Origin of the sequence: Methylobacterium sp. WL12 (assembly GCF_008039475.1) — a bacterium.
In the GTDB taxonomy this organism is placed as follows: domain Bacteria; phylum Pseudomonadota; class Alphaproteobacteria; order Rhizobiales; family Beijerinckiaceae; genus Methylobacterium; species Methylobacterium cerastii.
The window spans coordinates 55,608-106,948 of the sequence record NZ_VRUW01000009.1 but is presented as its reverse complement, the minus strand read 5'-3'; the positions used below and the strand labels follow the sequence as shown (position 1 = coordinate 106,948).

Sequence of the window (51,341 nt, the reverse complement as noted above, 5' to 3'; positions counted from 1 at the left end):
GCGGCGGAGGGTGGCGAGGTCCGGCCCGTAGGCGGTGGCGGGCTTGGCCGCGATCACGACCTGCAGCACCTGGCTGATTTCGGGCGTCAGCGGCCGCAGCGGGTTGGCGACGCTGGCGCGGCCGATCCGCGTCACCGCTACGTCAAAACCCTTCGCGCCCTCGTAGCGCGCGGCCCGCGCGCCGCAGGGCTGGAGCGCGTCGAGGTTCGCGGCGGGCGTCGCCGGCTCGGGCGCTGGCGCGGGAGGGGGAAGCGGAGGCGGCGCATCCTGGGCGCGGGCCGGCGCGTCGGCGAGGCCGGCGGCGAGCAGCACGAGCAGCAGCGTTCTCATCGCAAGTCGTCCTCCCGGTGGTCGGGCCGTGGCAGGCGCGGCGCCGCGTGGTCCTCGACGCGGATCGGATCGAGGTCGAGCACCGCGCCGGAGCGGTCGATCGGGCTGCGCGACGGACCGATCTCGGCGAGCAGCAGCGCCTCGTCCTCGACGTCGTGCTCGCTGTCGAGGTGCAGCGGCGCGCGCCGGCCGCGAGCGAGGAGCCGGAGCACCACGGTGCCGGCGACCGCGCAAGCCGTGACGGCCGCCAGGATCAGGAGCGTTTCCATTGCCCGGCAGCGTTAGCCCAAGCGGCCGTCGCATGCACCCCGGGGCATGCACCCCAGGGTAAGTCCGCCCCGACGCGCCGGGCCGGGGTCCCGAAGCGGAACGGTCCTTGCCTCTTCGGTCCCCGGGCCGCCTGCGCCTTGCGCGCGCCGGGCGTCCCCGCCAAAAGCCCCTGCCCCCGTCTTCCCGGAGCCCGACCGATGCGAACGCACGCCCAGCGCGACCCGGAGGAGCTCGAAGGCCACCTCGTCGGGCTGATCGAGGCCTCGCGCGAGCAGGCGAGCGAGGACCCGTTCCGCAACCCCGTGCTGGCGGTGACGCTGGCGATCACCCGCCGCTTCGACCGGGACGAGATCGGCGAGGCCGACCTCGACGCGCTGTTCGTGCGCTTGCGGGCGCAGGCTTTGTCCGACCGCGCGGCGCGGTTGCGCGCCTATGTCGGGATCGAGCACCATCCCGATGCCGACGCCGCGATGCCGGCGCGCCTCGTCGCCGCGGTGCCGGACCGGTCTGACGCGTTCGAGCGCTTCCGCGACGGGATCGGCCGCACCGCCTTCGCCGTGGTGTTCACCGCGCACCCGACCTTCGGGATGCCGAAGGCCGTGGCGGCGCTGCTCGCCGAGGCCGCGAGCCTCGACGACCCGGCGGCGCGAGCGCCCCTGATCGAGAAGGCCGCCCAGCTCTCGACCCGGCCGGACGCGCCGATCACCCTGGACGGCGAGTTCGAGCAGGCCTGCGTGGCCGCCAACCACGGCCGCGAGGCGGTGGACGCCTTCAACGGCGCGCTCCTCGACGCCGCGCGCAAGCGCTGGCCCGACCGCTGGACGGAACTCGTACCGAAACCCTTCGCCATCGCGAGCTGGGTCGGCTGCGACACCGACGGGCGCACCGACATCGGCTGGTGGGACACCCTGCGCTACCGCCTCGAATCCAAGCGCATGCAGCTCGACCGGGTGATGCGCCGCCTGCCCGCCATCCCCGCCGCGGGCGCGGTGCGGGGTCTCGCCGAGGCGGCCCTCGCCGCCGTCAACCGCCAGCTCGCGGTGGCGCCGCGGCTCGGCGACAAGCCGTCGCTGGAGGCGGTGCACCGCTTCGCCCTGGCCCTGATCATCGAGCGCGAGCGCGCGCAGACCGATTCCGCCGCCCTGCTCGCCGGCCTCTCCGAGGCGGGGGCGGGGGCCGAGGACGACGCCGACCGGCGCAGCCTCGCGGTCCTGCGCTCGGGCATCGCCACGCATGGGCTTTCGAACGCGCTGCCGCATTTCCGGCTCAACGCCAGCCAGATCCACAACGCGGTGCGCCGGGTCATCGACCTCGAAGGCGAGCCGACCGACGCGGCGCAGCGCCGCTCGCACCTCTCGGCGATCCACACCCTGCTCAACGACGTGCAGCCGGTGGCGGTGGATTTCGGGGCGCTCGCCGCCGAGCGGGCCTCGGCCGCCCGCCTGATGATGACGATCGCGCAGATCCTCAAGCACGTCGACGGCACCCACCCGGTGCGCTTCCTCATCGCCGAGACCGAGACCGGCTACACGCTGCTGGCCGCGCTCTGGCTCGCGCGGCACTACGGCATCGCCGACAAGCTCGAGATCACGCCGCTGTTCGAGACCGCGAGCGCCCTGGAGCAGGGCATCCGCGTGCTCGACGACGCCCTGCGCAACCCGCACTGGCGGCGCTACCTCAAGCGCATCGGCCGGCTCACCGTGCAGTTCGGCTATTCCGATTCCGGCCGCTACGTCGGCCAGCTCGCCGCCACCTTCTGGATCGAGCGCCTGCGCCTGCGCATCACCGAGATGCTGGTGGCCAACGGGCTCGCCGACGTCGAGCTCGCGATCTTCGACACGCACGGCGAATCGATCGGTCGCGGCGCCCACCCGACCAGCTTGCGCGACCGCCTCGCCTACCTCGCGCCGGAGGACGCGCGCACGCGCAACCAGAAGGCCGGGATCAAGGTCCGCCTCGAATCGAGCTTCCAGGGCACCGACGGCTACCTGCTGTTCGGATCGAAGGCGATCGCGGAAGCCTCGATCGCGCGGGTGGCCGAGCACGTCTACGCCCTCGAGGTCGCCGAGGACGACGCCTTCCCCGACTACGCCCTCTCCGACGCGGCCGAGGGCGCGGACGCCGACGACGACCCGGTCTACGCCGAGACCGACTTCGCCCTGGAGTTCTTCACGGTCGTGCGCCAGGACATGGAGGCGCTGGTCGACGACCCCGGCTACGCTGCCCTGCTCGGCACCTTCGGCCCGGGGCTGATCGACCGGACCGGCTCGCGGCCCGTGGCGCGGCAATCGGATTCCGGCGGCCCGGCGCTGATCACCCATCCGCGCCAGATGCGGGCGATCCCCAACAACGCGATCCTGCATCAGCTCGGCTACCTCGCGAACTCGCTGCACGGGATCGGCCGGGCGGCGGGCCGCGCGCCCGACCTGTTCCGCGACATGCGCCGCGACTCGGTTCGGTTCTCCCGCGCCTTCCGCCTGGTCCAGCACGCGGCCTCCGTCGGCGACCTCGACGTGCTGCGCGCCTACATCGACACCCTCGACCCCGCCGTGTGGCTGGAGCGCGCCCGCCGCACCCGGAAGGACGGCCGCCGCGACGAACTCGTCGTCATCGCGGGCGCGCTGGACCGCCTCGACCTCGCGCCGAACCTGCGCCGCCTGTTCGGGCGGCTCACCACCGACGCGCTGAGCCTGCAGAGCACCGCCCCCGACCTCAAGAAGATGTCGGTGCGCCTCACCCTGCTCCACGCGATCCGCCTGGCGCTGATCCACCGGATCTGGTTCACCGCCGTCCACATCCCCGGCTTCCGGCCCCAGGCCGGCGTCAGCCGCGACCAGCTGCTGGAGCGGTTCCTGCGCCTCGACATCGACGGTTGCCTCAAGCTCCTCGACGAGATCTTCCCGATCACCCCCGACCCGACGCTCGGCCTCAACTTCGGCGAGCCGGCGGGCCCGCGCGACGTCGGCACCTACGAGGCCGAGCATTCGGGCCTGTTCCAGCCGATCAAACGGATGTTCGCCCAGGTGCGCGAGATCTCGGGGATGATCCAGCACGAGGTCGGGGCATTCGGGTGAGGCGGCGGCTTTTACGTGGTTCCGACCGGTAGGGGTGCGCCGCCCCCGCCATTCCGGGGCGCCGCAGGCGAGCCCAGGATGACGGGGTGGAGCGGGGACGGCCGCAGCCCGTGAGAAACCGCCCCCTCACACCCCCGTCACCCGCAGCACCGTCCCGTCGATCCCCGTGACCCGCACCCGCGCGCCGGCGGGGAGGTCGGGGCCGGTGATGCGCCACAGGGTGTCGTCGAAGCGGATACGGCCGGCGCCGTCGCGGATCGGCTCGGCGAGGAGCCCTTCGCGGCCGAGGAGGCCACGGTCGGCGCGGTTGAGGGTCGGGACGTGGCCGCGGCCGAGGCGGCGGGCGAGGAGCACCGCGGCGACGGCGAGGCCGGCGAAGAGCAGCACCTGCGCCTGCCACGGCAGGGGCGCCAGCGCTGCGACGAGGCCGGTGGCGAGCGCCGCGAGCCCGAGCCAGATCAGGAAGACGCCGGGCGCGGCCAGTTCCAGCCCGGCCAGCGCCAAGCCCGCGAGGATCCAGGCCCAGGCGGGACCGAGGATCGCGAGGGTCTCGGCGACGGTGTCGCGCAAGGTCACGACGCTCACGTCCGCGGAACCCCGACGCTGGGCGGCGCGCCGGAGCGTGGGCGCGCGGGCGCCGCGCCCTCTCCGAACACCGACTTCGTGATCTCGGCGATGCCGCCCAGCGTCCCGGCGAGTGCCGCCGCCTCGATCGGCACCACCACCACGCGCTGGTTCGGCGCGGTGGCGAGCGCCTTGATCGCGTCCACGTACTTCTCGGCCACCAAGAAGTTCGCCGCCGCGATGTCGCCCGCGGCGATCGCGGCGCTGATCATGCCGGTGGCCTTCGCCTCGGCTTCCGCCGAGCGCTCGCGCGCCTCGGCGTCGCGGAAGGCGGCTTCCTTGCGCCCTTCCGCCTCCAGGATCGCCGACTGCTTGCGCCCCTCGGCGCGCAGGATGTCGGCTTGACGGTGGCCTTCCGCCTCCAGCACCGAGGCGCGCTTCTCGCGCTCGGCCTTCATCTGCCGGGCCATGGCTCCGGCGAGGTCGGCAGGGGGCACGATGTCCTTGATCTCGATGCGGGTCATCTTCACCCCCCAGGGCGAGGCGGCGGCGTCCATCACCCGCAGCAGCCGCTCGTTGATCTCGTCCCGGTGCGAGAGCAGCTGGTCGAGGTCCATCGAGCCGACCACGGTGCGGATGTTGGTCATCGTCAGCGTGCGGGTGGCGACGTCGAGGTTGGAGATCTCGTAGGAGGCGCGGGCGGCGTCGAGCACCTGGTAGAACACCACCGCGTCGATGGTGACGCCGGCGTTGTCGCGGGTGAAGGCCTCCTGGCTCGCCACCTCGATCACCTGCTCCATCACGTTGACGCGGCGCCCGATGCGCTCGACGAACGGCGTGATCAGCCCGAGGCCGGATTCGAGGGTGCGGGCGTAGCGCCCGAAGCGCTCGACGGTGAAGACGTAGCCCTGCGGTACGATGTTGATGCCGGCGGCCAGCGTCACGATCACCAGGATCGCCGCCACGACCGCGAACGTGCTCAGACCGATCGAGAGACTCATCGCCATCCCCCCTGGCGCCGACGCGGCGCGCCGGCATCCTAGCGCAGCCGGAGGCGACTGCGCGATCGGGCGCCGCTCTTCCTGGTCAGGGGCTGGGTTTCTCCACGTCGTCCGGTAGGATCGGGTCCCCGCTCCCGAACGGGAGTGGGATCCGCGGCTTACCGCTTCCACACGCCGATGCGCTCGGTGCGGGCGTGGTCCTCGGCCGCCACCAGCTCGGGGGAGGCTTCCGGAGAGGCGCGGCCGCCGCCGTTGAACAGGACCACCTCGGAAAGGTCGCGGCCCTCGACGGTGCAGGAGACGTTCTCGCTGCCCGGCACCGGCGTGCAGGTGACCGGCCGGCCGGCGAGGTACTTGGAGAGCTCGTCGGCCTGGCCGCCCCGCACCCACTCGACGCCGAACAGATGCATCACCTTGCCGGCGACGCGCACGGTCGCGGTGTCGATCACCTCGGCCTTGCCGCTGATCGCGTTGGCGGCCGGCGCGGGCGGCGGCTCGGGCAGGCCGACCGTGTCGGCGGTCTCCGGCGGCGGCGTCACCGGGTCGGGCGACGGGGTATTGGGCACGGATGCGTCGGCTTGCGTCGGGGTCTTCGTCGGGGTCTCGCCCTCCGGCGCGCGGTTTCCGACGACGAGCCCGGCCGCCAGCACCGCGAGCAAGGCCGCCGCGGTGCCGCCCGCCAGCCAGCGCCGGTGCTGGCGCACGGATTCGCCCTCGCCCTGCCAGTCGCGCAAGCCGGCGGCCACGCGGCCGATCCCGTCGCGGGCCGAGGCGCCGACCTGCGAGGCCCGATCGCGCCAGGCCGGCTGGGCGACCGGGTTTGGCGCGGCCGTGCCGGGCGTGGCGGCGCCAGACGTGGTGGCGTTGAGCGTCGTCGCGTCGGACCTGGTTCTGTCGGCCGCGGCCCGGCGCGCGGCGAGCCAGGCGGCCATTCCGGACCGGACGCCGGAGACGCGGTCGACCGCGGATTCCGCGAGCGCCCTGCCCTGCTCGGTGGAGCGTTCGGCGAGGGCGCGGGCGCGCTCCGAGCCGGTCTCGACCAGGCGAGCGGTGGCCGCCCGCATCTCGGCGGCGCCGGCGATCAGCGGGGCGTCCCTCGTCACCTCGGGCTCGACCGGCGCGATCGCGGGGGGCACGACCGCCGGCAGGAACAGGGCCGGGTGCCGGGCCTGGATCTCGTCGACGAGCTCGGCCAGCGTCAGCGGCGCGTCGGACCCGGCGTGGCGGCGCGGACGGCCGTGGCGATCGACGACGCGATAGCCCGCCGGCTCGGCCGACGGCTCGACCGCCGCCTCGGCCAGCAGCTGCAGCGTGCGCACGGCCACCGGCTTCGGGTTGCGGCGCGCGATCTCGGCCTGGACCTCGCCGCGAAGAGTCGCGCGCTCGGGGGCGCCGAGGACTGGGCGCTCCGTCGGGGCCAGGGTTTCCGCATCCGGGGTTGTCATGGCGTCTCGTCTAGCCGTTGGCGCCGGCTCCGGGAAGCGCGCCGACCGTGGCGCCGCGGCGCAGCACACGGCTCGATTCCGACACGATCACCGGGCGGCCGCCGGCGAAGCTGACCTCCAGCACCAGCTCGGCCACCCCTTGCGAGCGCGCGCCGCGGGCCGGGCTGCCGGCCTGGAAGTCCACGAGGGTGCGCACGACGCAGCTCTGGAGCGCCGCGTTGCAGGCGGTGCGGGTGTCGCGCGGCTCGTAGCGCCGCTCCGGCCAGCGCTGCGCGAAGCGGCGCTTCTCGGCGAGCAGGGCCGCGAGCGTCGTCATCCGCCCGTGGAAGCGCAGGCGCTCACCGTAGAAGCGCGACGCGCCCGAGACCATGGCGCCGTTCGAGCCCGAGAAGGCGGCGAGGTAATCCTCGGTCAGGCCCTGCGCCTGTCCCGCCCAGTCGGAGAAGCGTGGATCGGCAGCCGCCTCGCGCGGGGCGGCGGGAATCCGCGGCGCGACGGTCAGCGCGTTGGCGGCCGGCGTGTCGGAGAGGCGCTGCGCGGCACGCCGCCGAAGCCGCGGCCGCTCGGCCCGGCGGCTTGGGCCGCCCATGGCCGCGCCGTCGCGCTCGGTCTCGGCGAAGGCCGGCGTCGGGTTCGACGCGTTTCCGGCGGGCTTGGCCGCCTCCCGTGTCACCGGGGCGGCCGGAACCGGCGCCGCGGTTGTGGCCGGCTCGACTGGGGCAGGCGGAGCCTCGGCCTTCGGGGCGAGCGGGGCCGCCGGTGTGCCGGGCGCGGCCTTCGCCGGCGGGTCGACCCAGCCCGGACGCGGCTCGGCCCGGGCCGCCCCGGCGGCGAGGATCAAGCCGAGCGCGAGCGCGGAACGCAGGCCGCCGACGCGTGAGGGATCAGGGCACATGGGATCACCGGAGGGTGGCCGGGCGGGGGGCGACGCGTTCTACGACGGCCGAGGTTAACGCGAACCGGTGGGCGCCCGGTTCCGTGCGGCTCTGCTCTGAAGCGCATCGGAGCCGGCCGATAGCGCTCGGGACACGCGAAACCGGATCTGCGGTCCCGGCAAGTTCGGAATTGCGGGGGCAACGGGGTTGAGATCGCCGGAACGGTACGCCACCTAGGCCGTATTCCGGGTCCGGGCCCCTCTGGCGGTCGAGGCGTCGACCGCGATGTCGGATCTCTGCCACGCCGTCGCCCCCGCGCCTCGCGGGTGGCGGCGAACGCGCCGAAGAGGTTACCGCCCTTGTCCGATCCGTTGAGCCGGTCCGTCGCCGGAGGTTCGCCGACGAGCGCGGAGGCCGAGTCGTCGGGGGCGTCGCGTCCGCGCCGGGCGCTGCTCCTGTGCAACCCGAAGGCCCGCAACGGCGGCGCGGCGATCGATGCCGTGCGCGAGGCGTTGCGCGCGGGCGGCCTCACGCTGGTCGAGCCGGAGCCCGAGCGCGATTGCTGCGCGGTGATCCGGCGGCACGCGCAGGACGTCGACCTCGTGATCCTCGGCGGTGGCGACGGCACCATGAACGCGGCCGCGCCCGCCCTCGTCGAGACCGGCCTGCCGCTCGGCATCCTGCCGCTGGGCACCGCCAACGACCTCGCCCGCTCCCTCGGACTGCCGCTCGATCCGGTGGCCGCCGCGGAGCTGATCACGCAGGTCGCGCCGCAGCCGGTCGACCTCGGCTGGGTCAACGGGCACTACTTCTTCAACGTGGCCAGCATCGGCTTCTCGGCGGACCTCGCCGGCGGCCTCACCGCGGAATCGAAGAAGAAGTGGGGCACGGTCGGCTACGCCATCGCCGCCTTCCGGGTGCTGCGGCGGGTGCGGCCCTTCACGGTGACGATCGAGCACGACGGCAAGCGCGAGCGCGTCACCACGATCCAGGCCTCGGTCGGCAACGGGCGCCACTACGGCGGCGGCATGACGGTGGAGGAGACCGCGACCGTCGACGACGGCAAGCTCGACTTCTACTCCCTCGAGGTGAAACACTGGTGGCGCCTGCTCGCCCTGCTGCCGGCGCTCCGCCGCGGCACCCACGGCAGGGCCGAAGACGTGCGCGCCTTCCAGACCACCGAGGTGGTGCTGAGCACGCGGAAGCCGCGGGCCGTCAACACCGACGGCGAGCTCACCACCCACACCCCGGCCCACTTCAAGGTCTTCCCGAAGATCCTGAAGATCTATGCCCCGGATGCGGCCGACCGGCCGGGAGCCGGCGGCACCCGCTTCCTGCCGCTCTGACGCGAGGCGCCCGATGGACCATCTCGTTCGACTCGCCGCCGACCCGACGGTGTGGGCGGCGCTGGCGACCCTCGTGGTGATGGAGGTGGTGCTCGGGATCGACAACCTGATCTTCATCTCGATCCTCACCAACAAGCTGCGGCCCGAGCACCAGGCGAAGGCCCGCCGCATCGGCATCGGGCTCGCCCTAATCCTGCGGCTGGGGCTGCTCGGCACGGTCGCCTTCATCGTGCAGCTGACGAGCCCCGTCTTCTCGGTGCTCGGCCACGCCTTCTCCTGGCGTGACCTGATCCTGCTCGCCGGCGGCCTGTTCCTGCTGTGGAAGGCCACCACCGAGATCCATCACAGCGTCGACCCAGCTCCGGAGACGGCGACGGGCGGCGCGACGCTGGGCTTCGCCGCGGCGATCGGCCAGATCCTGCTCCTCGACCTCGTCTTCTCGATCGACTCGATCATCACGGCGGTGGGCATGACCGAGCACGTGCCGGTGATGATGATCGCCGTCGTGACGGCAGTGGTCGTGATGCTGGTGGCCGCCGAGCCGCTCTCGGCCTTGATCGCGAAGAACCCGACGGTGGTGATGCTGGCGCTGGGCTTCCTGATCATGATCGGCATGACGCTGATCGCCGAAGGCTTCGGGGCGCACGTGCCCAAGGGCTACATCTACACCGCGATGGCGTTCTCGGCCGGCGTTGAAGGGCTGAACATGCTGGCGCGGCGGCGGCGGGCGTAGCGGCCGCCCGTCCCGCGCTTGCGCATCCGCACGGTCCCGCCCATTCTCGAAGGGACCGATCCCCCGCAACCCGTTTGGAAGACGTGATGGTGGCGCTCAAGCTCACGCAGATCGGCGACGCCGTCGGCGTCGTCCTTCCGAAGGAGGTGCAGGCGCGGCTCAACGTATCGACGGGAGACACGGTCTTCCTCGTCGAAACACCGGACGGCTACCACCTGACACCCGAGACACCGGATTTCGCGGATCAGATGGCGGTTGCCCGCGCCGTCATGAAGGATCGCCGCGACGCGCTCCGCGAACTGGCGAAGTAGCCGCGACACTCCGCCCTCCACCCCGCGACCTCATCCTGAGGTGCCCGCGCCAGCGGGCCTCGAAGGAGGTCTCCAGACATCGCGCGGCCGGCTGGAGGGCTCCTTCGAGGCTCCCGCTTCGCGTCCGCACCTCAGGATGAGGGGGTGGGGAGGATCGACGGTCAGTCGGGCTGTCATGAGAAAGGCCCCGATCCTGCGATCGGGGCCTTTTTCTCGTTCGAGTCCTAAAAATCGTCAGGTGTTCATCGAGTCGAAGAAGTCGCCGTTGCTCTTGGTCTGGCGCAGCTTGTCCATGAGGAACTCGATCGCGTCGGTGACGCCCATCGGGTTGAGGATGCGGCGCAGCACGTAGGTCTTCTTGAGCGCGTCCGGCGGAACCAGCAGCTCTTCCTTGCGAGTGCCGGAGCGGGTGATGTCGATGGCCGGGAAGATGCGCTTGTCCGAGACCTTGCGGTCCAGGATGATCTCGGAGTTGCCGGTGCCCTTGAACTCCTCGAAGATCACCTCGTCCATGCGCGATCCGGTGTCGATGAGCGCGGTGGCGATGATCGAGAGCGAGCCGCCCTCCTCGATGTTTCGGGCCGCGCCGAAGAAGCGCTTCGGGCGCTGCAGGGCGTTGGCGTCGACGCCGCCGGTGAGTACCTTGCCCGACGAGGGCACCACGGTGTTGTAGGCGCGGCCCAGACGGGTGATCGAATCCAGCAGGATGACAACGTCGCGGCCGTGCTCGACCAGGCGCTTGGCCTTCTCGATCACCATCTCGGCGACCTGCACGTGGCGGGTGGCCGGCTCGTCGAAGGTCGAGGCGATGACCTCGCCCTTCACCGAGCGGATCATGTCGGTCACCTCCTCCGGGCGCTCGTCGATGAGCAACACGATGAGGTAGCACTCCGGGTGGTTGATGGTGATCGACTGCGCGATGTTCTGCATCAGCACGGTCTTGCCGGTGCGCGGCGGCGCGACGATCAGGGCGCGCTGGCCCTTGCCGATCGGGGCGACGATGTCGATGATCCGGGGGGAGAAGTCCTTCTTCGGCGGCGCGTCGAGCTCCAGCTTGAAGCGCTGGGTCGGGAACAGCGGCGTCAGGTTGTCGAAGTGGACCTTGTGCTTGATCTTCTCCGGGTTCTCGAAGTTGATCGTGTTGACCTTCAGCAGCGCGAAGTAGCGCTCGCCGTCCTTCGGTCCCCGGATCGGGCCTTCGACGGTGTCGCCGGTGCGCAGGCCGAAGCGGCGGATTTGCGTGGGCGAGATGTAGATGTCGTCGGGCCCCGGGAGGTAATTCGACTCCGACGAGCGCAGGAAGCCGAACCCGTCCTGCAGCACCTCACAGGTGCCGGCGCCGATGATCTCGACCTCCTTGGCCGCGAGCTGCTTCAGGATCGAGAACATCAGCTCGGCCTTGCGCATGGTCGAGGCGTTCTCGACCTCGACCTCCTCGGCGAAGGCGATCAGGTCGGTGGGCGTCTTGGACTTGAGGTCCTGGAGCTTGACCTCGCGCATGGCGTCGAGGTCGGAGGCCGCGAGCGCGCCCTCGGTCGGCGCATTCGAACCGGGCAGGTTCGAGCCGGGGATGTCCGCGAGGGCGGAGACGTCGGACTGTTCGTTCATGGGATGTCTTGAACCGACGAAAGCGAAGGTTGAGGCGGGGAGCCTGGCAATCGGGAGAAGGCGCCGGATGTCTGGCCGCGAAGGGTGCGGCGGACCCGTGCATCGTCTTGGCGGAGCCCCGGGGGCTCACGGATGCTGCGGTGGCGCTTTTTGGGAGGGCAGATCACGCATATCGTGTTTTTCGTGCCGGCTCAAGGGCTGGGTACACGCTCCCGTCCCGGATCGAACGATCCGCCGCGGAGATGCGCGATACCAGCGTTAAAGATTCCGGCTCAAGCCTCGAAACCGTCTCGCCCCGGGAGTTGGTCATGCGTGTGGTGAAGGCGCTTGGGATGGTGCTGGCGTTCGCGGCGTGCAGTCCCGCAGCGCATGCAGCGTCCTCCGCGCGGGCAACGCGCAGTGAGGCGGCCTACCTTGAGGCGGCGTTCAGCCATGATTTGTGTACGCGTGATGACGGCGAATTGCGGACGCTCAACAAGCAGCTGAGCCGGAAGCCGGCAAACACCAAGCCGTAGGGCCGCTCCCAAGATCATCGGACCCCGGGGACGGTCTCGTCGCGACACGCCGGACCGAATGATCAGACCGGCCCGGCGTCATCGCATCGGATCGAGTTCAGGCCGCCTTGCGGCCGGACTTCTTCGTGGCAGGCTCCTCCTCCGTCGGCTCGGTGCCGTCGAGGTTGAGGCTCTCCGCGATTTCCGAGAGCAGCGCGTCGGTCTTCTTCTCCTCCTGCAGGGTCTCGTCGAGGAGCTTGGCCGCGTCGGCGTAGCCGAGCTGGGCGGCCCAGGTCTTCAGGGTGCCGTAGCGGGCGATCTCGTAGTGCTCGACGGCCTGGGCGCAGGCGGCCAGAACCGCGTCGGCGGCGGGGCTGTCGCCGAAATCCTCCAGGTCCTCCTCCATCTCCGAGGTGATGCCCTGCATCGCCTCGCAGGTCTTGGCGCGGGCCGGCTTGCCGATCATCTCGAACACCTGGGTCAGGCGCTCGACTTGGTTGGCGCTCTCCTCGGCGTGGGTCTCGAATGCCTGCTTCAGCTCGGCATGCTCGGCGGCCTTGGCCGACTTCTTGAGCGCCTTCACCGACTGCTTCTCGGCGTAGTAGACGTCCTTCAAGGTCTCGTAGAAGGCATCGTGCAGCGTCTTCGGCTTGGTGGCCATGGCAGGTCTCCGGGTTCTCGCGGGCCGGCCGCGACGGCAGGCGGCCCCTGGGCTGCCAACCCGGCGACGCCGCCTCGGGTCCCGACGAAATCCCGATGAAATATCGCGCCCTGTGGAGGAACCGGACGGCTCCGACAGGCGATCGCTCGCGGCTCATACCGATCACGCGCGTCGCGATGCGGTCCCCGATCGCGGACGGCGGGAGCCGTTCAGCCGACGGCCCGCTGCAAAGTGCGCGAGGGGGCGGGCACGGCATGCCCGAGTTCGCGAGCCATCGCGATCCAAGCATCGATCGCGTCGCGGACGTTCACCAGAGCTTCCTCGGGGGTCTCGCCGTCGGACATGCAGCCTGGGAGATCGGGCACTGTCGCAGCGAAGCCGCCGCCGTCATCGTGGGTCAGCGGGGAGATGACGACGGGATAGGTGAGTTCGCTCATGGCGCGGCTCTGACCTTGTCGATGAACCGGACGAGTTCGCGGATGTACCATCCCTTGATCGGCCGAGCAGCGGGGATCGTCAACTTTTCGAATTGGGAGCGGTGGCCGATCCGATAATGCGAACCGCCGCCGCGTGGGGGATGGCAAACGACGTCGAACTCGGCGCAGAGCGCCATGATGTCCGAAACAGTCCAGCCGGCCATCGGCTTGGCACGCATCGCTTCCAGGCGTTTCGACATGCGGCACCACCTCCTGACTCGAAGGCAATTTTTTCAGAGTGATAAGTTAATTTTCCTCGGACCGGACACCCACCGCGAATGGGTTAGAATTCGGTTGCGATCTTGGGCGGTCACCGCGCTGTCCTGCCTCGTCGGTTAGTTGCGCGACGATCCCCGCCACCTCGGCCTCGGCGGCGGCAAAGCCGAGGCTCGTGTCGATCACGTAGTCGGCTCGCGCCCGCTTCTCGGCGTCCGGCATCTGCTTGGCTAGGATCGCCGCGAACGCGGCCTCGGTCATGCCGGGGCGGGCCAGCACGCGGGCGCGCTGCACCTCGGGCGGCGCGGTGACCACGAGGACGGCGTCGCACCGGGCCTCGCCGCCGGTCTCGTAGAGCAGCGGGATATCGAGCAGCACCAGCGGCGAGCCTGCATGGCGTTCGAGGAAGGCGTGGCCGACGGCCCCGACCAACGGGTGGACCAGCCCCTCCAGCCGGGCCAGCGCATCCGGGCGCCCGAGCACCGCGTCGCGCAGTTGCGCGCGGTCGACGCCGCCGTCCGGGGCGAGCGTTCCGGGGAACGCGGCGCCGATCGCCCCAGCCGCGGCGCCGCCCGGCCCGTAGAGGGCGTGCACGGCCGCGTCGGCGTCGTGCACCGGCACGCCACGTGCGGAGAACATCGCCGCGGTGGCAGATTTCCCCATGCCGATCGAGCCGGTGAGCCCGAGCACGAACGGTTTTTTGCGCACAGTATCGCTCATCGGAGCGGACCTATCGCGGCAGGTCGGCGACGACGACCGCGCGCAGGGCCTCCGTCACCCTCGGGCGCACGCCGAACCAGGCCTCGAAGCCCGGCACCGCCTGGTGCAGCAACATGCCGAGCCCGTCGATCGCCGGAAGCCCGCGGGCGCGGGCGGCGGCGAGGAAGCCCGTCTCCAGCGGCACGTAGACGATGTCGGCCACCGCCGCGTGGGCCGGCAGCGGAGCGAGGTCGAGGTCGAGCGGCGGGTTGCCGGCCATGCCGAGCGCGGTGGTGTTCACCAGAAGCCCGGCCTCGGGCATCAGCGCCGGGATCGCGTCCCATTCGATCGCGGTCGCGATGCCGGGGGCGAGCGCCGCGACCGTCTCCGCCCGCGCGCGGGTGCGGTTGGCGACGACGATGCGCGCGAGGCCGCGCTCGGCCAAGCCGACGACGACGGCGCGGGCCGCCCCGCCCGCCCCGAGCACCAGGGCGGTGCCGGCCCGCTCCGGCCAGCCGGCGCCGAGGCTCTGGTCGAGGTGGGCGGTGAAGCCCGGTGCGTCGGTGTTGTCGCCGAAGATCCGACCGTCGGCGCCGACCACCAGGGTGTTCACGGCCCCGATGGCGCGGGCCCGCGGGCTCAGCGCGTCGCAGAGCGCAAAGGCCGCCTCCTTGTGCGGGATCGTGACGTTGCCGCCACTGAAACCGGATTCCGGAAGCCGGTGAAAGAACGCCTCGAAGGCGTCGGGCGCGACGGCGATCCGCTCGTAGCTGCCGGCGATCCCATGCTCGCGCAGCCAGTGCCCGTGGATCAGCGGCGAGCGCGAATGCGCGATCGGATGGCCGACGACGAAGGCGCGCCTCACGCCACGCACTCCCGCGCGAGGAGGCAGGGCGGGCCGCCGGCCTCCTCGATCTGCAGGGTCGCGTGGGCGATGCCGAAGCGGGCGCGCAGCGCCTCGGCGACCTCGACGAGGAAGCCGTTGCCCGGGTGGCCGCCGGCCATCACCAGATGCGCCGTCAGCGCGATCTCGGTAGTGCTCATCGGCCAGATGTGGAGGTCGTGCAGGCCCGAGACTTCCGGGCGGGCGTCGAGGTAGGCGCGCACCGCGTCCGGGTCGATGCCGGGGGGCACCGCGTCGAGGGACATCGCCACGCTGTCGCGCAGGAGCCCCCAGGTCGCCCAGACGATCAGGCCGGCGACGACGAGGCTGACGGCGGGGTCGATCCAATCGAGGCCGGTGGCCAGGATGGCGAGGCCCGCGAGCACGACGCCGGCCGAGACCGCGGTGTCGGCGGCCATGTGCAGGAAGGCACCGCGGATGTTGATGTCGCCCTTGGCGCCGGACGCGAACAGCCAGGCGGTGACCCCGTTCACCAGGATGCCGAGGCCCGCCACCACCATCACGGTCGTGCCGACCACGGGCTCGGGATGGATCAGGCGCGAGACCGCCTCCCACAGGATCGCGCCGGTGGCGACGAGCAGGAACACCGCGTTGAACAAGGCGGCCAGGATCGAGGAGCCGCGCAGGCCGTAGGTGAAGCGCGCGGTGGAGCGGCGCTTGACCAGCACCGAGGCGACCCAGGCGGCCACCAACCCGAGCACGTCGGAGAGGTTGTGGCCGGCATCGGCCACCAGCGACATCGAGTTGGCCGCCAACCCGTAGCCGGCTTCGATCACCACGAAGGCGGTGTTGAGCGCGATGCCGATCGCGAAGGCGCGTCCGAAGCTCGCCGGGGCGTGGACGTGGCCGAGCCCACCGTGGCTGTGGCTGGCATGACTATGGCCGCCATGGTCGTGACCGTGGTCGTGCCCGGCATGATCGTGGTGATCGTGTCCCGCCATGTCGCGTTCCTAAAACGTCAGGAGCCCGGAGGCCCGCAGCCGCGCGAGCAGCGGCAGCAGCGGCAGGCCCAGGATGGTGCTGTGGTCGCCCTCGACCCGGTCGAACAGGTGGATGCCGAGCCCTTCAAGCTGGTAGCCGCCGACGCTGGCCCGCACGCGATCCGCGCCGGCCAGAGCCACATAGGCCGCGATCGCGTCCGGATCGAGCGGGCGCAGGGTGAGGCGGGCGGTCTCGACGAAGCTCTCGACCCGGCCGCCCTGCACGATCGCGACGGCGGAATGCAGGGCGTGGGTGCGGCCGGCGAGTTCGCCGAGCTGCGCGCGGGCCTCCTCCAGGCTGGTGGGCTTGTGGAACACGCGGCCGTCGGCATCGAGCACCTGGTCGGCGCCGACGACGACGCGGTCGGAACAGGTCTGCGCCACGGCAAAGGCCTTCGCCTCTGCGAGCCGCAGGGCCAGCCCCTCGGGGGAACTCTTGGGATCCTGGCCGGTGCAATCGGCCTCGACCGCGCGCTCGTCGACGCCCGGCGCACGCGCCTCGACGACCAGACCGGCACTCTCGAGCAGCATCCGCCGCGTCGAGCTGGTGGAGGCGAGGACGAGGGGGCTCGGGCCCCGCCAAACCGAGGGCGAGGGGAAAGACGAGGTTGGCATCCCGCCGGAGTGTCACGGATCGGCGGAACGCCGCAAGCGCCGGCCGGCACCACGCCCAAAACCCCGCCGTCCGGAACGAGCCGGCCGACGGAGCTTGAGGGGACCGATACGCGACGCTGACCCCGAAGACAGGATTACCGCGGCGGGGTTAGCGCCCGGTCAACGGGGCGGATGGCGACGGGTGCGCGTTGTGGGACAGACATGGGCCGGCCTCGGTCATGCACGCCGTGCGGCCATCTTCGCCCGCCGAAGGTCTGCATCACACTGAAACCATCTTCCGGTCGGCTTGTCCTTCCGCGCCGACTGCGTCCCGGTCTCAGCTTCGAGCGCCTGGTCGTCGGGCACGTCGTCCCGCTCCGCCCATCCGAGAAGGCCCAGGACGTGGCGCGGGTCTGCTGCGACGAGCGCGAGCAGGGTGCGGGCTGCCGGATCGGGCGGCGTCCGCCCCTGCTCCCAGTTCTGCACCGTCTTGAGCGGCACGCCGATCGCCTGTGCGAAGACAGTCTGCGACATGCCGAGATGCAGGCGCAGGCGAGCCGAGGGGACTACCAGCACGCCATCGGGTAAATCGCCATCCGCCGGTTCGCCATCCTCGATCCCGTGGCGGTGGATGTCGGCCTCCGTCGTCGCCGCCATCTTTTCGCGATCGATCATGGGCCGGTGGGTCCGAAGCTCGTCTGCCGTGACCCGAGCCATTGCCTGCGCTCCTTCGCATTGGACAACCGCGCCGAGATGATGCGGCGCACGCCGTCGCGATCGGTATAGATCACCGTCAGGACGAAGCCGTCCCGCTCGCCGGTCGCGCGGATACGGGTCTCTCCGTAATCCCGGCGATCGTCCTCGACCTCGACCGTGTCGCCGTCGAAGTTCCCGGCAGCGAAATCGAAATCGAACCCACGCTTCCGTAGGGTCTTCTCGTGTTTCGCATCGTCCCACGCGAAATCCATGGGCAAGGATCGGCCTCAGGCGCAGAATAATCAAGGACTATCCGCTTGAAGCGGACATCATCGAGCCTGCCCCCGAGAGCGCCCCTCACGCGGCGATGAACTTCAGCCGGTGGTCGCGGTACAGGTCGAGGATCGCGGCGGCGGTCTCCTCGATCGAACGGCGGGTGACGTCGATGGTCGGCCAGCGGTTCTTACTGAACAGGCGGCGCGAGGCGGTGATCTCGTCGGCGACGGCGTCCTTGTCGACGTACATCGAGGAATCGTCGGCGTTGAGGCTGAGCAGGCGGTTCTGGCGGATCTGGACGATGCGCTCCGGCGACGCGATCAGCCCGACGACGAGGGCCTTGCGCACCCGCTCCAGCGCCAGCGGCAGCGGCATGCCGGGCACGAGCGGCAGGTTGGTGGTCTTGAGGCCGCGGTTGGCGAGGTAGATCCCGGTCGGCGTCTTCGAGGTGCGGCTGACCCCGATCAGGATCACGTCGGCCTCCTCGAGGTCGTCGGGCAGGTTGCCGTCGTCGTGGGCGAGCGTGAAGTTCATCGCGTCGATGCGCTTGAAATACTCCGCGTTCAGCGTGTGCTGCGCCCCGGGCCGGGCCGCCTTCTGTGTGCCGAGGTAGGATTGCAGCAGGTTGTGCACCGGCTGCAGCACCGAGAGGCAGGGCGAACTCGATTCCCGGCACGCGGTCTCCAGACGCTCGCCGAGGTCGCCGCCGACGAGGGTGTAGAGCACGAGTCCCGGCGCCGCCTGGATCTCCGAGATCACCCGTTCGAGCTGCGGCCCGGAGCGCACCAGCGGGTAGACGTGCTCGATCGCCGAGACGCCCTCGTACTGGGCGGCCGCCGCGCGGCCGACGTTGATCAGGGTCTCGCCGGTGGAATCCGAGACGAGGTGGAGGTGGAAGTAGCTGCGGCTCATCCGGTCTCCTCCGGTCGCGGAAGCGGGGGAGGCTCCCTTATCCACCGCCGGCCGTCAGGGGAGTCGATAAGTGTGGATAGGATGGCCCGCCGGCCCGGTCCAGCCGGAGTCCGCGAAATCCATCGACTCCCGCGTCAACAGGGTGTCCGATCGGGCGTGTCGGAATCCGTGCGCCTGGGAGAATCCGGGACGCAGGCGCGCAACGACCGCCGTCGGCCCGCGCAAGGCGCTGGCGGGACTGGCCTATCGCAGACATTATCGGCAATCCGTTAAAGCCTGCTTAACGGCGTTGGGCCCGGGAGAGCCTGTGGACACGCTTGCACTCCCATGACTCATGCCTCCAAGAGAAAAAACAGAGTCCTAGAATCTCTCTTCTCTTAGATTAGACCGGGCTGGGGACGGCCTTCGTCGCGCTTCGACGGGGACCGGACGAACGGGCCTTCGACAACAAGACCTGAGCCCGACAGGGCGGAACGGGAGGCGGCATTGGGGGACACGATGGCCACGCAGGGCACGGTGCAGGGCGGCCCCGACCGGAAGGTCCTCAGGGTGCTCGCCGGCGAGGCGATCTCGCCGCCCCCCGCCTGGATGATGCGTCAGGCCGGGCGCTACCTCCCCGAGTACCGGGCGACGCGGGCGGAGGCCGGCTCGTTCCTCGACCTCTGCTACAGCCCGGACTTCGCCGTCGAGGTGACGTTGCAGCCGATCCGCCGCTTCGGCTTCGAGGCGTCGATCCTGTTCTCCGACATCCTCGTGATCCCGCACGCGCTGGGACAGGACGTGCGCTTCGTCGAGGGCGAGGGGCCACGCCTCGATCCCCTCGAAGGCCGGGCCGAGTTCGAGCGCCTGCGGCAGGCCGGCGACCCGGCGATCTTCGCCCATCTCGAGCCGGTCTTCGAGACGGTGCGGCGCCTGCGGGCGGAGCTGCCGCCCGAGACCACGCTCCTGGGCTTCTGCGGGGCCCCCTGGACGGTGGCGAGCTACATGATCGGGGGACGGGGCACCCCGGACCTCGCGCCCGCCCGTGCGCTTGCCGAGGCCGACACGGGCCTGGTCGACGAACTGATCGACCGCCTGGTCACCGTGCAGACCGAGTACCTGGTGCGCCAGCTCCGGGCCGGCGCCGACGCGGTGCAGATCTTCGAGTCGCATGCCGGCACGCTTCCGCCCGCCCTGCCGGCCGGCACGGCGCTGGTCGAGCCGGTAGGCGACGTGTCCGACAGCGCGCTCCCCGAGGAGACCGAGCAGGACGCCTTGAGCCGCTGGTCGTTCGCCCCGATCGCGCGGATGATCGCCGGCATCCGCGCGGCGGTGCCGGATGCGAAGATCATCGTGTTCTGCCGCGGCGCCGGGCTCGAGGGCCATGCCCGCGTGGTGCCCGAGACCGGCGCCGACGCGGTCGGCGTCGACTGGTCGATCGACCTCAAGGCCCTGCGCGACCGGGTGCCGGCGACGACGGTGACGCAGGGCAACGTCCACCCCGACACCCTCATCGAGGGCGGCGCGGCGCTCGATGCCGCCGTCGACGCGGTGCTCGACGCCACCCGTGGCCTGCCCCACATCTTCAACCTCGGCCACGGCATCACCCCGCAGACGCCGGTGGCGCACGTGGAGCAGATGCTGGCGCGGCTGCGGGGCGGTTCGCCGTCCTCTTGAGGGACACCTGCTAGAGGCCGCGCATTCCCCTCGCCCCGCCTGCGGGGAGAGGGCCGCGACGACCTTGTCGTCGTCGCGGCGAGGCGGCAGCCAAGGGTGAGGGGGCTGCGCCGAAGGAGCCTCTTCGTTCGCGCCCCCTCACCGCCGCTGCGGCTTCGCCTCCGCTTCCCACAGGCACGACGAGGTGCCTGTGGGCCTCTCCCCGCAAGCGGGGAGAGGGAGAAACGCGCCCTATCCGCCTAATTCCGGAAACATGCGCCCTGCCCGAACATCACACCCGGAACCCTGACCCGTGCTCGACAACCTCTATCCCTGGATCAAGGCGTTCCACGTCGTCGCGGTGATCGCGTGGATGGCCGGGATGCTCTACCTGCCCCGGCTGTTCGTCTACCACGCGTCCTTGCCCCCCGGCCCGGGCTCGGCGGCGCAGGCGGCGACGTTCAAGGTGATGGAGCGGCGCCTGCTCAAGGCGATCATGAACCCGGCCCTGATCGTCACCTGGGTCCTCGGCCTGACCCTGGCCTGGACGAGCGGCGCCTACGTCACCGGGTGGCTTCAGGCGAAGTTCGCGCTGGTGCTGGCGATGACCGGCATCCACGGCTGGCTCGCCCGGATGGTCAAGGATTTCGCCGCCGACCGGAACAGCCGCGGCCACAAGTTCTACCGCGTGCTCAACGAGGTGCCGACGCTGCTGATGATCGTCATCGTCGTGCTGGTGGTCGTGAAGCCCGGCCTCTAGAGCATTTTCGGTGATCCAGAGATCACCGAAAATGCTCTCTCTTGTTGCGGGGCCGCATGGCTTCCTGCGAGCCGGCATCCACCTCGCTCGAAAATGCTTCGGCGCACGATTTATCCGTTCGGTTCGCCCGGCCGGCGTGCGATGGAGAGCGGAGCACCGCCCCATTGGACCGCCATGACCGCCAAGCCGAGCCTCGTCCTGCCCGTCCTCGCGGCCCTGCTCGCCGCAAGCCCCGCCCGTTCGGCGAGCTTCGATTGCGAGGCGGCCAAGGCGGCCGACGAGAGAGCGATCTGCACGACGCTCGCCCTCAACGACCGCGACGTCGAGATGGCGACCCGCTTCGAGATTCTGAAGGACGTGCTGCCGATGGGCGGCCGCGCCAAGCTCCGCGACGACCAGGAGAGCTGGCTCACCGAGCGCCGCGCCTGCGCCGCCGACACCGCCTGCCTCAAGGCGATCTACGACGCGCGCCTCAAGGTGCTGCGCGCGGTGCAGTCTGAATTCGCCAAGCAGGGGCCGCAATAGGTCGCTCGGTGGCAAACCCTGACGGGCGGTCCTAAAGCCGCGCCAGCAGCCGCTCCGCCAGGGGGTTCTCGGCGGCGAAGGCGTAGTCGATCCGGCGGACGGTGACGGCCTGGGCGCCCGCCCGCACCAAGCTGTCGGCGAGGTCGAAGACCGCGTCGGCCGGGCAGCGCATCACGATTTCCCCGTCGGGTCCGCGCGGGGCGCCGTAGGGCAGCTCGGCCTCGTGCAGGCCGCTGATGCTGGCGAGGTCGATCGCACCGGATTCCGGCATCGCCGCGCGGACCTCGCGGGTGGTCCGCGCCCGCTCCTCGGCGGCGATCCGGCCGAGCACGGCGCGGAGCGCCGCGCGCTGGCTCTCGCCCCAGGGCGCGTTGAGGGAGGCGACGAGGTTGGCCTCCGAGCGCAGGATCACCCCGTCATCGAGGATCTTCAGGGCGTTGGCGGCGAGCGTCGCGCCGGTGGTGGTGATGTCGACCACGATCTCGGCCGAGCCGGCGGCCGGCGCGCCCTCTGTGGCGCCCAGGCTTTCGACGATGCGGTAGTCCACCACCCCCTTCTCCGCGAAGAAGCGGCGGGTGAGGTTGACGTATTTCGTGGCGATGCGCAGGCGCCGGCCATGGCGGGCGCGCATCTCGGCGGCGACCTCGTCGAGGTCGGCCATGGCGCGCACGTCGATCCAGGCCTGGGGCACGGCCACCACCACCGTGGCGTTGCCGAAGCCCAGCGGCGTCAACAGCTCGACCTGGCCGTGGACGTCGGGCAGCGTCTCGCGGATCAGGTCCTCGCCGGTGATGCCGAGATGGGCCGCGCCCGAAGCGAGCTGGCTCGCGATCTCGGAGGCCGAGAGGTAGCGCACCTCGACGCCGGCCACGCCCACGAGCTTGCCGCGGTAGTCGCGCGCGCCTGCCCCCTGCGCCAGGCGCAGGCCGGCGCGACCGAAGAAGGCCGCGGCGTTCTCCTGCAGGCGGCCCTTGGAGGGCACGGCCAGCACCAGGGGGGCATCTGCGTCCATGGTCTCGCTCATCGGCCGGCTCCTGCGACGCGGTCGACCCAGAAGGTGCAGCCGACGGCCGGCTGCGCGGTGGCGCTGCCGAGATGGGTGAGGAGCCCGTCGTAGCGGCCGCCGCCGACCAGCACGGGGCCGGGCCGGTCGCCGCCCGCGGCCGTCACCTCGAAGATGAAGCCGGTGTAGTAGTCGAGGTTGCGCGCGAAGGCGCCGGAGAAACGAAACCCGTCGAGCCCCATGCCGCGGGCGGCGATGAAGCCGTTGCGCTCCTCGAACAGGTCGAGGGTCGCCTCGAGTGTATCGTGGCTCAGTCCCGCGTCGCGGACGAGTGTCCGCAGGTCGCGGGCGGCGGCGTCCGGGTCGCCGCCGATCGCGCGGTAGCGATCGACGATCGCGCGGTTCTCGGCGTTCAGGCCGGCGCCGCCGTTGGCCTGGGCCGCGGCCTTGGCCAGGAAGCGCTCGGCGATCTCGCCGGCGCTGCGCCCGCCCACCGCCGAGATGCCGGCGATCGCCAGCACGTCCTCGACGAAGGCGCGGACCCCGCGCGGGTCCTGGCCCTGGATCGCGGCGAGCAGGCCCGCATGCGGGTCCTCGGGCAGCGCGGCGTTGGTGACCGCGTCGAGGGAGCGCCCGGCAGCCAGCGCCCGCAACGTCCGGCGCTTGGCGGCCGGCGGCACGCTCAGGGCCTCCAGCAGTGCCACCGTCAGCCCCATGTCGCCCAGTCGCACGCTCGGGGCCGAGTGCCCGAACAGGGCGAGGCCTTCGAGGGCGATGCCGAGCACTTCGGCGTCGGCGGCCGGGGTGTCGGCGCGGCCGATCGATTCGATGCCTGCCTGCAGGAACTCGTCGGGCTCGTCGGCCGCCAGCCGGAACACCGGGCCGCAATAGCTGTAGTCGGCCGCCCGGCCGTCGCCGCCGGCCAGGTGCAGGCGGCAGACCGGGATCGTCAGCTCCGGTCGCAGGCACAGTTCGGCCCCGTCGGAGTCCTGCGTGACGAAGATGCGCCGGCGGATGTCCTCGCCGGAGAGCTCGAGGAACGGCTCGACCGGCTGCAGCACCGGCGGCGTCACGAAGCGGTAGCCCCCTTGCGCGAGGTGCGCCGAGAGCCGCGCTTGTGCCGACGCGCTCGCCTCCGTCTCTCCTGCCTGCGGTCGCGTCATGATCCTGCCCGTCGTCGTCGAGCGGTTCTGTAGCAACCGGAGCCGGGCTTGGCGACCGCCCCGCCGGGCCTCGCGAGCGGGAATGAACACGCAGGGTCAAACCTTTGGGACGCGCGGGCGCATGCGGCGGCGATCGCATCGGCTATCGTGCGGCTCCCGTCCCCACCGGAGCCGACCCGATGCGCGCCCTCGCCCTTGCTTCCGTCCTGGTGGCCTTGCCGCCGCTCTGCACGCCCGCGCGGGCGGAGTTCCCGTGCGACGAACTCTGGGGCGAGCGCAACGCGGTCTACGGCGAGGCCGGCTACTGCTTCCGCACCCCGCGCGGGATCAAGGCCTTCGGCAACGCCGGCTGCCGCGACGACGACATCGCCGACGTGCCGCTTTCGGCTCGGGATCGTGCCAAGGTCGCCGAGATCCAGCGCCAGGAACGCGCCGCCGGCTGCCCGCGCTGAGGCTGCCGCTGCTCGTCCCCCCGCAGAGGGGGGAGAGAGAGCCGACCCCTACCCTTACGCGTCGGCCGAAAAATGCTGCGCCAGCACGGCGCGCACGCGCTCGACCATCTCGGCCTCGGGACAGGAGAATTGGGCCGGCCGGGCGGCCTTCCACTCGGCGTTGCTGGCGATGTTGCGGGCGGCCTCGGCGCCGGCGACGAGGTCCTTGACCTGGATTTCGCCGGCCTCGCGCTCGTTCGAGCCCTGGATGATCGCCACCGGGCTGCCGCGGCGGTCAGCGTACTTCATCTGCGCCTTCATCCCGGCGCCGCCCAGATAGAGCTCTGCCCGGATGCCGGCCCCCCGCAGGGTGGCGACGAGCCGCTGGTAGGCGGCGATCTCGTCGCGGTCGAGCACCAGCACCACCACCGGGCCGGGCTTGGCCGGGGCCTCGGCGAGCGGGCTGCCGGTGAGCTGCAGCGCCGAGAACAGCCGCGACACGCCGATGGAGAAGCCGGTGGCCGGAACCGGATCGCTGCGGAACCGCCCGACGAGCCCGTCGTAGCGCCCACCCCCGGCGACCGAGCCGAAGCGCACGGTCTGCCCGTCCTCGTTGGTGACGGGGAAGGTCAGCTCGGCCTCGTAGACCGGGCCGGTGTAGTATTCGAGGCCGCGCACCACGGAGGGGTCGACGCGGATGCGGTCCACGCCGTAGCCGGCGGCGTCCACCAGCTTGGCGATGGTGTGCAGCTCCTCGATGCCGGCCCGCGCGGTCTCGTTCTCGCCGAAGGCGGAGAGCAACGCGTCGACGAAGGCGAAGCGTTCGGGCGTTTCCTCCGAACCGCCGGCGAGCAGCAGCGCGATCACCTTGTCGGCTTGGGCCCCGTCGAGTCCGGCGCCCTTGGTGAAGTCGCCCGACTCGTCCTTGCGGCCGGGGCCGAGCAGCTGGCGCACGCCCTCCGTGCCGAACTTGTCGAACTTGTCCATGGCGCGCAGCACGGTCAGCCGCTGGCCGGCCTGCGCGTCGCCGCCGAGCCCGATCGTCGCCAGCACCCCGTCGAGCACCTTCCGGTTGTTGACCTTGATCACGTACTGGCCGGCCAAGCCCAGCCGATCCAGCGTGTCGGCCATCAGCATGCAGGCCTCGGCGTCGGCGGCGACGCCGGGCGCCCCGACGATGTCGGCGTCGAACTGCATGAACTGGCGGAAGCGGCCCGGGCCCGGCTTCTCGTTCCGGAACACGAAGCCGTTGCGGAAGCTGCGATAGGGTTTCGGGATCGCGTCGAAGTTCTCGGCCACGTGCCGGGCCAGCGGCGCGGTGAGGTCGTAGCGGAGCGAGAGCCACGCCTCGTCGTCGTCCTGGAACGAGAACACGCCCTCGTTCGGGCGGTCGAGGTCGGGCAGGAACTTGCCGAGCGCCTCGGTGTACTCGACGAACGGGGTCTCCAGCGCCTCGAAGCCGTAGAGCTCGAACGTCGCCCGGATCGTCTCCAGCATCCGCCCCTGCGCCGCGATCTCGGCGGCGCGGCGATCGACGAAGCCGCGCGGCAGGCGGGCCTTCAGGCCGGATTTTTCGGCCTTCTCGGCCTTGTTGGAATCGGCCTTGGACATGAGGGTTCGTTTCGATCGCGCGCTACGGGGGTCGCGCCGGGCTGTATCGCGGCGGCGGGGGCAGCGGCAAGCAGGGCTGGATTTCGAAGGCGGGCGGGTTCTCGCGGCGAGACGATGGTGGGCATTTTCCCTCCCCCGCACCCAAGTCGGGCTCGCCCGACTTGGGCACACAGGGTGCGGATCTCGGGCAAGCCCGAGATCCGTCGGGGGGGTAGGGAAGAGGGGCGGCCTAGTAAGGCGAGATCCACTTCAGCCACAGCAGCGCGGCGAGGCTCACCACGGCGATCGGCATCTGCAGCGGGCGCAGGCGAGCGAAGAACAGCGGTGCCTCTCCGGTGCGCGCGGCGATCGGGTCGAGCACGGCGATGGCGGCGTAGCCGACGATCAGGAGGGCGAGCGCCGGGATCGCCTTGCCCATCACCACCGTCACGAGGGCGGAGAGCCCAAGCGCGAACAGCCCGAACATCGTCGCGATCTGCACCACCGTCGGCCCGCCCTCGGTGCGGAAGCTGACGCCGCGGCGCACGCCCGCCAGGAACAGCAGGATCGCGGCGCCGTAGAGGATCGTCACCAGGGCGACGAGGTAGTCGAGGGGCTGGCCGCGCATCCACCAGGCGGCGGCGGCGCCCGCCACCAGCGGCAGCATCGGCCCGAAGCCGAGGACCACGCTGAGCCAAGGCGTCTCGCGCGATTCATGGGCGGTGAGGGTGCGTCCGGTGGCGTCGTCGCGCATGAGGGTCAGGCCGTTTCCGTGTTGTCTCGGGCAGGTTCGGGCGAGGCCGGCGCGCGGGGACGGCGCGCCGCGCGCCGGCACGTCATGATCCGTGCCATACAGGTGTTGGCCCCCGCCGCGCGAGCGTGAAACCGCGCCCAGCACCGCGGTGCCGGGATTATGTCGCGGCCTGTGCCGTGCGGGCCTGGCGCCGCCGCGACCGGCGGCCGGGCTCGGGCGTCGCGTCGAACCAGATCACCAGGGCGAGCGCCGCAAGCGCAGGCGCGCCGAGCGCCAGGAACGCGCCGGCCCAGCCGAACAGGCCGAAAGCGAGGCCGCCGTACCAGGCCGAGAGCGCGCCGCCGACGCCCTGCACCGCGTTGACGGTGCCGAGCGCCGTCTGCGTCCGGCCCGAGCCCCAGGTCAGGTCGGCGACCACCACCGGCACCGCCACGCCGACGATGCCCGACGCCACCCCGTCGAGGATCTCGGCCAGGATCAGCCAGGTCGGGTCGTCGACGAAGGCCGAGAGCGCGGCGCGCACCGGCAGCACCGCGAAGGCCGCGAGCAGGAGCTTGCGCCGGCCGCGCCGGTCGGCGAGCGAGCCCGCGAACAACGCCACCGGCACCATCGTGAGCTGGGCCACCATGACGTAGATCGCCGTCCAGTGCGTCGCGCTGACGGCGGTGGCGACGAGCTTCTGGCCGAGCAGCGAGAGCATGCCGCCGCTGCCGAGGTTGAACAGCGTCAGCGCGCAGGCGAGCACCAGGAGCCGGCGGTCGCCGAGGACGGTGCGGATACTGGCCCGCTGCGGCGCGTCCTCCTCCTTCTTCCCATCCTTGGCCCCATCCTTCGCCTCGTCCTCCTTCCAGCCGACCGCCCGGCGCTGGCTCCAGGCGGAGGCCGGCGTCGCCAGCGCGGCGGCGATCGCCAGCATCGCCATCAGGCCGAGCACCCAGAAGGCGATGGCCGGCCCGAACCGCGCGGTGCCGAGCGTGATCGCGCCGGCGGCGATCAGGATGCCGACGTGGTTGAAGGCCTGGTTGCGACCCTGCTGGCTCGGGAACCGGTCCTTGCCGACGATCCCGAGGGTCAGCGCCGTCACCGCCGGCAGCAGCAGGGTGCCGCCGGCCGCCGCCAGCAGCTGCGCCGTGAACACGAAGGCGAAGGCGCGGGCCGGCAGAAGCAGCAGGGTTCCGGCGAGGATCGCGGCGCAGGCGGCGGCGATCAGCCAGCGCGGCCGCCCGACCCGGTCGACCAGCGCGCCGAACGGGCCGGAGAGCAGCAGCGTGCCGAACCCCACAAGGGTGGTGACGAGGCCGACACGGGCCGGGCTCCACGATCCGGCCTCGGCGAGCCAGGTGCCGAGGAAGGGTCCCAGGCCGCCCTGGATGTCGCCGATGAAGACGTTGATCAGGGCGAGGTGGGTGGTCGGGGCCATGCCGTCCTTGGGTGTCCGCGGGAGCGGCGCAGGGCCGTGGCCCGGCTCCGTCCCGCGGTCAAGCCGCGGCGGATCGGACGGGGGGGCCGGTCTTCACGCCGGTCGCGAGGTCGGCCGGAAGGGAATCGCGTCGTTCCGCTTCCGGGCGGCACAACGGGCCGGGCGACGACCGCCTTGACGGCCTCTCGGTCGGCGTCTTCGTCGGCCTCCTGCGACCATCCGCACGCATCGTGCAGGTCCGCGTGCTGACGCTTCGTCGAGTACATCTTACGGGTGCTGAATACACCCTTCGGTTGTCGAATGAGACCGGATTCGAAGCTGTCCCGATCGATCGGGCGGCCCTCCGCAGACGGTACGCCGAATTTGAATATAGATTTTATACAAATTCATCGGTTTAAGACCTATTTTAATATCTGAACAAGAATTTTATATTCGTATGCTATAAACGGAAGACTGATTTCGGGCTTACGATCATGCGACTTCTCAGCAACGCAAAAGTCATCCTCAAGGTCGCGCTTCCGCTTGTGATCCTGTCCATTCTCACGGCTGGGCTCGGGCTCTACTCACGCGCGACGCTAGGCGACCTCGCCGCGCAGGCGCAGCAGATCGTGGACGTGCAGGCGACGCGGCTGGAAAGCGTCCTCAACGTTCGGATCAACGTGAACGAGGCCTCGATCCAGGCGCGCAACATCCTGATCGAGACGCGCGAGACCGAGATGGCGCAGTACAAGTCGCGCTACGATGCGGCGATCAAGTCCGCCTTCGAGAACGTCGACCGGCTCATCGCAATGTCCGACACCGCCGAGCGCAAGGCCGTCAACCAGACGCTGCGGGACACCATGACCGAGTTCTTCGCGATCATGGATCGCGCGAACCTGCACGGCATGAAGAACGACAACGAGACCGCCAGCAAGATCCTCCTGACCGAGGCGACCGTCGGCCTTGCGAAGGTTCGTGCAATCACCCAGCCCCGCATCGATCGCCCGACGGCCGAGCTCCGGCAAGCCCGCGACGCCGCCGAGCAGGCCGTCTCCCGAGCCTCCACCCTGCTGGTCGCCACCGCCGCCTTCGGCCTGCTCGGCGCGCTGACGCTGGCTTCCCTGATCGTCGTGTTCGGCCTTACGCGGCCGATGGGCAGCCTGGTGGCCGTGCTGCAGCGCATGGCCAAGGGCGATACCGAGGCCGAGATCGTCGAGGCGCGTCGCGGCGACGAGATCGGTGCCGTCGGCAAGGCGGTGGAGGGCATCAAGGCGATGGTGGCGCAGAAGACCGCCGGGCAGGCCGAGATCAAGCGCGGAGGTCACCAGCAACATCGCCGGCGTGGCGCAGGCCTCCGAGGAGACGGGGGCTGCGGCGACGCAGGTCCTGGGCGCCGCCTCCGAGCTGTCGCGCCAATCCGAGCACCTCGGCGTCGAGGTCGCGCGCTTCCTCGACACCGTGCGGGCTGCCTGAGGCGCGCCTGACGATCCGAACGCCCGCGCCGGCCGCCCTCCCCCCGCATCGCGCTGCGGGATTCACACGTCCCCGCTTCTGGCGGTTCGCCCTGCGCGCATCCCCTTTCCCCGCGCGCGGGGAAAGGGCTTTGCCGACCTCGTCGTCGGCAAAGCGAGGCGGCAGCCGACGGTGAGGGGGCTGATCCGAAGGAGGCTCATCCGTTCGCACCCCCTCACCGCCGCTTCGGCTGCACCTCCGCTCCTCGCACGGACGACGAGGTCCGTGCGGGCCTCTCCCCGCCCGCGGGGAAAGGGGGGAACCCGCAGGTCGTCCGAGGCCGAGATGAGATGTGAGCATACCGCAGCGCGTGGGCAGGCGGCCGACCGATAGCGGCCCGGCATTCGGTCGAGGCCGAAACCGGCCGCCCGGCGACGGCTCGGAGACGGTCTCAGATGGTGACCATGCCGCCCGTCACCGCGATCATCGCGCCGTTGATGTAGCTGGCCGAGTCCGAGGCCAGCATCACGTAGGGCGGCGCCACCTCGGCCGGCTGTCCGGGGCGCCCGGCCGGCGTCATCGAGCCGAAGCTCTCGACCTGGCTGGTGTACATCGTCGCCGGGATCAGCGGCGTCCAGATCGGGCCGGGCAGCACCGCGTTGGCGCGGATGCCGCGCTTGCCCAGGATCTTGGCGAGGTTCGCCACCATGTTGCAGAGCGCCGCCTTGGTCGAGGAATAGGCGAGCTGCTGCTCGACCGGGTTCTTGGCGTTCACCGACGCGGTGGCGATGATCGAGGCGCCGGGCTTCAGGTGCGGCGAGGCGGCCTTGAGGATGTAGAACATCGCGTGGACGTTGACGGCGTATTGCCGGTCCCAGTCGGCGATCTCGATACCCTCGATGTCGTCGGCCAGCACCTGCACCGCGGCGTTGTTGACGAACACGTCGAGCTTGCCGAATTCCGCGACCGTCCGCTCCACCAGCGCCGCGCAGTGGCCGGCATCCGAGACGTCGCCCGGCAGGAGCAGCGCGCGCCGGCCGGCCTTTTCGATCCAGGCGGCGGTGTCCTGGGCGTCGTCGTGCTCGTCGAGATAGGCCAAGGCCACGTCGGCGCCCTCGCGGGCGTAGGCGATCGCCACCGCGCGGCCGATGCCGGAATCGCCCCCGGTGATCAGCGCGACCTTGCCGGCGAGCTGACCGGAGCCGACGTAGCTGTGCTCGCCGTGATCGGGCGGCGGCTGCATCTCGGACGAGCGGCCGGGATAGGGGATCGGCTTGGCCTCGAAGGGCGGCTCGGGGCGTTGGGAGGCAGCGTTGGGCGAGGGCGTGTCGGGCATGGTGGTCCTTTCGGTGGGGCCGCGACCTGTCGGCGGGGCGCGGGCGGCGTCCCCTCGTGAACCCGCCGAGACGCGCACAGGCTCACCCCGCGTCGCCGCGCCGGATCGTCACGCCGGCGGGCCGTAGCTCATCAGCCCGTCGCCGAGCGACCAGTTTTCGCGTGAGACCTCGACGAGGGTCACGAGCACGTTGCCGGGCTTCACGCCCGGATCCCGCCCGAGGTTGCGGGCGATGGCCGCGTAGAGCGCCCGCTTCTGCGCGGTGTCGCGGGTGTCGTTGGCGATGATCTGGATCATCACGAGGTCGTCGTCCCGCGCGATGCCGAGGTAATTCGGATCGTAGATGAAGGCCGAGGCGGCGTGCTCATGGATCACGGTGAACTGGTCGTCCTCGGGCACCGCGAAGGTCTCGCGCATCGCCGCATAGAGGCCGGCCGCGAGCGCCGCGTGGAAGGCCGGGCTCTTGCCGGCGCGAATCGAGATGCGGGTCAGGGGCATGGCAGGGTCCTCGTTTCGGAGCGAGGACAGGATTGCGTCGCGTCGTGATAACGGAAAGATATGCTCTGCTATATCTGCCATAACGGATCGTTGTGATGCCGCCCCGCCCGCTCGACATAGACAGCGTTCAGGCCTTCGTGCTCACCGTGGACCTGGCGAGCTTCACCCGCGCCGCCGAGGCGCTGGAGACCTCGCAGGCCGGGATCAGCCTGCGGCTCAAGCGGCTGGAGGACCGGCTCGGCTGCCGCCTCGTCGATCGCACGCCGCGCAACGTCCGGGCCTCGGCGCAAGGCGAGCGCTTCCTGCCCGCGGCCCGCGGCCTGCTCGCCGCCCACGACCGGGCGATGGCCGACCTCGTCGCGGCGCCCCCTGCCCGTCTGGTCCTCGGGATCAGCGACCACGTCGCCGGCCCGGACCTGCCCGCGCTGCTGCACCGGCTCGGGCTTGCCGGTTCGGGCCGAGGTGCGGATTGCCCCCTCGCGCGACCTGATGCGCCTGTTCGATGCGGGCGAGCTCGACGCGGCGATCGTCCGGAGCGAGGACCCGGCCGAGGCGGGCGGTACGGTGCTGGCCGAGGAGCGCCTCGCGTGGTTCGCCGCCCCCGGCTTCCGGTTCGAGCCCGGCGCGCCCCTGCCGATGGCGACGCTGGCCGGCCCCTGCAACGTCCGGGCGGCGGCGCTCCGCGCCCTCGACGACGTCGGCCTGCCCTGGTGCGAGATCTTCGTCGGCGGCGGCGTCCTCGCCGTCGGCGCCGCGGTCGGGGCCGGGCTCGCGGTTGCGGCGCTAGCCCCGAGCGTTGCGCCGGCCGGCGCCCGCGACGTCGGCGCCGCGTTCGGGCTGCCGGCCCTGCCGCTCACCCGGATCGTGCTGCACGCGCGGGCGCCGGACCCGCGCGCCGCCGCGGCCTTGCGGACGCTGGCGGCTGCCTATCGCGGCGCGGCGCGCTGAGGGCTCATCCCTTGAAGGTCGGAACCGGCGGCAGGTCGGCCACGACGAGGGTGTCGCCTTCGAAGCCGCGCACCGTGCGCGTGCCGTCGAGGTTCATCAGAAGGTGCCGCCCCGGGGAGGCCCGGCGGATCGTCTCGGCGATGTCGGCGGCCCGTGCCAGCACGACGCCTCTGCGGTTCAACGGCAGGGCGACGACGGCGACGGCAGCGCCCTTCAGGCTCTGTTGGAAGGCCATGTTCTTGTCGTTGGTGAGCAGCACCGAATAGCCCGCCGCCTCCACGCGGCGAAGGAGCACGCCGTTCCACAGGCCGATCCAGGCCGGATCGAACGCGGCGGCGTCGAGACCGAGGGCCACGGAGCGCGCCGGCCAAGCTCCGCGGTACGCCCTCGTCCAGCACGACCTTCATGCGGCCTTCGGCGCCGCCAGACCGGCCGATGCGAGCTGCAGGACTTGCACGACGTCGCCACGGTCCAGCGTCGGATAGTCATCGAGGATGTCCTCGATCGACAACCCGTCCGCCAGGTTCTCGAACACCACCTCGACCGGGACGCGCGTTCGCCGGAAGACGCGGCGCCCACCCAGGATGCCGGGATCCGAGGTGATCAGGTCGTCCAGCGACAGCGGTTCCTCGCGCTCGGTCGTCATCGATCGTCGTCCGGCTCGTTTGTCGGTCCGCGCAGGATGCGGCGTTTACCGTGAAAACGAAACAGCCCGGCCGCGCGAACGGCCGGGCTGTCGTCGGGGCGGGGGCTTAAGCCCCCGAGTGGAATCGAAATCAGGAGGCGAGCGGGCCGGTCGCCTCGGCGCCGCCCTGCGCTTCCATCGCCTTCTGGCGGTAGAGGCCGACGAAGTCGATCGGATCGATGTAGAGCGGCGGGAATCCGCCGTTGCGCACAGCCTCGGCCACGATCTGGCGGGCGAACGGGAACAGCAGGCGCGGGCACTCGATCATCACCGCCGGGTGGACCTGGTCCTGCGGGATGTTGCGCATGCGGAACACGCCGGCATACTTCAGGTCGAAGGCGAACAGCACGTCGCCGTTGATCTTGGCGTCGCCCTCCAGCGTCAGCTCGACCTCGAAGTCGGCCTCGGCGAGCTGCTGCGCGTTGACGTTGACCTGGATGCTGATCTGCGGACCCTGGCCGTCCTGGGGCTGGAGCGAGCGCGGGGCGTTCGGGTTCTCGAAGGACAGGTCCTTGGTGTACTGCGCGAGCGCGTTGATCGCGGGGGCCTCGTCGGCCTGACCGTTGCCGTTCGGTGCGGGGGAATCGGCCATGGCGGGTCATCCTTCTCGAAAGATCGAACACCGGCCGCGGGCCGATGGCTAGGGGTGACCGCCTTGCCCGTGTGGTCGCGCGGTCGTTCAGCAGAGGCCCGGCGGCTAACATGCCCGCCCCCGGTGGACAAGCGAGGCGCCGGCAGCCGCGGATGCAGCGCGGGGTCTCCGTAGACGGCCGCCGTCCGGTGAGGCCCCGGCCCGGCCCGGCGCGACGACGCGGCCGGTGCGATCCCCCGCGATGCCGCCTGGAACCGGCCGGCGCATTGCCCCATATGCCCATTGCCCCCTATGCAGAGGGGGACGCGGCGCGTTCTCCGCGAGGCCGGCCACGCCCGCGGCGGATTCGTGCGGCATGACCGGACTCGCGTGCGACCCCTCTCGGATTTCCCGTCAGCCGCGCGCACGGGCCAAGGCTGCGGCCGCGGTCCGGGCTCCACGGCGGCCACCATCGGATCGGTGATGCAGGACAGCTTCGACGTGACGACGATCATCTTCCTGGCGCTCGCCGTCTTCGTGATCTGGCGGCTGCGCTCGGTCCTCGGGCAGAAGACCGGCGCCGAGCGCGCGCCGTTCAAGCCGGTGGACCGCAGCCGCACCGAGCCCCAGCCCGGCCGCAGCGAGGGCGACAACGTCGTGCGCCTGCCGGGCGCCGACCGGGCGCTCCCCGAGCGCAACGCCGAGACCCAGGCGCGCGACTGGCGCGGCATCGCCGAGCCGGGCTCGGCGGTGGCCCGCGGCCTGGAAGCGATCGTCCAGGCCGAGCCCGGCTTCGAGCCGCGCGCCTTCCTCGAAGGGGCCAAGGGCGCCTACGAGGCGATCATGATCGCCTTCGCCAAGGGCGACCGGAAGACCCTGAAGTCCTTGCTCTCCCGCGAGGTCGGCGACGCGTTCGAGCGCGCCATCGCCGAGCGCGAGAAGAATCGCCAGACGGTGGAGACCACCTTCGTCTCGATCGACAAGGCCGAGATCGTCGCCGTCGACGTGAAGAACCGCGTCGCGCAGGTGACGGTGCGGTTCCTCTCGAACCTCATCACCGCCACCCGCAACGCCGACGGCGTCGTGGTGGACGGCAGCGCCGAGGCAGTGGTCGAGGTGCCTGACGTCTGGACCTTCGCCCGCACGCTCGGCACCCGCGACCCGAACTGGCAGCTCGTCGCCACCGAGGCGGGCGCCTGAGGCCGTCCACGCAACCGATCGTTCCCGACCTATGGCACTCCGACGCCTCCCCCGCCCGACCGCAGCGTTCCGCGCTGCGGTCGCTCTCGTTTCAGGGATCGCCCCGGCCACCGCCGAGCCGCTGCGCGTCGGCAACGCCGTGCTGGAGCCGGTGGAGCTTGCCGCCCTGCCCGGCTGGCAGGCGGACGAGACGCGGGCCGCGTTCGAGGCCTTCCGGCGGACCTGCGCCGCGCCCGGCCCCAACCCGCCGCAGGCCGCCGGCGTCGCGGGCTCTCCTGCCGACCTCGCCGCCGCCTGCACGGCCGCCGCCGCCCTCGCACCGGATCAGGCGAAGGGCTTCTTCCGCGAGCGGTTCTCCGCCTACCGGGTCGTGCGCCCGGCAGACGGCACCGAGCCCGAGCGCAGGGCCGGGTTCCTCACCGGCTACTTCGAGCCGCAGCTCGACGGATCGCTGACCCCCGGCCCCGGCTACACGGCCGCCGTGCTCGCCCGTCCCGACGACCTCGTGACCCTCGGCCCCGGCGAGACCCGTCCCGGCCTCGATCCGGCTCTTCGCGCCGGGCGGCAGGGGGAGGCCGGGTTCGAGCCCTATCCCGATCGCGCCGCGATCGAGGATGGGGCGATCGCCGCCCGCACCCATCCGCTGCTGTGGCTGCGCGACGCCGTCGACCTGTTCGTGCTGCAGGTGCAGGGCTCGGGCCGCGTCCGCCTGCCCGACGGCACGGCGATCCGCGTGCTCTACGACGGAAAGAACGGCCGGCCCTACACCTCCATCGGCAAGCTGCTGGTGGGGGAGGGGCACCTGGCGCTGAACGACCTCAGCCTCGCCCGCTGGACCGCGTGGCTGCGCGCGCACCCGGACCACGCCCGCCGCCTGATGCGGATGAACGCCTCCTACATCTTCTTCCGAATCGAGCCCGTCGTCGACGCGGCCCTGGGTCCGCCGGGTGCGGCCGGCGCACCCTTGAGCCCCGGCCGCAGCATGGCTGTCGACAGCGGCCTGTGGCGCTACGGGCTGCCGTTCTGGCTGGACGGCAAGCTGCCGGGACAGCCAGGCAGCGGGCACCTCGTGATCGCGGCCGACACCGGCTCGGCCATCCTCGGCCCGGCCCGCGGCGACCTCTACGTCGGCACCGGCGCGGCCGCCGGCGTCGCGGCAGGCGACCTCCACACCAAGCCCGGATTCATCGTGCTGCTGCCGAAGCCGGCCGCGCCATGAGCGGGCTTATCGATGGTTCGCAGGCACCCAGCGATGCGCGCCTCGGCCCGCTCCCGCTGACCGACCGCGCAAATCCGGTTTTCGGCCCCTCCCCGTCATTCCGGGGCGCCGAAGGCGAGCCCGGAATCCAGAACCCCAGGTCGTTGTCCAGCCTGGCACGTCGGCGGCCCTGGATCCCGGGCTCTGCTGCGCAGCCCCGGGATGACGGGGAGGGGGTTGGATCAGGATCGACCCCTTCGGCTCCGATCATGGTGACCTGGACGACGGGACCTCGCGAGACAGGATCGCGCAGGCTCCTCGGCGGCTGCATGTCCCGACTCCTTCGCAGAGTTCCGGCATGAAACCGCCGCGTCGGCCGCGGGCGCTGTCGCGCGAGGATGCGCATCTGTGGGGGGAGATCGCCAAGCTGATCACCCCGCTGCGCGCCCGCGTGACGCTGCGCAAGCCCAAGTTAACCGTCGTGGACGCCACGCCCGCCGCGAAGGCGACGCCGAAGATTTCGCCGGCTAAGGGCATCGCCAAGAAGCTGGCGCCTGCACCGAAGCCCGTGCCGGCGATGCCGGTTGCCATCCCCGGCCCGGTCGCCGCGGTCGCGCCGGCGAAGCCGGTGAAGCGCGTGGTCCGGCTCGGCGCGGGCGCGCCGCCGGCCCCGGCCGCGCCGGTCCGCCCGGCCTTCGTCCCAGCCCCCGCCCCGCCCGGGCTGGAGCGTCGCGAGCGGCAGCGGATCAGCCGCGGCCTGCTGGCGATCGAGGGTCGGATCGACCTGCACGGGCTCTACCAGGCCGAGGCCCATGCGGCGTTGGTCGGCTTTCTGATGCGGGCGCGGGCCGCCGGCCACGCGCGGGTGCTGGTCGTCACCGGCAAAGGCGGCGAGGACGCCTACGCCGAGCGCGGCGTGCTGCGCCGCTCGGTGCCGCACTGGTTGCGCGGCGCGGACCTGCGTCCGATCGTGCTCGGCTTCGAGGAGGCCGCCCGCCACCACGGCGGCGCCGGCGCGCTCTACGTCCGCCTGCGGCGGCGTTGAAGGCGCGGGTTAACCGGCGCAGGCTAATCGGGTAGGCGAAGCGGGGAAGCGTTCGGGACCGGACATCATGCACGACGTCGTACGCGAGATCGTCCTCGACACCGAGACCACCGGCATCGATCCCAAGACCGGCGACCGGCTGATCGAGGTCGGCGCGGTCGAGCTCCTGAACCACATTCCCACCGGCCGGACCTTCCACAAGTACTGCAACCCGCAACGGGCGGTCTCCGAGGGCGCCTTCAAGGTGCACGGCCTGTCCGACACGTTCCTATCCGACAAGCCGCTGTTCTCGGAGATCGCCGACGCGCTCGTCGCATTCTGCGGCGACGCCCGCCTGGTGATCCACAACGCGCCGTTCGACGTCGGCTTCCTCAACATGGAATACGCCCGGCTCGGGGCGAAGGCGCCGCCGCCGATCGTGCTCGAGAGCGTGGTCGACACCCTGCCGATGGCGCGCCGCAAGCATCCCGGCGCGCCGGCAAACCTCGACGCCCTGTGCAGTCGCTACGGCATCGATACCAGCCGCCGCACCAAGCACGGCGCCTTGCTCGACGCGCAGATCCTGGCGGAGGTCTACATCGAGTTGCTGGGCGGCAAGCAGACCGGGTTCGACCTCGGCGCCGGCGCTGTAGCCGAAGCGGTCGCCGACTTCGGCGCCGAGAGCGTCGTCCGCACGGCCCGCACCACCCGCGCCCGCCTCACCGACGCCGAGCGCGCGCGCCACGCCGCCTTCCGCGCAAGCCTCGGTGGCAACGCGATCTGGGCCGAGTACATCGGCGAGGATTCTGCGGTCTGACGATGGTCGATCGGTTTACACGCCCGCGGGGATCACGAGGTCCCGGTGGACCTGTCCGATTGTCCGCCCAAAGCGTCCATGGCGGCTTCGGGCATCCGCGAGACGACGACGAGGAGAGCCGCCGCCGGTTCTAGGGTGACGCGTCCCTGTTCCCAGTTGCGCCGGGTGCCGAGGGGAATGCGCAACGCCGCGGCGATTTCCTTCTGCGTCAGCCCCAGACGCACGCGAAGCGCCTGGGACGACTCGACCACGCGGGCGACATCCGGCACGGGAAGGTCGCCGTAGCCGTCTTCGCTCCGGTACGCCTCGATCTGCGCCTCGGTGGTTGCGTCCAGCTTGGCTCGATCGACCGGCGGCGCACGCGTGCGGAGTTCGCTCAGACTGATCTTCGTCACAAGGCACACTCCTTCCGATGCGACGGCCATGTGGTGATGATCCAACGGATCGGCGCGCCCGCTTCCGTCGTCCGGTCGACGTAGACCACCGTGTAGAACGTGCCGTCCCGGACGCCGACCGCGACCATCCGGATCTCACCGTCATCCGTCCGGGTGTCCTGCCACGCGACCACCGGATCGAGGAAGATCCCGGTCGCATCCGCGAAGCCGCAGCCGCGCGTGCTCGCTCCTTGCGGGGCTGGTCCTCCGCCCCATGACCGATCTGCCGCATCACGTCTTGGTGCGCTGCCGCAAAATCGTATTGCAATGCAAAAACCGCTTCCCATATGCCATCCACACGGATGGTGACGGGATGGTCGCGATGATGGAAGCGATGGTGCGGCCCAGAACCGCGAAGGTGCCGGCCCGGCAGCACGACAGCGAGAAGATCACGATCAACCTCGGGCATGTCGATCTCGGGCATGTCGACCTCCTCGTCGCGGAAGGGCTGTTCTCGAACCGCAGCGACTTCATCCGCACCGCGATCCGCAACCAGATCGAGCGGCATGCCGACGTGACGCGCCAGTCGGTGGCGCGGCGCAGCGTCGAGCTCGGCCTGCGCCACATTGACCGGGCGAGCCTCGAGGCGGCGCGGGCCGAGGGGCGAATGCTCGACATCCGCGTGCTCGGCCTCGCCACCATCGCCACAGACGTGACCCCCGAACTCGCCCGTGCGGCGATCGCCTCCCTCGACGTGCTCGGCAGCCTCCAGGCCAGCCCCGCCGTCCGCGCCGCCCTGGCCGACCGGCTGCGCTGAGCCGCCCCGCCCTTTCCGATCCGCCCCCGGCGATCCGAGGACATCCCATGACCGATCCTTCCGAGCAGATGCGCGACCGCTTCGCCGACATGATGGAGGCGACCCGGCTCACCGGTGCGGGACGCCTCGCCGAGGCGACCGACCTGATCCAGCGCAGCCTCGGCGGCCTCGCGCCGCCGCGGGACGCCCCGAAGGCGATCGAGCCGCCGACCCTCGACCTGACCGCCGAGCGCGTCGACGCCCCCCCCCGTGCCGCGTCCTGGACGCAGGCGACGGCGCAGCCCCAGGCCTCCACCAGGACCGAGAGCGCGCCGAAAAGCGAGACTACGACGAAGACCGAAGCCGGGCTCGCCGGCCCGATCCCCGAGAAGCTGCGTGCCGCCGTGGATGGCGTCGTGCGCGGGCTGGCGCCGGTGCTGAAGGGGTTGGCGACCAAGGGGCTGACGCCCAAGGGCCTGGCCCCGCAGGCTCCAGGCTTCGGCTTCGCCAAGCCGCAGACGCCTGACCGGTCGGCCGAAACCGCCGCGGGCGCAGGTTCGGTCGTCACCAAGAGCTTTGCCGGACCGGCGGGGACGCGCGAGTATCGCCTATTCGTCCCGAGCCAGCCGCATGTTCCGGCGGCCCTCGTGGTGATGCTGCACGGCTGCAACCAGACCGCGGACGACTTCGCCGTCGGCACCGGCATGAACCGGCTGGCGGAGCGCGAAGGCCTGTTCGTCGCCTACCCGGTCCAGACCGGCCGCGCCAACGCGCAGCGCTGCTGGAACTGGTTCGAGCCGCGCGACCAGGGCCGCGAGACCGGCGAGGCCGCCATCATCGCCGGCCTCACCCGCGCGGTCATGGCCGATCACGCGATCGACCCGAGCCGCGTCTTCATCGCCGGGCTCTCGGCAGGCGGGGCGGCGGCGGCCAACATCGCCCGAGCCTTCCCCGACCTCTACGCCGCGGTCGGCGTGCATTCCGGGCTCGCGGCCTCCTGCGCCCGCGACGTCGGCTCCGCGATGATGGCGATGCAGATGGGCGCGCCCGGCCCCGGCGGTGGCGCCCACGTGCCGACCATCGTCTTCCACGGCGAGGACGACACCACGGTGAGCATCCGCAACGCCGACCAAGTGCTGGCCCAGGCGGGCGCCGCCGCGCTGACGCCCGCGCGCGAGCGTTTCGACGGCGACGGCCGCCCCTACACCCGCACGCGCTACGCGGACGCGGCGGGCCGAGTGTTGCTGGAGGATTGGCGGGTTCGTGGCGCTGGCCACGCCTGGTCGGGTGGGGACCGGGCTGGCAGCTTCACCGACCCGCAGGGGCCCGACGCCTCGCGCGCCATGCTCGACTTCTTCGCCGCGCATCCCAAGGGGTTTTGAGGGCAGGGGGCGCGGGTCGTCGACGGCCTGCGCCCTCTCGTTCGGCATCCATCGTTCATACGGTTTCCGATCGATGGCTTCGCCGGCGCGACGTTTTCCCGGACGCCCGGAGCGTCGGCGGAAGGTGATCCGGGACCCGGCATCATCAAGGGCCGCGTCAGCGGCTCGATCCGAACGGCGCAAGGTTTCGACGCTTCGCGATGCCTTCTGCTGGGTCTCGGATCGGGTTCCGCTGACGCTTCACCCGTCCGGGAAAACGGGCGCGGTGCTCACCGAGCTAATCCACCGGAAATCGTATCAGACCGGGACGTTGTCGATGAGCCGCGTCTTGCCGAGGTAGGCGGCGGCGAGCACGCGGGCAGGGCCGTCGACCCGGGCGAGCGGCGCCAGCGTCTGCGCATCGCAGACCGCGAGGTACTGCACCGAGAACCCTGCCGCCTCCAGGGCGGCGACACCCTGCGAGATGGCAGGCGCCGTCTCTGCGCCGTCCCGCGCCTCCGCCGCGATCCGCGACAGCACCGCGTGGAGCGTCGGCGCGGCCGCCCGCTCGGCGGGCGCGAGGTAGCGGTTGCGCGAGGACAGGGCGAGGCCGTCCGCCTCGCGGACCGTCGGCATGCCGTGGATCGCGACGCCCATGTCGAGGTCGGCCACCGCGCGGCGGATCACCTGCAACTGCTGGAAATCCTTCTCGCCGAACAGGGCGGCGTCCGGCCGGACCTGGTTGAGGAGCTTCGTCACCACCGTGGCGACGCCGGAGAAGTGGCCGGGCCGGAACGCGCCGCACAGGCCCTCGGTGAGGCCGCCGACCGTGATCTGCGTGGCGAAGCCGGGCGGGTACATCGTGCCGGCCTCCGGCATCCAGGCCAGGTCCGCTCCTGCCTCGCCGAGCATCGCGAGGTCGCTCGCGGCGTCGCGCGGATAGCGGGCGAAATCCTCGGTCGGGCCGAACTGGGTCGGGTTGACGAAGACGCTCGCCACCACGCGCGCGCCCAACGTCCGCGCATGGGCGACCAGCGCGAGATGGCCGCGATGTAGCGCCCCCATGGTGGGCACCAGCACGACGCGCTCCCCTTTCGCGCGCCATGCCGCCACCGTTTCCCGCAGGGCGGCGGGATCGGAGATGGCCCGCGTGTCGGCGGTGGATCGAGAGGGCATGGGCGGCTCCGGCGAGGTCGGCGGACGCTGCCTTAAGCTGCCTCTCCCCGGCATGCCAGCATCGCCCGTCGATTTGTCGAGATCCGTCGACTCACCGAGAACCCTAGCGGACGAGGTCTGCGATCGCCGTCACCGGCAATACGGCAGCAGCGGCCGGCCGAACGGATCGTCGACGCCCAGCGGCGGCGTGAAGCCGTAATAGCTCGGCTTCGACAGGCCGTAGGTCGATCCGACGTAGCTCGGGTCGTCGGGAGCGTTGGTCGGCACCGGCACGCGGCGCGGCAGGCAGCCGGCGCGACGCACGGGCAGGGGGCGAGCCTGCAGGACGTTGTCGCTGCCGTCGCCGCGGGGGAAGTAGCGCGGGGCGTTGCTCGGCAGGTCGTAGGTCGGCGCAGGCTCGGCGCCGAACAGGTCGGCCGCATTCGCCGGCGCGGCGGCGAGACCGCAGACGAGAGCCGGGATCATCCATGTCGCGCGCATGCGCCCGTCGTCCCCTCAGGTCCCGTTTCGCGGCGTTCGGGCACGCGGCGCAACTGTCGGCCGTTAAGGTGAATCGAACGTTACCGCTCGGCCAGCACGACCACCTGCGCCTGCAGCGCGGCGACCAAGTCGGTGGTCGCGAGACGCAGCTGCAGGCCGCGTCCGCCGCCGTTGACGTGGATCTCCGGTCGGTCCGCCAGCGAACCTTCGTCGATCAGCACCGGCACCCGACGCTTGGCGCCGAACGGGCTGATGCCGCCGACATGGTAGCCGGTGATCCGCTCGGCCTCCGGCGGCTTCAGCATCGCCGCCGCCTTGCCGCCCATCGCGGAGGCGACCCGCTTCATCGCCACCTCCTTGTCCGAGGCGACGAGCAGGCAGACCGGTTGGCCGTCGACCGCAGCCATCAGGGTCTTCAGGATGCAGCCAGGCTCGACGCCGAGCGCGTCGGCAGCTTGAAGGCCGATGCGGGGGGCCTCCGCGTCGTAGGCGTAGGCCACCATCGCGTAGGCGATGCCGGCCTTGTCCAGGGCGCGGGAGGCGGGGGTCGCCCGCGGCGTCGCTTTCGCCATCACAACGCCTCCACGAGGATGCGGCCGATCTCGGCATGGGCCGCGTCGCGCGTCGCCGGCGGCGCCTCCGAGCCGGTCAGGAAGAGACCGGCGAGGATCGGCGGACGCCCGGGCGGATGCAGGATCGCCACGACGTTCGACGTGGCGTTGTCTCCGCTTCCGGTCTTGTCGCCGACCGTCCAATCGAGCGGAAGGCCGGCGCGGAGCTTCGTTCGGCCGGTCTCGCACGCGACCATCCAGCCTTCCAGCCGCGCGCGGTGCGGCGGGGTCAGCACATCGCCGAGGAGGCAGCGTTCCAGGGTGCCGGTGATCGCGGACGGGCTCGTGGTGTCGCGCGGATCCCCCGGCAGCGCGGTGTTCAGGGTCGGCTCGGTCCGGTCCAGGCGCGTCACCGCATCGCCCTGCCCGCGCAGCCAGGCGGTGAGCGCGGCAGGACCGCCGAGGGCGTCGAGCAGGAGGTTCGCCGCCGTGTTGTCGCTCCATACGATCGCGGCGGCGCAGAGGGCCTCGACGGTCAGCTCCGCGCGCGCGCCGCCCGCATTCGCGAGGGCGGCGCGCGTCACCGGGCCGTAGCTTTGCAGGTCGGCAGCGGCGTAGGCGATGCGGCGATCGAGGGTTTCGGCGCCAGCTGCGGCGCGCGCCAGGATCGCAGCCGCGGCGAGAACCTTGAAGGTGCTGCACATCGCAAACGCCTCGCCCGCACGGTGGCCGAGGAACACGCCCGAGGCATCCCGGAACGCGACGCCGACCCGCCCGCCGAGCCGCGCCTCGACCGCCACGATCCGGGCGGCGGCCGCCGCGAATCGATCCTCCGCATGGGCGGTGAGGGCAGGTGCCGCCAGCGCCAGGCCGGCGACGACGGTGCGACGGGTATGGACCATGGCGTCATCATCCCTAGCTGCGCTTCGCGGGCGCCCGGTTTGCGCATCGCCCTCCGGCGAGGCAAGCCCAATCCGCCGCCGGCGCGTTTCTCAGTTCAGCCGGCGGCGCCCGCGTGTCGGCGAAGGCCGACGAACCAGGACGGAGCCCGATGCACGATTCCAGCACCCTGTTCGCGCCGGCCTCCGGCTTCGGGCGCGCTGCCATCGCGGTGATCCGCATCAGCGGGCCGGCCGCGGCCGACGTGCTCGTGACACTCGCGGGCGCCCTTCCGGCCCCGCGCCGGCTTTCGCTCCGCACGCTGCGCGATCCGGCCGACGGCATGATGCTCGACAAGGGAATGGTCGCCTGGATGCCTGGACCTGACACGGTCACCGGCGAGGACATGGCCGAGCTGCACCTGCACGGCGGCGTCGCGGTGCGGGCGGGGGTGATCCGCGCGCTCACCGCCTTCCCTGGTTGCCGCGCGGCGGAGGCGGGGGCCTTCACCCGGCGGGCGGTGCTCAACGGCCGGATGGATCTCACCGAGGCCGAGGGTGTCGCCGACCTGATCGAAGCGGACACCGAAGCCCAGCGCCTCCAGGCCCTGCGCCAGCTCGACGGTGCCCTCGGACGCCAGGTCGCGGCCTGGCGGGAGGAGGCGATCGACTGCCTCGCGGCGATCGAGGCGGCCCTCGACTTCGCCGACGAGGGCGACATCGACGATGCCGGGCTCGACCGAGCCGTGCTCGCCCGAGCCGCCCGGCTCCGTACTGCCATCTCAGCCGCACTCGCCGATGGACGGCGCGGCGAGTGCCTGCGAGAGGGGTTTCAGGTGGTGCTCGCGGGCCCACCGAATGCCGGCAAGTCGACCCTGCTCAACGCCCTCAGCCGACGCGACGCCGCCATCGTCTCACCGGTGCCGGGCACCACCCGCGACGCGATCGAGGTGCGGCTCGATCTTAGCGGATTGCCGGTAATGCTCGTCGACACGGCGGGCTTGCGCGAGACGAGCGACCCCGTCGAAGCCGAGGGCATTGCGCGAACTCGCCGGCGGATGGCCGAGGCCGACCTCGTGTTGATGCTGGTCCCGCCGGGCGCTGCTTCAGAGGAAGTCTCAGGAACGAGCCGTGTCCTTCGCGTGCGAACGAAGGCCGACCTGGATGCGGCGCCGGGTGCCGACCTCGCTGTTTCGGCGCTGACGGGGGAGGGGCTTCTCCTCCTGCTCGACGCGATCACAGCAGAGGCCGAGGTGACGCTCGGCGGCGGCGACGCCCTCGTGACCCGCGAGCGTCACCGCGACGCGCTGGAGCGCTGCGTGGCCCACCTCGACCGCCTGCCCGCCGCCACCGGGATGCCGGAACTGGTCGCCGAGGACCTACGCTTGGCCGTACGCGCGCTCGGTGAGGTCGGCGGCCAGGTCGGCATCGAAGAGGTGCTCGACCGCCTTTTTTCGGGGTTCTGTATTGGGAAATAGCCGATGGCTTCATCACCGAGTGGTCACGTGCAGCGGGCGGCGACTCCCGCTCCCGTTCGGGAGAGGGTTGGGGTGAGGGGACAGAATTCTTCGAAGAGGTCGCACCCCTTACCCTGTCCCTCTCCCGGACGGGAGAGTGGACCCGCGCCTCTTTCTCGATACGCGGTGAGATGCGTGACAGCGGTGGCGGGCGGATCTGTGAAGGATCGGCACGGCTACCGCCGACCAAAGCCCGCAATGTTTCACGTGAAAACCCGCCCCGCCTTATGAGCGGGTGAGAAACATCCCCGTCAGCAGGAAGCCGAAGCCGGCCAAGCCCAGGGCGCCTTCCTTGCGTTGGCTCGGGTCGGTGAAGTGAGCGAGCGCGCCGCCGGCGCAGCAGAGTGCACCCAGGCCGATAGCGATGATGTGCATCGTCTTGATCCTCGTTGGTCGCCCTCACCCGTGCGAGCGAGGTCCGCGATGTCACGAAATCCCGGGTGGCCGGGACGGACGCCGTTGTCCGTTCATAAATCGTTCACAGATTCTCGATGCCATGCAGACCAGTGAGTCGCAAGAGTTTTCGTATGACCCGATAGTGCGAAATTACTCTGAGGCCGGGCGATCCGCAGTGTCCGGATTGAAAACGACAGTCCTGCATTTGATGGTGACTTTGAAAATGTAGTCAAAAATGCCGAGCACGCGAGCAGATTGCTCACGAGGAAGGCAAGCTCCGCTCGGAGGAGCGCCTGTGAGGGGCGGGTGATTGACCTTTTCGCGGGGTGGCGGCACATCCCGGGGATGCCCGAAACGTTTCCACAGGCTTTCGATGTCGTCGTCGTCGGCGGCGGCCATGCCGGCGTCGAGGCGGCGGCCGCCGCCGCGCGGTGCGGCGCCCGCACGGCGCTCGTGACCCACGATGCGGCGACCGTCGGCGCGATGTCCTGCAACCCGGCGATCGGCGGCCTCGGCAAGGGCCATCTCGTGCGCGAGGTGGATGCCCTCGACGGCCTGATGGGCCGAGTGGCGGATGCGGCCGGCATCCAGTTCAGGCTGCTGAATCGGAGAAAGGGGCCGGCGGTGCGTGGCCCCCGCACCCAGGCCGACCGGAAGCTCTACGGGTCGGCGATGCAGGCGGCGGTCGCCGAAACCGAAAACTTGACGGTGCTCGCGGGCGCTTGCGAGGATCTGACGGCTCGCGACGGCCGCGTCGCCGGCATCGTTCTCGGTGACGGGCGGCGGCTCCGCTGCGGCGCGGTGGTGCTCACCACCGGCACGTTCCTGCGCGGGCTGATCCATATCGGCCCGGTCCAGATTCCGGCTGGCCGCGTCGGCGAGGCGCCGGCAATTGGGCTGGCGCAGACCCTGGACCGTCTCGGCTTCCGGCTCGGCCGCCTGAAGACCGGTACGCCGCCGCGGCTGGATGGCCGCACGATCGACTGGTCGGCCATGGAGATGCAGGAGGCCGACGCCGAGCCTGTGCCGTTCTCTGCGCTGACCGATCGGATCACCAACCCGCAGATTCGCTGCGGCATCACCCGCACGACGCAAGCCGTCCATGACCTGATCCGCGACAACCTGCACCTATCGCCAATGTATTCCGGGGGGATCAGCAGCCGCGGCCCGCGCTACTGCCCCTCGATCGAGGACAAGGTGGTACGCTTTGGCGATCGCGAGGGCCATCAGATCTTCCTGGAGCCGGAGGGGCTCGACGACCCGACGATCTACCCGAACGGCATTTCGACCGCGCTGCCGGAGGCCGTGCAGCATCGGCTCATCGCGCTGATCCCGGGCTTGGAGGCGGCGCGGATCCTGCGGCCGGGCTACGCCATCGAGTACGATTATGTCGACCCGCGCGAGCTCGATGCCGGGCTTCAAGCCAAGCGCCTGCCGGGCCTGCTGCTCGCCGGACAGATCAACGGCACCACCGGCTACGAGGAGGCGGCGGGGCAGGGGCTGGTTGCCGGGATCAATGCCGCGCGGATTGCCGGGGGCGCAGCGGTCACGACTTTCGACCGGGCGGAATCCTATCTCGGCGTGATGATCGACGACCTCGTCACCCATGGGGTAAGCGAGCCCTACCGCATGTTCACCTCGCGCTCGGAGTATCGCCTCTCCCTGCGGGTAGACAACGCCGACGAGCGGCTGACCCCGCGTGGGCAGGCGCTTGGCTGCGTCGGGACCCGGCGGGCGGCGCACTTCTCCGCCTCGCAGGCCGAACTCTCGGCCGTGCGGGCTCGGCTCGACGCATTGAGCCTGACGCCGACCCAGGCGCAATGTTACGGCGTCGCGCTCAACCAGGACGGCATCCGCCGCAACGCGTTCCAGCTCCTGTCCTACCCTGATCTCGACTGGCCCCGGCTCGCGGCGGTCTGGCCCGAGCTGAACGCCGTCTCCCCGCGCATCGCCGAACGGCTCCAAACGGACGCCACCTACGCCGTCTACCTCGACCGCCAGAACGCCGACATCGCCGCCTTCCGGCGCGACGAGGCGGTGCGTCTGCCCGTGCGCCTCGATTACGGACGGATCGCCGGGCTCTCCAACGAGATGCGGATCAAGCTCGAGACCGTGCGGCCTGGCACGTTGGGCCAGGCGGCGCGGATCGAAGGTGTCACCCCGGCGGCACTGACGTTGCTGGCGGCGCACGCGCGGCGGGGCGATACGACCGGTGTGGGCGCCTGATGGCAGGCTCGAACGATCGCGACAGCGTCCTCGCCACGGCGGATGTTTCACGTGAAACAGCGCAAAAGCTCGATCTTTACGTGGCGCAGCTGGTGCGCTGGCAGACGATCAAGAACCTCGTCGGGCCGGCGACGCTGGCCGAGGTCTGGACGCGGCACATCGCCGACGCGCTGCAGCTGCTCGATTTGATGCCGGAGGCGCGCACGTGGCTCGATCTCGGGTCCGGCGCCGGCATTCCAGGGTTGATCCTGGCGATCGCCGGGCCGCCAGGCATCCGTGTGGATTTGGTCGAGAGCAACGCGCGCAAATGCGCCTTCCTCACCGAGGCGGCGCGGGTCACCGGTGCGTCGGTGCGGGTACACAATGCCCGGATCGAGGCTGTGATCAGCGATCATCGCGGGGTCGACGTGGTCTGCGCCCGGGCACTCGCCCCCCTTGACCAACTTCTCGCCTGGACCGAGCCGCTGTTGAAAACGGGCACCACCGGGCTGTTTCCGAAGGGTCGCGAGGCTGCTGCGGAATTGACCGATGCCGCGGCGCGGTGGACAGTCGGTCACGAGCTTGTCCCGAGCCGAACCGAGTCGGCCGCCCGGATCGTCCGCGTCACCGCCCTCGCGTCCAAAAGCTCGTAGATCCGATATCCGTCGCGCATACGCGACGCGCACCGATCCGTCACTCCGAGAGCCCAGGTCAGCCAGGCCCCCATGACAAGCGACGCGATTCCCAATCCTGCGGCCGAGGCTCCGGCGCGGCCACTCAGGGTGCTGGCGTTGGCCAACCAGAAGGGCGGCGTCGGCAAGACCACGACGGCGATCAATCTCGGCACGGCGCTCGCCGCCATCGGCGAACAGGTGCTGGTGATCGACCTCGACCCGCAGGGGAACGCCTCGACGGGCTTGGGCATCGACCGCCGGGCGCGCCGCGTCTCCACCTACGAGGTGATGGCGGGCGAGGCTTCGCTGGCGCAGGCGGTGGTGCCGACCGCCGTGCCGCGGCTGTCGGTGGCGCCCTCGACCATGGACCTGCTCGGGCTGGAGCTGGAGCTGGCTTCGCTGCCCGACCGGGCGCACCGCCTGCGCAACGTGCTGAAGGGCCTTCGCGATTCGAACACCACGCGCGACGTCAGCTACGTGCTGATCGATTGCCCGCCCTCGCTGAACCTGCTGACCATCAACGCGCTCGCTGCCGCCGACGCCGTGCTGGTGCCGCTGCAATGCGAGTTCTTTGCGCTGGAGGGCCTGAGTCAGCTGCTGCGTACCGTTGAGCAGGTGCGCGGCGCGCTGAACCCGAAGCTGACGATCCAGGGCATCGTGTTGACGATGTTCGATCCGCGCAACAACCTGTCGACGCAGGTGGTGGCGGATGTCCGCGGCTTCATGGGCGAGAAGGTCTACGAGACCATGATCCCCCGCAACGTCCGCGTGTCGGAGGCGCCCTCGCACGGCAAGCCCGTGCTGCTGTACGATCTGAAATGCGCGGGTTCGCAGGCCTACCTGCGGCTCGCCTCTGAGGTGATTCAGCGGGAGGGCCGGGTGCCGGCTGCGGCGTGAGGGAAAGCGCCTGTCCCATCAGGCGACCTTATCCTGAGGCGCCTGCGTGAGCGGGCTTCGAAGGAGAACTCCAGGCGGCGGGCGATCCCTGGAAGTCTCCTTCGCGGGCTCCGCTGCACTCCGCCACCTCAGGATGAGGGGCGTGGGTGGGGTTTTGCGAAGACGAGTACGAAGCGTGCGTAACGGAGTGAATGGGTGAGCGGAATGGCGGACGAGGTGGCACGGCCCCGGCTGGGGCGTGGGCTCGCAGCCCTGATCGGCGATTTCGGCGATGCGGGCAACGATGCGGGCAAGGTGCAGCCCCAGCGCAAGGTCGCTGTCGAGTTCCTACGACCGAACCCCCGCAACCCGCGCCGCAGCTTCAGCGAGGCCGACCTCGACGAGCTCGCCGCCTCGATCCGCATGCGCGGCATCATCCAACCGATCGTGGTGCGGGCACTCGGCGAGGTGCCGGGCACGTTCGAGATCGTGGCCGGCGAGCGCCGCTGGCGCGCCGCCCAGCGCGCCGGGCATGACGAGGTGCCGGTGGTCGTGGTCGAGATCGACGACCGCGCCTCCCTCGAATTCGCTATCCTGGAGAACATCCAGCGCGCCGACCTCAACGCCATCGAGGAGGCCTCGGGCTACGAGCGCCTGATGAGCGAGTTCTCCTACACCCAGCGCGAACTGGCCGAGATCCTGGGCAAGAGCCGTAGCCATCTCGCCAACACCCTGCGCCTGCTCAACCTGCCGGCGAAGGTGCAGGAGCGTCTGGTCGCGGCCGAGATCACCGCCGGCCATGCCCGCGCGCTCCTCGGCGTGCGCGCGCCCGAGCTGGTGGCCAAGCGCATCGTCGAGGAAGGGCTGACGGTGCGCGACGTCGAGGCGATCGCGGCCTCCGAGCAGCAGGCCGACGACGTGCCGCGTCCTGGCCGACCGCGAGGCCTGACCGAGAAGACCGCCGAGGTGCGTTCGCTGGAGAGCCGCCTCGCCCTGGCGCTGGGCCTTGGCGTGACCCTCAAGGCGAAGTCGCCTGAGGCCGGCGAGATCCGCATCCGCTACGGCACCGCTCAGGAGTTCGAGGATCTGTGCCGCCGCTTCCAGGTGCCGGACGCCGGCTGACCGCCGAGGCCGGGCGGCTGGATTATCGCGGCGTCCGAATCTTTTGTCTGTGCGTCCGCTCGGACGGCTTCAGCGCGCGCTTGCCTTGAAGCACGCCTGCGTCTCTCCTTAGAAGCCAGCCGCGCCCTCGCGCGGCGGCCGCTCGATTTCGCGCGCCGATCACCGATCTTAAGACTCGCGCCGGGTTCATCCGTCAGGCACTCGACCCGTCCGCACCTATCGGCCGTCTTCGATCGCCACCGCGGACGGCGCAGACCCTTGGCTTCTACGGACATCCCATGCCCCGCCTCCGCACCGCCCTCCTCGCCGCCGGCCTGTTCGCGCTTCCCGGCGCCGGGCTCGCGCAGACGAACCCCCTGCGCGAGGTGCTGAAGCTGAACTGCACCGGCGACTACCTCGAGCATTGCAGCGAGCATCCGCCCGGCGGCCCGGCGGTCGAGGCCTGCTTCCGCGCCAACCTGAAGAAGCTCTCCCCCGACTGCGCGTCGGCGATCACGCGCTACAAGCGCGAGACGAAGGTCAGGCACTGACTTCCCGAGACTCGCTGAGCGGTGAGATCGGAGATGACCGGTGGCCGAGACGATCGAAGACGTGAAGTGCCTGGTGGTGCCGGCCCTCGTGGTGGCCGGAGGCCTCGGACTGGACCGGCTGCCACGCTCACGTGCGCCGTGATGGGCCGCCGGGTCGCGGTAGCCGAATCGACTGCGGGGTGCCCCGAGTTGGTCGCCACGGCGATGTGCATCCCCTCACCCGCACAGGGGAGAGGGAAGAGCGGCGCGCTTGACCGGCCTCGTGCGCACGCCGTCGGCCGATGGCTGTGGGGTCGCATTCTCATCACGCGAGCCGACGTCCACCGCGCTTGAAGATGTTCTAGCGCCGCCGCGCCGCCTGCGTCGCGATCCGCAGCAGAGCGGAGGAGGCGTGGGCGTGGGCCAGCCCCGGATCGGAGCGGCGGCAGGCCAGGATCGCCTCCTGGATGATCTGCACCGCCTGGCGAAGGGCGTTCGGGCTCCAGCGGGCGAGCTGGGTCTCGATGCTGCCCTTGCGCTTGAAGTGCAGGCCGCGCCAACTCGCGACCACCAGGCTCGGCGCCTTGTCGCCCCCCTCGATTCGGACGGCGAGCAGCTGCAGGGCGTGGCGCAGGCCGGAGCCGAGCATCGCCGACGGATCGAGGCCCTCGTGCCGGAAGCGGCGGATGTCGCGCTCCACCACGTCGCCCTGGCCCGCGAAGGCGGCGTCGATCAGGGTGTTGAGCTGGCTGCCGGCGACGTCGCTCACCACCGCCTCGACGTCGTCGAGGCCGACGCTTCCTTTTTCGGCTGCATAGAGCGCGAGCTTCTCGATCTCGGCGAGGCTCGCCCGGCGGTCGCCGCCCAAGCTCTCGGCCAGCAGCGTGCGGGCGTCGCGGTCGATGCGCAGGCCGCGTCCCTCCAGGGTGCGGTCGATCAGGTCGGCGATCGCGCGGGCGTCGTCGGCGTAGC

General features: G+C 71.2%; 55 protein-coding genes and 3 pseudogenes (1 of these 58 only partly in view). 23 read left to right on the top strand and 35 right to left on the bottom strand.

What is annotated here, in order from left to right:
• A pseudogene (locus FV226_RS06155) lies at positions 1–330 on the bottom strand (hypothetical protein); the annotation flags it as partial.
• Positions 327–599, bottom strand: a complete 273-nt coding sequence (locus tag FV226_RS06150; RefSeq protein WP_147762195.1) for a hypothetical protein — start codon at positions 597–599, stop codon at positions 327–329. The gene FV226_RS06150 and the pseudogene FV226_RS06155, both read right to left, overlap by 4 nt.
• Before the next feature lie 198 nt (positions 600–797).
• Between FV226_RS06150 and FV226_RS06145 the strand changes: the two genes are divergently transcribed.
• Complete coding sequence (locus tag FV226_RS06145) at positions 798–3,674, top strand: phosphoenolpyruvate carboxylase (RefSeq protein ID WP_147762194.1); 2,877 nt, start codon at positions 798–800, stop codon at positions 3,672–3,674.
• Positions 3,675–3,800: 126 nt separating this feature from the next.
• Here the strand turns inward: FV226_RS06145 and FV226_RS06140 are convergent, their stop codons facing one another.
• From FV226_RS06140 to FV226_RS06125, 4 genes are all read right to left on the bottom strand, one after another.
• Positions 3,801–4,250 (bottom strand): NfeD family protein, encoded by a 450-nt coding sequence (locus FV226_RS06140; RefSeq protein WP_147762207.1) that lies wholly within the window; start codon positions 4,248–4,250, stop codon positions 3,801–3,803.
• A gap of 5 nt (positions 4,251–4,255) precedes the next feature.
• The gene (locus tag FV226_RS06135; protein ID WP_147762193.1) at positions 4,256–5,239 is read right to left on the bottom strand and encodes an SPFH domain-containing protein; all 984 of its coding nucleotides are present in this window, start codon (positions 5,237–5,239) and stop codon (positions 4,256–4,258) included.
• A 158-nt stretch (positions 5,240–5,397) separates the two neighbouring features.
• Positions 5,398–6,684 (bottom strand): nuclease, encoded by a 1,287-nt coding sequence (locus FV226_RS06130; protein WP_147762192.1) that lies wholly within the window; start codon positions 6,682–6,684, stop codon positions 5,398–5,400.
• A gap of 10 nt (positions 6,685–6,694) precedes the next feature.
• Positions 6,695–7,579, bottom strand: coding sequence for a hypothetical protein (locus tag FV226_RS06125; RefSeq protein WP_246691512.1), 885 nt, complete (start codon positions 7,577–7,579; stop codon positions 6,695–6,697).
• Between the two features lie 351 nt (positions 7,580–7,930).
• Here FV226_RS06125 and FV226_RS06120 point away from each other — a divergent pair, with 351 nt between their 5' ends.
• The 3 genes from FV226_RS06120 to FV226_RS06110 all read left to right on the top strand — a co-directional run bounded on the left by FV226_RS06120 (position 7,931) and on the right by FV226_RS06110 (position 9,949).
• Entirely contained in the window at positions 7,931–8,905 is a 975-nt protein-coding gene (locus tag FV226_RS06120; RefSeq protein WP_147762205.1) for a lipid kinase, read from the top strand.
• Positions 8,906–8,918: 13 nt separating this feature from the next.
• Entirely contained in the window at positions 8,919–9,638 is a 720-nt protein-coding gene (locus FV226_RS06115) for a TerC family protein (RefSeq protein ID WP_147762191.1), read from the top strand.
• Between the two features lie 86 nt (positions 9,639–9,724).
• Positions 9,725–9,949: an AbrB/MazE/SpoVT family DNA-binding domain-containing protein gene (locus FV226_RS06110; protein ID WP_147762190.1), complete on the top strand. Its 225-nt coding sequence runs from the start codon at positions 9,725–9,727 to the stop codon at positions 9,947–9,949.
• A 234-nt stretch (positions 9,950–10,183) separates the two neighbouring features.
• On the opposite strand, the gene rho is transcribed toward FV226_RS06110, so the two are convergent.
• Positions 10,184–11,557 (bottom strand): transcription termination factor Rho, encoded by a 1,374-nt coding sequence (gene rho, locus FV226_RS06100; protein ID WP_187275223.1) that lies wholly within the window; start codon positions 11,555–11,557, stop codon positions 10,184–10,186.
• Between the two features lie 242 nt (positions 11,558–11,799).
• On the opposite strand from rho, the gene FV226_RS06095 reads away from it, so the two are divergent.
• Positions 11,800–12,072: a hypothetical protein gene (locus FV226_RS06095; protein WP_147762188.1), complete on the top strand. Its 273-nt coding sequence runs from the start codon at positions 11,800–11,802 to the stop codon at positions 12,070–12,072.
• Positions 12,073–12,169: 97 nt separating this feature from the next.
• Here the strand turns inward: FV226_RS06095 and FV226_RS06090 are convergent, their stop codons facing one another.
• The 10 genes from FV226_RS06090 to FV226_RS06045 all read right to left on the bottom strand — a co-directional run bounded on the left by FV226_RS06090 (position 12,170) and on the right by FV226_RS06045 (position 18,465).
• Positions 12,170–12,712: a ferritin-like domain-containing protein gene (locus FV226_RS06090; RefSeq protein WP_147762187.1), complete on the bottom strand. Its 543-nt coding sequence runs from the start codon at positions 12,710–12,712 to the stop codon at positions 12,170–12,172.
• A gap of 209 nt (positions 12,713–12,921) precedes the next feature.
• Positions 12,922–13,149: a type II toxin-antitoxin system HicB family antitoxin gene (locus FV226_RS06085; protein ID WP_147762186.1), complete on the bottom strand. Its 228-nt coding sequence runs from the start codon at positions 13,147–13,149 to the stop codon at positions 12,922–12,924.
• Complete coding sequence (locus FV226_RS06080; RefSeq protein WP_147753719.1) at positions 13,146–13,388, bottom strand: type II toxin-antitoxin system HicA family toxin; 243 nt, start codon at positions 13,386–13,388, stop codon at positions 13,146–13,148. The genes FV226_RS06085 and FV226_RS06080 overlap by 4 nt, the downstream gene beginning before the upstream one ends.
• Positions 13,389–13,434: 46 nt before the next feature.
• Positions 13,435–14,124, bottom strand: coding sequence for a dephospho-CoA kinase (coaE, locus tag FV226_RS06075; protein WP_147762185.1), 690 nt, complete (start codon positions 14,122–14,124; stop codon positions 13,435–13,437).
• Between the two features lie 10 nt (positions 14,125–14,134).
• Positions 14,135–14,977 (bottom strand): shikimate dehydrogenase, encoded by an 843-nt coding sequence (locus FV226_RS06070; protein ID WP_147762184.1) that lies wholly within the window; start codon positions 14,975–14,977, stop codon positions 14,135–14,137.
• Complete coding sequence (locus FV226_RS06065; protein ID WP_147762183.1) at positions 14,965–15,948, bottom strand: cation diffusion facilitator family transporter; 984 nt, start codon at positions 15,946–15,948, stop codon at positions 14,965–14,967. The genes FV226_RS06070 and FV226_RS06065 overlap by 13 nt, the downstream gene beginning before the upstream one ends.
• A 9-nt stretch (positions 15,949–15,957) precedes the next feature.
• Entirely contained in the window at positions 15,958–16,602 is a 645-nt protein-coding gene (locus FV226_RS06060; RefSeq protein WP_147762182.1) for a nucleoside triphosphate pyrophosphatase, read from the bottom strand.
• 216 nt (positions 16,603–16,818) lie between these two features.
• The gene (locus FV226_RS06055; protein WP_246691511.1) at positions 16,819–17,238 is read right to left on the bottom strand and encodes a helix-turn-helix domain-containing protein; all 420 of its coding nucleotides are present in this window, start codon (positions 17,236–17,238) and stop codon (positions 16,819–16,821) included.
• A 14-nt stretch (positions 17,239–17,252) separates the two neighbouring features.
• A complete protein-coding gene (locus FV226_RS06050; protein ID WP_147762180.1) occupies positions 17,253–17,549 on the bottom strand; it encodes a BrnT family toxin in 297 nt (98 codons plus the stop codon).
• 85 nt (positions 17,550–17,634) lie between these two features.
• Positions 17,635–18,465 carry a pyruvate, water dikinase regulatory protein gene (locus FV226_RS06045; protein ID WP_147762179.1) on the bottom strand — a complete coding sequence of 277 codons (831 nt, stop codon included), beginning with the start codon at positions 18,463–18,465 and terminating at the stop codon, positions 17,635–17,637.
• 498 nt (positions 18,466–18,963) lie between these two features.
• Between FV226_RS06045 and FV226_RS06040 the strand changes: the two genes are divergently transcribed.
• The 3 genes from FV226_RS06040 to FV226_RS06030 all read left to right on the top strand — a co-directional run bounded on the left by FV226_RS06040 (position 18,964) and on the right by FV226_RS06030 (position 21,385).
• A complete protein-coding gene (locus tag FV226_RS06040) occupies positions 18,964–20,121 on the top strand; it encodes a uroporphyrinogen decarboxylase (protein WP_147762204.1) in 1,158 nt (385 codons plus the stop codon).
• Positions 20,122–20,413: 292 nt separating this feature from the next.
• Positions 20,414–20,860: a protoporphyrinogen oxidase HemJ gene (gene hemJ, locus FV226_RS06035; RefSeq protein ID WP_147762178.1), complete on the top strand. Its 447-nt coding sequence runs from the start codon at positions 20,414–20,416 to the stop codon at positions 20,858–20,860.
• A 174-nt stretch (positions 20,861–21,034) separates the two neighbouring features.
• Positions 21,035–21,385, top strand: a complete 351-nt coding sequence (locus FV226_RS06030) for a lysozyme inhibitor LprI family protein (RefSeq protein WP_147762177.1) — start codon at positions 21,035–21,037, stop codon at positions 21,383–21,385.
• Positions 21,386–21,416: 31 nt separating this feature from the next.
• Here FV226_RS06030 and hisG read toward each other — a convergent pair whose 3' ends face one another.
• Together hisG and FV226_RS06020 are read right to left on the bottom strand one after the other, a co-directional pair.
• Entirely contained in the window at positions 21,417–22,409 is a 993-nt protein-coding gene (hisG, locus tag FV226_RS06025; protein WP_238272660.1) for an ATP phosphoribosyltransferase, read from the bottom strand.
• Complete coding sequence (locus tag FV226_RS06020) at positions 22,406–23,551, bottom strand: ATP phosphoribosyltransferase regulatory subunit (protein WP_147762176.1); 1,146 nt, start codon at positions 23,549–23,551, stop codon at positions 22,406–22,408. Before FV226_RS06020 ends, hisG begins: the two co-directional genes overlap by 4 nt.
• Before the next feature lie 179 nt (positions 23,552–23,730).
• Between FV226_RS06020 and FV226_RS06015 the strand changes: the two genes are divergently transcribed.
• Positions 23,731–24,003 (top strand): YARHG domain-containing protein, encoded by a 273-nt coding sequence (locus FV226_RS06015; protein ID WP_147762175.1) that lies wholly within the window; start codon positions 23,731–23,733, stop codon positions 24,001–24,003.
• A gap of 54 nt (positions 24,004–24,057) precedes the next feature.
• Here FV226_RS06015 and hisS read toward each other — a convergent pair whose 3' ends face one another.
• The 3 genes from hisS to FV226_RS06000 all read right to left on the bottom strand — a co-directional run bounded on the left by hisS (position 24,058) and on the right by FV226_RS06000 (position 27,746).
• Complete coding sequence (gene hisS / locus FV226_RS06010) at positions 24,058–25,593, bottom strand: histidine--tRNA ligase (RefSeq protein ID WP_147762174.1); 1,536 nt, start codon at positions 25,591–25,593, stop codon at positions 24,058–24,060.
• Between the two features lie 229 nt (positions 25,594–25,822).
• On the bottom strand, positions 25,823–26,326 hold the full coding sequence (locus tag FV226_RS06005) for a DUF3429 domain-containing protein (RefSeq protein ID WP_147762173.1): 504 nt from the start codon (positions 26,324–26,326) through the stop codon (positions 25,823–25,825).
• Between the two features lie 157 nt (positions 26,327–26,483).
• Entirely contained in the window at positions 26,484–27,746 is a 1,263-nt protein-coding gene (locus tag FV226_RS06000; protein ID WP_147762172.1) for an MFS transporter, read from the bottom strand.
• A 473-nt stretch (positions 27,747–28,219) separates the two neighbouring features.
• On the opposite strand from FV226_RS06000, the gene FV226_RS05995 reads away from it, so the two are divergent.
• Positions 28,220–29,209, top strand: coding sequence for a HAMP domain-containing protein (locus FV226_RS05995; protein ID WP_246685587.1), 990 nt, complete (start codon positions 28,220–28,222; stop codon positions 29,207–29,209).
• An 88-nt stretch (positions 29,210–29,297) separates the two neighbouring features.
• On the opposite strand, the pseudogene FV226_RS28510 reads toward FV226_RS05995, so the two are convergent.
• The 3 genes and pseudogenes from FV226_RS28510 to FV226_RS05975 all read right to left on the bottom strand — a co-directional run.
• A pseudogene (locus FV226_RS28510) lies at positions 29,298–29,488 on the bottom strand (hypothetical protein); the annotation flags it as partial.
• A gap of 140 nt (positions 29,489–29,628) precedes the next feature.
• Positions 29,629–30,513 carry an SDR family oxidoreductase gene (locus FV226_RS05980; RefSeq protein ID WP_147762171.1) on the bottom strand — a complete coding sequence of 295 codons (885 nt, stop codon included), beginning with the start codon at positions 30,511–30,513 and terminating at the stop codon, positions 29,629–29,631.
• Between the two features lie 108 nt (positions 30,514–30,621).
• A complete protein-coding gene (locus FV226_RS05975; protein ID WP_147753979.1) occupies positions 30,622–31,011 on the bottom strand; it encodes a tautomerase family protein in 390 nt (129 codons plus the stop codon).
• A gap of 95 nt (positions 31,012–31,106) precedes the next feature.
• Between FV226_RS05975 and FV226_RS05970 the strand changes: the two are divergent.
• Positions 31,107–31,959, top strand: a pseudogene (locus tag FV226_RS05970) (LysR family transcriptional regulator).
• A 4-nt stretch (positions 31,960–31,963) separates the two neighbouring features.
• On the opposite strand, the gene FV226_RS05965 reads toward FV226_RS05970, so the two are convergent.
• From FV226_RS05965 to secB, 3 genes are all read right to left on the bottom strand, one after another.
• Complete coding sequence (locus FV226_RS05965) at positions 31,964–32,314, bottom strand: hypothetical protein (RefSeq protein ID WP_246685612.1); 351 nt, start codon at positions 32,312–32,314, stop codon at positions 31,964–31,966.
• Between the two features lie 48 nt (positions 32,315–32,362).
• Positions 32,363–32,605, bottom strand: a complete 243-nt coding sequence (locus tag FV226_RS05960; RefSeq protein ID WP_147762170.1) for a DUF433 domain-containing protein — start codon at positions 32,603–32,605, stop codon at positions 32,363–32,365.
• A 130-nt stretch (positions 32,606–32,735) separates the two neighbouring features.
• The gene (gene secB, locus FV226_RS05955; protein WP_147754730.1) at positions 32,736–33,236 is read right to left on the bottom strand and encodes a protein-export chaperone SecB; all 501 of its coding nucleotides are present in this window, start codon (positions 33,234–33,236) and stop codon (positions 32,736–32,738) included.
• A gap of 462 nt (positions 33,237–33,698) precedes the next feature.
• Here secB and FV226_RS05950 point away from each other — a divergent pair, with 462 nt between their 5' ends.
• The 4 genes from FV226_RS05950 to dnaQ all read left to right on the top strand — a co-directional run bounded on the left by FV226_RS05950 (position 33,699) and on the right by dnaQ (position 37,454).
• Entirely contained in the window at positions 33,699–34,415 is a 717-nt protein-coding gene (locus FV226_RS05950; RefSeq protein ID WP_147762169.1) for a Tim44/TimA family putative adaptor protein, read from the top strand.
• Positions 34,416–34,446: 31 nt separating this feature from the next.
• Positions 34,447–35,634 carry a murein transglycosylase A gene (locus tag FV226_RS05945; protein ID WP_147762168.1) on the top strand — a complete coding sequence of 396 codons (1,188 nt, stop codon included), beginning with the start codon at positions 34,447–34,449 and terminating at the stop codon, positions 35,632–35,634.
• Between the two features lie 337 nt (positions 35,635–35,971).
• On the top strand, positions 35,972–36,658 hold the full coding sequence (locus tag FV226_RS05940; protein ID WP_147762167.1) for a Smr/MutS family protein: 687 nt from the start codon (positions 35,972–35,974) through the stop codon (positions 36,656–36,658).
• Between the two features lie 67 nt (positions 36,659–36,725).
• Positions 36,726–37,454 (top strand): DNA polymerase III subunit epsilon, encoded by a 729-nt coding sequence (gene dnaQ, locus FV226_RS05935; protein WP_147762166.1) that lies wholly within the window; start codon positions 36,726–36,728, stop codon positions 37,452–37,454.
• 32 nt (positions 37,455–37,486) lie between these two features.
• On the opposite strand, the gene FV226_RS05930 is transcribed toward dnaQ, so the two are convergent.
• On the bottom strand, positions 37,487–37,879 hold the full coding sequence (locus tag FV226_RS05930; RefSeq protein WP_210246500.1) for a transcriptional regulator: 393 nt from the start codon (positions 37,877–37,879) through the stop codon (positions 37,487–37,489).
• Between the two features lie 331 nt (positions 37,880–38,210).
• On the opposite strand from FV226_RS05930, the gene FV226_RS05920 reads away from it, so the two are divergent.
• On the top strand, positions 38,211–38,645 hold the full coding sequence (locus FV226_RS05920; RefSeq protein WP_187277478.1) for a CopG family transcriptional regulator: 435 nt from the start codon (positions 38,211–38,213) through the stop codon (positions 38,643–38,645).
• 47 nt (positions 38,646–38,692) lie between these two features.
• Positions 38,693–40,006, top strand: coding sequence for a PHB depolymerase family esterase (locus FV226_RS05915; protein WP_147762164.1), 1,314 nt, complete (start codon positions 38,693–38,695; stop codon positions 40,004–40,006).
• A gap of 297 nt (positions 40,007–40,303) precedes the next feature.
• On the opposite strand, the gene panC is transcribed toward FV226_RS05915, so the two are convergent.
• The 4 genes from panC to bla form a co-directional block, all read right to left on the bottom strand.
• Complete coding sequence (gene panC / locus FV226_RS05910) at positions 40,304–41,161, bottom strand: pantoate--beta-alanine ligase (RefSeq protein ID WP_147762163.1); 858 nt, start codon at positions 41,159–41,161, stop codon at positions 40,304–40,306.
• A 129-nt stretch (positions 41,162–41,290) separates the two neighbouring features.
• Entirely contained in the window at positions 41,291–41,641 is a 351-nt protein-coding gene (locus tag FV226_RS05905; RefSeq protein ID WP_147762162.1) for a hypothetical protein, read from the bottom strand.
• 80 nt (positions 41,642–41,721) lie between these two features.
• Positions 41,722–42,213 (bottom strand): aminoacyl-tRNA deacylase, encoded by a 492-nt coding sequence (locus FV226_RS05900; RefSeq protein ID WP_147762161.1) that lies wholly within the window; start codon positions 42,211–42,213, stop codon positions 41,722–41,724.
• A complete protein-coding gene (gene bla, locus FV226_RS05895; protein ID WP_147762160.1) occupies positions 42,213–43,094 on the bottom strand; it encodes a class A beta-lactamase in 882 nt (293 codons plus the stop codon). The genes FV226_RS05900 and bla overlap by 1 nt, the downstream gene beginning before the upstream one ends.
• 149 nt (positions 43,095–43,243) lie before the next feature.
• Between bla and mnmE the strand changes: the two genes are divergently transcribed.
• A complete protein-coding gene (gene mnmE / locus FV226_RS05890) occupies positions 43,244–44,548 on the top strand; it encodes a tRNA uridine-5-carboxymethylaminomethyl(34) synthesis GTPase MnmE (RefSeq protein WP_147762159.1) in 1,305 nt (434 codons plus the stop codon).
• 264 nt (positions 44,549–44,812) lie between these two features.
• Here mnmE and FV226_RS27890 read toward each other — a convergent pair whose 3' ends face one another.
• Positions 44,813–44,962, bottom strand: a complete 150-nt coding sequence (locus FV226_RS27890) for a hypothetical protein (protein WP_187273687.1) — start codon at positions 44,960–44,962, stop codon at positions 44,813–44,815.
• A 366-nt stretch (positions 44,963–45,328) separates the two neighbouring features.
• Between FV226_RS27890 and mnmG the strand changes: the two genes are divergently transcribed.
• The 5 genes from mnmG (at position 45,329) to FV226_RS05865 (ending at position 50,390) form a co-directional block, all read left to right on the top strand.
• Positions 45,329–47,209 carry a tRNA uridine-5-carboxymethylaminomethyl(34) synthesis enzyme MnmG gene (mnmG, locus tag FV226_RS05885; RefSeq protein WP_147762158.1) on the top strand — a complete coding sequence of 627 codons (1,881 nt, stop codon included), beginning with the start codon at positions 45,329–45,331 and terminating at the stop codon, positions 47,207–47,209.
• Positions 47,209–47,841, top strand: coding sequence for a 16S rRNA (guanine(527)-N(7))-methyltransferase RsmG (gene rsmG / locus FV226_RS05880; protein ID WP_147762157.1), 633 nt, complete (start codon positions 47,209–47,211; stop codon positions 47,839–47,841). Before mnmG ends, rsmG begins: the two co-directional genes overlap by 1 nt.
• 72 nt (positions 47,842–47,913) lie before the next feature.
• Positions 47,914–48,759, top strand: coding sequence for a ParA family protein (locus FV226_RS05875; RefSeq protein ID WP_147762156.1), 846 nt, complete (start codon positions 47,914–47,916; stop codon positions 48,757–48,759).
• A 204-nt stretch (positions 48,760–48,963) separates the two neighbouring features.
• Positions 48,964–49,860: a ParB/RepB/Spo0J family partition protein gene (locus FV226_RS05870; protein ID WP_147752578.1), complete on the top strand. Its 897-nt coding sequence runs from the start codon at positions 48,964–48,966 to the stop codon at positions 49,858–49,860.
• A 278-nt stretch (positions 49,861–50,138) separates the two neighbouring features.
• Positions 50,139–50,390: a hypothetical protein gene (locus FV226_RS05865; protein ID WP_147752572.1), complete on the top strand. Its 252-nt coding sequence runs from the start codon at positions 50,139–50,141 to the stop codon at positions 50,388–50,390.
• Between the two features lie 340 nt (positions 50,391–50,730).
• Here the strand turns inward: FV226_RS05865 and holA are convergent, their stop codons facing one another.
• Positions 50,731–51,341 carry the 3' portion of a DNA polymerase III subunit delta gene (gene holA, locus FV226_RS05860; RefSeq protein WP_147762155.1) on the bottom strand. The gene runs 418 nt beyond the window's last position, so the window shows 611 of its 1,029 coding nt (coding positions 419–1,029); the start codon falls outside the window, past its right edge; its stop codon occupies positions 50,731–50,733.

Coding starts and splice junctions, on each gene's coding strand:
- FV226_RS06150 (WP_147762195.1), bottom strand. CDS start 599: ATGGAAACGCTCCTGATCCTGGCGGCCGTCACGGCTTGCGCGGTCGCC.
- FV226_RS06145 (WP_147762194.1), top strand. CDS start 798: ATGCGAACGCACGCCCAGCGCGACCCGGAGGAGCTCGAAGGCCACCTC.
- FV226_RS06135 (WP_147762193.1), bottom strand. CDS start 5,239: ATGAGTCTCTCGATCGGTCTGAGCACGTTCGCGGTCGTGGCGGCGATC.
- FV226_RS06130 (WP_147762192.1), bottom strand. CDS start 6,684: ATGACAACCCCGGATGCGGAAACCCTGGCCCCGACGGAGCGCCCAGTC.
- FV226_RS06125 (WP_246691512.1), bottom strand. CDS start 7,579: ATGTGCCCTGATCCCTCACGCGTCGGCGGCCTGCGTTCCGCGCTCGCG.
- FV226_RS06115 (WP_147762191.1), top strand. CDS start 8,919: ATGGACCATCTCGTTCGACTCGCCGCCGACCCGACGGTGTGGGCGGCG.
- FV226_RS06110 (WP_147762190.1), top strand. CDS start 9,725: ATGGTGGCGCTCAAGCTCACGCAGATCGGCGACGCCGTCGGCGTCGTC.
- rho (WP_187275223.1), bottom strand. CDS start 11,557: ATGAACGAACAGTCCGACGTCTCCGCCCTCGCGGACATCCCCGGCTCG.
- FV226_RS06095 (WP_147762188.1), top strand. CDS start 11,800: ATGCGCGATACCAGCGTTAAAGATTCCGGCTCAAGCCTCGAAACCGTC.
- FV226_RS06090 (WP_147762187.1), bottom strand. CDS start 12,712: ATGGCCACCAAGCCGAAGACGCTGCACGATGCCTTCTACGAGACCTTG.
- FV226_RS06085 (WP_147762186.1), bottom strand. CDS start 13,149: ATGAGCGAACTCACCTATCCCGTCGTCATCTCCCCGCTGACCCACGAT.
- FV226_RS06080 (WP_147753719.1), bottom strand. CDS start 13,388: ATGTCGAAACGCCTGGAAGCGATGCGTGCCAAGCCGATGGCCGGCTGG.
- coaE (WP_147762185.1), bottom strand. CDS start 14,124: ATGAGCGATACTGTGCGCAAAAAACCGTTCGTGCTCGGGCTCACCGGC.
- FV226_RS06065 (WP_147762183.1), bottom strand. CDS start 15,948: ATGGCGGGACACGATCACCACGATCATGCCGGGCACGACCACGGTCAC.
- FV226_RS06060 (WP_147762182.1), bottom strand. CDS start 16,602: ATGCCAACCTCGTCTTTCCCCTCGCCCTCGGTTTGGCGGGGCCCGAGC.
- FV226_RS06055 (WP_246691511.1), bottom strand. CDS start 17,238: ATGGCGGCGACGACGGAGGCCGACATCCACCGCCACGGGATCGAGGAT.
- FV226_RS06050 (WP_147762180.1), bottom strand. CDS start 17,549: ATGGATTTCGCGTGGGACGATGCGAAACACGAGAAGACCCTACGGAAG.
- FV226_RS06045 (WP_147762179.1), bottom strand. CDS start 18,465: ATGAGCCGCAGCTACTTCCACCTCCACCTCGTCTCGGATTCCACCGGC.
- FV226_RS06040 (WP_147762204.1), top strand. CDS start 18,964: ATGGCCACGCAGGGCACGGTGCAGGGCGGCCCCGACCGGAAGGTCCTC.
- FV226_RS06030 (WP_147762177.1), top strand. CDS start 21,035: ATGACCGCCAAGCCGAGCCTCGTCCTGCCCGTCCTCGCGGCCCTGCTC.
- hisG (WP_238272660.1), bottom strand. CDS start 22,409: ATGAGCGAGACCATGGACGCAGATGCCCCCCTGGTGCTGGCCGTGCCC.
- FV226_RS06020 (WP_147762176.1), bottom strand. CDS start 23,551: ATGACGCGACCGCAGGCAGGAGAGACGGAGGCGAGCGCGTCGGCACAA.
- FV226_RS06015 (WP_147762175.1), top strand. CDS start 23,731: ATGCGCGCCCTCGCCCTTGCTTCCGTCCTGGTGGCCTTGCCGCCGCTC.
- hisS (WP_147762174.1), bottom strand. CDS start 25,593: ATGTCCAAGGCCGATTCCAACAAGGCCGAGAAGGCCGAAAAATCCGGC.
- FV226_RS06005 (WP_147762173.1), bottom strand. CDS start 26,326: ATGCGCGACGACGCCACCGGACGCACCCTCACCGCCCATGAATCGCGC.
- FV226_RS06000 (WP_147762172.1), bottom strand. CDS start 27,746: ATGGCCCCGACCACCCACCTCGCCCTGATCAACGTCTTCATCGGCGAC.
- FV226_RS05995 (WP_246685587.1), top strand. CDS start 28,220: ATGCGACTTCTCAGCAACGCAAAAGTCATCCTCAAGGTCGCGCTTCCG.
- FV226_RS05980 (WP_147762171.1), bottom strand. CDS start 30,513: ATGCCCGACACGCCCTCGCCCAACGCTGCCTCCCAACGCCCCGAGCCG.
- FV226_RS05975 (WP_147753979.1), bottom strand. CDS start 31,011: ATGCCCCTGACCCGCATCTCGATTCGCGCCGGCAAGAGCCCGGCCTTC.
- FV226_RS05960 (WP_147762170.1), bottom strand. CDS start 32,605: ATGACGACCGAGCGCGAGGAACCGCTGTCGCTGGACGACCTGATCACC.
- secB (WP_147754730.1), bottom strand. CDS start 33,236: ATGGCCGATTCCCCCGCACCGAACGGCAACGGTCAGGCCGACGAGGCC.
- FV226_RS05950 (WP_147762169.1), top strand. CDS start 33,699: ATGCAGGACAGCTTCGACGTGACGACGATCATCTTCCTGGCGCTCGCC.
- FV226_RS05945 (WP_147762168.1), top strand. CDS start 34,447: ATGGCACTCCGACGCCTCCCCCGCCCGACCGCAGCGTTCCGCGCTGCG.
- FV226_RS05940 (WP_147762167.1), top strand. CDS start 35,972: ATGAAACCGCCGCGTCGGCCGCGGGCGCTGTCGCGCGAGGATGCGCAT.
- dnaQ (WP_147762166.1), top strand. CDS start 36,726: ATGCACGACGTCGTACGCGAGATCGTCCTCGACACCGAGACCACCGGC.
- FV226_RS05930 (WP_210246500.1), bottom strand. CDS start 37,879: ATGGCCGTCGCATCGGAAGGAGTGTGCCTTGTGACGAAGATCAGTCTG.
- FV226_RS05920 (WP_187277478.1), top strand. CDS start 38,211: ATGATGGAAGCGATGGTGCGGCCCAGAACCGCGAAGGTGCCGGCCCGG.
- FV226_RS05915 (WP_147762164.1), top strand. CDS start 38,693: ATGACCGATCCTTCCGAGCAGATGCGCGACCGCTTCGCCGACATGATG.
- panC (WP_147762163.1), bottom strand. CDS start 41,161: ATGCCCTCTCGATCCACCGCCGACACGCGGGCCATCTCCGATCCCGCC.
- FV226_RS05905 (WP_147762162.1), bottom strand. CDS start 41,641: ATGCGCGCGACATGGATGATCCCGGCTCTCGTCTGCGGTCTCGCCGCC.
- FV226_RS05900 (WP_147762161.1), bottom strand. CDS start 42,213: ATGGCGAAAGCGACGCCGCGGGCGACCCCCGCCTCCCGCGCCCTGGAC.
- bla (WP_147762160.1), bottom strand. CDS start 43,094: ATGGTCCATACCCGTCGCACCGTCGTCGCCGGCCTGGCGCTGGCGGCA.
- mnmE (WP_147762159.1), top strand. CDS start 43,244: ATGCACGATTCCAGCACCCTGTTCGCGCCGGCCTCCGGCTTCGGGCGC.
- FV226_RS27890 (WP_187273687.1), bottom strand. CDS start 44,962: ATGCACATCATCGCTATCGGCCTGGGTGCACTCTGCTGCGCCGGCGGC.
- mnmG (WP_147762158.1), top strand. CDS start 45,329: ATGCCCGAAACGTTTCCACAGGCTTTCGATGTCGTCGTCGTCGGCGGC.
- rsmG (WP_147762157.1), top strand. CDS start 47,209: ATGGCAGGCTCGAACGATCGCGACAGCGTCCTCGCCACGGCGGATGTT.
- FV226_RS05875 (WP_147762156.1), top strand. CDS start 47,914: ATGACAAGCGACGCGATTCCCAATCCTGCGGCCGAGGCTCCGGCGCGG.
- FV226_RS05870 (WP_147752578.1), top strand. CDS start 48,964: ATGGCGGACGAGGTGGCACGGCCCCGGCTGGGGCGTGGGCTCGCAGCC.
- FV226_RS05865 (WP_147752572.1), top strand. CDS start 50,139: ATGCCCCGCCTCCGCACCGCCCTCCTCGCCGCCGGCCTGTTCGCGCTT.